Origin of the sequence: Streptomyces sp. NPDC002133 (genome assembly GCF_040296405.1) — a bacterium.
In the GTDB taxonomy this organism is placed as follows: domain Bacteria; phylum Actinomycetota; class Actinomycetes; order Streptomycetales; family Streptomycetaceae; genus Streptomyces.
The window spans coordinates 57,672-100,560 of sequence record NZ_JBEOXF010000025.1 but is presented as its reverse complement, the minus strand read 5'-3'; the positions used below and the strand labels follow the sequence as shown (position 1 = coordinate 100,560).

Genomic DNA, 42,889 nt, shown 5'->3' with positions numbered 1-42,889 from the left:
ATCTCGGTGCATGCATCAACGCTGGTGAGCAAGTCCCTGACGCTGCGGGGCAAGAACATCATCAGCGGGTGGCCTTCCGAGGCGACCCCCGAGAGTCGGGCGTCCGACATCGCCACCGCGAAGCAGATCGCGTTGGCGCTCACGGACCAGTTCGACGTGGCCGCCACGTACCGCCTCGGAGAGCTGGCTAACGCCGTGGAGCACGCGGTACGGCCCGGCAAGGTCGGCACCGTCCTCGTCCGCCCCTGACAGCGGCAGCGGAGGTCGGTGAAGTCAAGCCACGAACGATCTTGAAAACCGTCGTGGCGGCGACGTCACCGTGGATTCAAATCCCACACCCACCGCAGATGAACAGCCTCTGACCAGCAAGATTGGGTCAGGGGTTGCTTCTTTGCCCATCCCCGTGGTTCCCCGCTCGATCGGGCACGCGAGGGGCACGCCTCAGACGCCGGCGCTGGCCACCCACTCAGCCCTGAGGTCCGCACACACGATGCGTACCGCCCGGATCGGCGACGGCTCCGACATCACCGAGCAGGCGGTTGCCTCCTATGTCGCCAAGTACGCCACCAAAGCGGCCGAGTCGACCGGCAGCCTGGACCGCCGGATCGGGAACCGGGAAGTCCTCGCACCCACCCGGTCGCCGAGGAAGGATGCGCCGCGCTCAGCAGCTCGGGGACCGGAAAGCCGCCAAAAAGCTCTGGCAGGACACCCACGGGCTGATCTTCACGACGAAGCACGGCACCCCGATCGAGCCGGGCAACCTGACCCGCATGTTCGCCCTGCGTGCCCGCCGTGCCAGCCTCCGGGCCATCCCGCTGCGGAACACCCGCCACACGTGCAGCTCGCTCCTGGTCGCGCTCAAGGTCCACCCGAAGGTGGCCCAGCGCATCCTGCGGCATTCGCAGATCGCCATGACGATGGAGGTCTACGCGGAAGCGAGCGAGGAAGAGGTACGCGAGGCGATCGGCAAGCTGTCCGACGCGATGGGCGGCACCGGCTGACATCGGCCGACACGGTTGCTGTACTTCGCTGCTGTATGGCCCAACGCCAGAGGCCCCGGACTCATCGCCCGGGGCCTCTGGCCTGTGTGCACTCGGCAGGATTCGAACCTGCAACCTTCTGATCCGTAGTCAGATGCTCTATCCGTTAAGCTACGAGTGCTTGTGCGTTCCGGGCTTTTCTGCCCGGTCTGCGTTGCGGGAACAACATTACATGACCTGCGCCGTCAGGCGAAATCCATTAGCCGCACCCCATCTGACCTGCAAAAACGCCCGTACAGCGGTACGTGCGGGCGCAGTCGCCGGTCCGGGAACGACCGAAGCCCCGGCCGTCGGGCCGGGGCTTCGGTGTTGGGGCGGAGGCGGAGGGATTTGAACCCTCGATGGGCTTTAAGACCCAAACCGCATTAGCAGTGCGGCGCCATAGACCGGACTAGGCGACGCCTCCAGCACACCCGCGCGGGCGCGAGTGGTGCGTGCAGATGATGACACAGCCGGGTGGGGTGTCACCAATCGCTCCCCACGGTACTAGGCGCGCGGGCCCCGGGGCAAAGAGCCGCTCGGGCGTGGCCGGGGCGGGCAGCCCCCGGGCGGGTCAGTCCCGCTTGCGCAACGAGCGGGCGTGCGGAGCGTTAGAGATGCCGGGGCGGATGCCGCTCCCGACCGATCACTCTCCAGGAGTACTCATGCTGCGCCGCCTCGCCTTCACCGCCGTCGCGACCGCCACGGCATCAGTCGCCGCGCTCGTCGTCACCTCCCCGGGCGCCTCCGCGTCCGGGATCGGGCCGCTCCCGCTGCCGCTGCTGCAGCCGGAGGAGACGCAGGACCGGCTCACGGTGATCACCTCGGACACCGGCAACCCGGTGGCCGACGGTACGTACGAGCTGACCTGCGGCCCGGCCGGCGGCACGCATCCCGAGGCGCAGGCCGCCTGCGACCGGCTGGAGGAGCTCGGTCAGGAGGGGGCGGACCCGTTCGCGCCCCTCGCCGGGGACGCGATGTGCACGCAGATGTACGGCGGCCCGGCGACGGCCCGGGTCACCGGCATCTGGCACGGGCAGTCCGTCGACGCCGCCTTCGACCGCAGCAACGGCTGCGAGATCGGGCGGTGGCAGACGCTGGAGCCGGTCCTGCCGACGGCCCGGTACTAGCTCCCGCCCTCGGCGCGGATCACGTGGCGAGCACGGCGTACCGCGGCGTGCGCGCCGGTCGCTCCGGACAGCGCCCAGGTCACGGGCCGTAGCGAGGGTCACGGGACCGCTGCGTGTACACAGAACCTTGGTGAGAGCTCCCCCTCATCCGCCGCCGCACCCCCACCGCCTGCCCTTAGACTCCCTCCAGTGACAGGCTGCGGCCCGAGGGGCAAGATGGGGTCGGCCGTCCGCAACATGCTGTATGTCAGGGAGGAAGCGTCGTCGTGAGCAGCAGGCCATCCCGAGGCGCTGCTCGCCTCGCAGCCATACTCGACGCCCTTCCGGACGGGCTCGTGCTCGTCAACGCCAACGGCACGGTGGTCAACGCCAACACCATCGCCCTGGAACTGTTCGAGACGCCGGGTACGGCCTTGATGGGGCGAGGGCTGCTCGATCTGCTCCCGTCCTTCGACTCGAAGCTGATCCCGGGATCGATGCGGCGGCCGGACGCGGCCGACGAGCGCGGCCGGACGAAGCCGACCCGCATGGTCGCGCGGCGCACGGACGGCTCGGAGTTCCCCGTCGAGGTCACGAGCGCGAACCTGGAGGACGGCCGCGAGGCCTACGCCTCGTACGGCAGCGGCAGCAGCAGCAGCAGCACCAGTGGCGGCTACACCGGCGACGAACTCCTCATGCTCGTCGTACGCGATCTCTCCGGCACCGTCGACACCGAGGCCGAACTCGCCCGCTCCCAGCGGCAGACCGAGATGATCCTGCGGGCGGCCGCCGAGGGTGTCGTCGGCACGGACACCGAAGGCCGTGTCGTGCTCGTGAACCCGGCCGCCGCCCAGATACTCGGTTTCCGCGCCAGCGACCTCGGCGGCAAGAAGCTGCACCCGCTGGTCCTGCACTCGCGGCCGGACGGCGAGCCGTTCCCGTACGACGAGTCGCCCCTCGCCGACACCCTCAAGTCCGGGCGCAAGCACCGGGTGCGCGGGCAGGTGCTGTACGCGAAGAACGGCAAGAAGGTGCCGGTCGATCTGACGACCGCACCGGTGCGCGACGGGGAGCAGCTCGTCGGCGCGGTGCTGACGTTCACCGACCGGCGGCCCTACGAGGAGCTGAAGGAACGGCACGCCAACCAGAGCGCGGAGCGCGACGAACGGCATGCGGCCGAGCTGACGGAGCTGACCGAGAAGCACACCGCGGAGCTCGCCGACAGGACGGAGCGGTACGCGGCGGAGTCCGAGGAGCGGGACGAGCAGGTGGCCTCGCTGACCGCCCGGCTGAACCAGCTGACCGCGGTACTCGGCGAGTCGCTGCGCGGGCCTCTGGACGAGCTGCGCGGCGAGCTCGGCAAGCTGGCCGCCGACCCGGCCGGGCAGCTGTGGCCCGAGGCCAACCAGATCCTGCACCACCTGGCCGCCGGCTACGCCCGGATGACCACGCTCGTCGACAACGTGCTCGGCTTCCAGCGGCTCGACGCGGGCGCGGAGCCGCTGCAGCGGGCGAAGGTGCTGCTCGACGGGGTCGTGGCGGCCGGCGTCGACGGGGCGGTCGAACTGATCGGCCCGGGGCGCGCGCAGTTCGCCGTGCACGCGCCGCCCATCGAGGCCGAGGTGGACGCGGCCCGGCTGTCGACCGCCCTGGCGCACCTGGTCGCGGACGTTGCCGGCGTCGACTCGACGGGCAAGACCCGGGTCGTGGCGGGTGCGGGCGGCGGGTACGTCGACTCGACGATCGTGGTCGCGGCGGCGCAGCGCGGCGATGTCGTACGCATCGAGGTACGCGGCCCGTACCCCGGGGGCGATCCGGTGCACGAGCCGATCGTCCGCGGGATCGTGGCCGCGCACGGCGGTGTGCTGCAGACGCACGAGGTGCCGGGCATGAGCGGCAGCGCGTACGTGCTGGAGGTACCGCTGGGCGAGGGAGCCGGAATGGTGACGCCCCCGGCCGCCGCGACGCCGGCGCTGCCCGCGCAGGCACAGTCCGGCGGTGGCGGGCGGCGACGCGCTCGGCGGGCGTCCACGGACGCCTTCCTGGAGAGCCCCGTGCCCGAGAACGGTACGGGTGGGACTCCGGCCGGTACGGGCGGTGGCACCGGCCGTCGCCGCGGTCGGCCGAGCCCGGCGGAGATGGGCGCATCCGTGGCACCGGCACCCGCGGCCGAGGTCGCCGTGGTCACCGCGGCGGAAAATGCGGGCGGCGCGGCCGGGCGCCCGGCGCTGGGCGACACCGTTCCGCCCCAGGGTGTGGGCCCAGAGGCCTCGGCAACCCCGCAGCCCACGGGCCGTCGTGCCCGCCGTGCCGAGGCGGCTATGCCCGCCCTGCCCCCGGCGACGCCGGGGGGGCCGGGGCCCGCGAGTCCGTCCGCACCCGCGGCGCAGGCGCCCGCGGCAGCACCGGCCCCTCCCGACGCGTCCGCGGTCCCGGCGCAACCCGCGGCTCCCGCACATCCCGTGGCCCCCACGGAATGGCCGGCTGCCGGACAGTCCAACGGCTCGGCCCCCGGCTGGCCCGTGCCCGGGCAGAGCAATGCTCCTGCCGTCATGACGCAGGCGCCGCACGCGGACCCGAACGGCACCGGTGCCTCCGCGCTGCAGCCCGCCGGGGCCGGGGCCGGGGCCGGCACGCAGCCCGGCGGTGGGCGGCGCACACGGCGTGCGCTGGCCGGTCCGCAGGAGCGGGCCGCGAGCGATGACGCGCAGGAGGTGCGGGTCGCGTTCGCGCTGCCGCCCGCCGACGCCGACCGCGTCGCCGCGCCTGTGGCGGCCGCTCATGACGGCGAGGGCCGCCACGACGCCGCACGCAGCGAGCCGGGCACCGACCACACCCCGCCGCAGCCGCATCCGGTGCCGACCGGGCGTCGCCGTGCGCGCCCGGAAGCGGCGACGGGGCCGGAGTGGGCCGACAGCGGAACCGCCGGGCAGGGCCCGGCCGCGCTCGCCGGCGCCCCCGCGCCGGCGGCCTCCTCCGCACCGGCGCCCGTGCGGGCCGAGGACGGCGACACCGGCTCCGTGCCGCTGCCGCCCGCGGCCGCCGCGCCGGCTCCGGCCTCAGCGGCCCCCGCAACCACGTCACCGCGCGTCGCGCAGCCGCTGCCCGCGGAGGCGCCGCTGTCCGCCGACGCTTCGCAGGGCCGGTCGTTCAGCGTGCGCACCCTCGGGCAGGGCGTGCCGTTCGCGCAGCAGGCCGGGCAGACGCAGCACCCCCTGGCGAGCGCGCAGGCCAGGCAGGCCACGCCGGTCCGGCAGCCCGCGCAGGCCACACCACCCGCCCCGGCCCCGAACCAGTCGCTCGGCCAGAACCAGACGCTCGCCCCCGGACGCCGGCGCAAGCTGGCCGCCCCGCCCGAGGACGACAGCCGCGGTGAGCGTGCGCTCCCGGAGACGGCCGCCCGGCCGCACCCGCAGCCCGCGCAGCCCCAGCAGCGGCTCGCCGCTGCTCCCGCCGAGGGCCGGTCGTACGCGATAGGCGCACCGGACGAGGGCGCCGAAGGCCCCGAGCCCCTCGACGGCCCCGGTGGCGCCGTCGAGGTGGCGAACCAGCCCGCGCCCTTCCCCGTGGACGACGAGCTGCCCCCGGAGCCGCTGGACAATCCGCGCCGTCTCCTCGTCTGGCCCGCGCCGGACGTCGCCACGCAGCAGGCGCTGAGCGAGCGCGGCTACCGGCCGGTGATCGTGCACTCGCGCGAGGAGGTGGATGCGCAGATCGCCGCGTTCCCCGCGGCGCTCTTCGTCGACCCGCTGACGGGGCCGATCACGCGTACCGCGCTTCAGTCGCTCCGCCAGGCGGCGGTCGCGGCCGAGGTGCCGGTGCTGCTGGCGGCCGGTCTGGGGCAGGCGACGCGTGAGGCGGCCTACGGCGCAGACCCCGCCGTACTGCTCAAGGCGCTGGCACCGCGCGACAGCGAGCAGCACCCGTCCCGCGTGCTGCTGATCGAGGAGCACGACGACATCGCTGCCGCGCTGACGGCGACGCTGGAGCGGCGCGGTATGCAGGTCGCCCGGGGCCGGGCCGACGCGGACGCGGTCTCGCTCGCCCAGCAGATGCGGCCGAACCTGGTGGTGATGGACCTGATGCAGGTACGTCGCCGACGCGCGGGGATCATCGACTGGCTGCGTGCGAACGGCCAGTTGAACCGCACCCCGCTGGTCGTCTACACCTCGGCCGGCCTCGACCAGGCCGAACTGCCCAAGCTCTCCTCGGGCGAGACGGTCCTGTTCCTGGCGGAGCGCTCCACGAGCGCCGAGGTGCAGGGCCGGATCGTGGATCTGCTCGCGAAGATCGGTACGAACTAGCGCGAGGACGAACCGGCGCGGGCACGAGCGGAGGCCCGGCACAAGCAGGGCCCGGCACAAGCAGGAGCCCGGCACAAGCAGGAGCCCGGCAGGAGCAGGTACATGCCGGTACGGACCCGGGGCCCGGCGCGCATGACGCGCGCCGGGCCCCGGGCCGTTCGTTCCTGCTACCGCCTGTCCGACCAGCTGCCTGCCTGCCTACCGCAGTTCCGTGACGTCCAGTTGGCCGTCCGCGTACTGCCTGCGGATCACCTTCTTGTCGAACTTCCCGACGCTCGTCTTCGGCACCGCCGGGACGAACGCCCAGCGCTCCGGCAGCTGCCACTTCGCGATCTTCTCGGCGAGGAAGTCCTTCAGCGAGGCGTAGTCCGCGGTCGCGCCGTCCCTGAGGACGACGGTGGCCAGCGGACGCTCTCCCCACTTCGCGTCGGGAACGGCGACGACCGCCGCCTCCGCGACGTCGGGATGCGCCATCAGCGCGTTCTCCAGCTCGACGGAGGAGATCCACTCGCCGCCGGACTTGATGACGTCCTTCGCCCGGTCGGTGAGGGTGAGGAAGCCCTCGGGGCTGATGACGCCGACGTCACCCGTCTTGAGCCAGCCGTCGTCGCTGAACTTGTCCTCCGGCTTGAGGTCCTCGCCCGCCGCACCGCCGTAGTACGCCCCCGCGATCCACGGTCCGCGCACCTCCAGCTCACCGGCCGCCTCGCCGTCCCACGGCAGGAACTCGCCGGCGGGCCCGCGCAGCCGGGCCTCGACGCCGGCCGGGAAGCGGCCCTGCGTGAGGCGGTAGCCGAACTCCGCGTCCGTGCCGACCGCGTGGGCCGGCGGCCGGGCGATCGTGCCCAGCGGGGAGGTCTCGGTCATGCCCCAGGCGTGGCAGACGCGCATGCCCAGGCTGTCGAACGCCTTCATCAGCGACGGCGGGCAGGCGGAGCCGCCGATGGTGACCTGGGTGAGGGAGCTGACGTCGCGGGGCTTCGCCGACAGCTCGGCCAGCAGGCCCTGCCAGATGGTGGGGACGGCGGCCGCGTGGGTCGGGCGCTCGGTCTCGATCATCTCGGCGAGCGGCGCGGGCTGGAGGAAGCGGTCCGGCATGAGCATGTTCACGCCGGTCATCAGCGCGGCGTGGGGCAGTCCCCAGGCGTTGACGTGGAACTGCGGGACCACGGCGAGGCTGGTGTCCCCGTCCGTAAGACCCATCGACTGGGCCATGTTCACCTGCATGGAGTGCAGATAGATGGAGCGGTGGGAGTAGACGACGCCCTTGGGGTCACCGGTGGTGCCGGAGGTGTAGCACATGGCCGCGGCCGTACGCTCGTCCAGCTCCGGCCAGGCGTAGCCGGTCGGCTTCCCGGCGATCAGCTCCTCGTAGTCGTGGACCTGCGCCTGCGCCCCGGCCAGCACCGAACGGTCGCCCGGGCCCGAGACCACGATGTGCTCGATCGTCGGCAGCTGCGGGAGCAGCGGGGCGAGCAGCGGCAGGAGGGAGCCGTTGACGATGACGACCCGGTCGGCGGCGTGGTTGACGATGAAGACCAGCTGCTCGGCGGGGAGTCGCAGATTGAGGGTGTGCAGGACGGCGCCCATGCAGGGGATCGCGTAGTACGCCTCGACGTGCTCCGCGTTGTTCCACATCAGCGTCGCGATGCGCTGGTCCCCCTCGACCCCGAGGTCGTCGTGCAGGGCGTGCGCCAGCTGGGCGGCGCGCTCACCGATCTCGCGATAGCTGCGGCGCTGCGGCTCGCTGTCTCCGGTCCACGTCGTGATCTGTGACGTGCCGTGGATGGTCATCCCATGCTTCAGGATGCGGGTGACGGTCAGTGGTACGTCCTGCATGGTGCTCAGCACGGCGTCCTCCCGGGGCGCACATCTCCGGACCGGGGGCCACCCCCCGCGTCCCCTGGCCTACGTGGCAGTAAGGGTGTGGAGATTCTGCGCACGTACCGCGCGGTATGTCACTACCCCCGGGTACGAAATCGAGGACGAGAACGGAATGCCGGTGACCCTGCCGACCGGTGAGGCGTGGCCGACCGGCGGCCGAACAGTGGCCCACCAGCGGCGCGAGCCGTGCGACGGCGGGTGCGCAGCGCCCGGTCAGCGCACCGGGGCGAGTTCCGGGTCCTCGCGGAGCTTGCCGAGCGCCCGGGAGACCGCGCTCTTGACCGTGCCGACGGAGACCCCGAGCACCTCGGCGGTCTGGGCCTCGCTGAGGTCCTCGTAGTACCGCAGCACGACCATGGCCCGCTGCCGGTCCGGGAGCTTCATGACGGCACGCCACATCGCGTCGTGCAGCACCTGCTGCTCGGCCGGGTCCGGTGACGGCACCCCGGACGGCTCGGGCAGCTCGTCGCACGCGAACTCGTCCACCTTCCGCTTCCGCCACTGCGACGTCCGCGTGTTGAGGAGCGCGCGGCGGACGTAGCCGTCGAGCGCCCGGTGGTCCTCGATGCGCTCCCAGGCGACATACGTCTTGGTGAGCGCGGTCTGCAGCAGATCCTCGGCGTCGCACGGGTTGGCCGTGAGCGACCGGGCGGTACGCAGCAGCACGGGCCCCCGCGCCCGTACGTACGACGAGAACGACGGGTACGACAGGTAGGAGGGCTTCGGCGATGCCGCCCTGGAGGCGGTTGCGCAGACTGGCGTGGTCATGGCTCCACGCTAGGAGCGGCCCCTGCCCCACGGGATCGGCCCAAGGTCCCGAAAGGGGATCCGCCTCAGGTTGTAGGGGTGGTGAACTCCCCACCTCCTGAAGGTGGAGGGCGTCGGACCCGTGAGTAGGGGTCGCGGGAGCCCCTCATCGGGGTACACCGGCCTGCCCGGCCACCCGCGGCCGCGCTGACCAGGGCGGGCTCAGCCGTCCGCCCCCAGGACGAGCCCCGAGGTCGGGACTCCCGTGCCGGCCGTGACGAGGGTCGTCGCCGCGCCGGGTGTCTGGTTGACCGAGGTGCCGCGCAGCTGCCGGACCGCCTCCGCGATGCCGTTCATCCCGTGCAGATACGCCTCTCCCAGCTGGCCTCCATGGGTGTTGAGGGGCAGGGCGTCCCCGGCCACGAAGTCGGCCGCCTCACCCGGCTTGCAGAAGCCGAACTCCTCCAGCTGCATCAGCACGAACGGCGTGAAGTGGTCGTAGAGGATGCCCACGTCGATGTCGCCGGGGCCGAGGCCGGAGGTGCGCCAGAGCTGGCGGGCGACGACGCCCATCTCGGGGAGGCCGGTGAGATCGTCCCGGTAGTAGCTGGTCATCTGCTCCTGCGCCCGTCCCGCGCCCTGCGCCGCCGCGACGATCACCGCGGGTGGATGGGGCAGATCCCTGGCCCGCTCGACGGACGTCACCACGATCGCCTGGCCGCCGTCCGTCTCCTGGCAGCAGTCCAGCAGCCGCAGGGGCTCGACGATCCACCGGGAAGCGGCGTGATCCGCCAGGGTGATCGGCTTCCCGTGGAAGTACGCCGCGGGGTTGCGGGCGGCATGCCGGCGGTCGACCACCGCTACATGGCCGAACGCCTCCGGGGTCAGTCCGTAGGCGTGCAGGTAGCGCTGGGCGGCCATCGCCACCCAGGACGCGGGGGTGAGCAGCCCGAACGGGATGTTCCACCCGAGCGCCGCACCCTCGGCCGACGGCTCCCGCTGCTGCACCCCCGAGCCGAACCGGCGGCCCGAGCGCTCGTTGAACGCCCGGTAGCAGACGACGACGTCGGCGACGCCCGTGGCGACGGCGAGCGCCGCCTGCTGAACGGTGGCGCAGGCCGCCCCGCCGCCGTAGTGGATCCGGGAGAAGAACGACAGCTCGCCCATGCCGGCCGCCTGGGCGACGGTGATCTCGGGGCTGGTGTCCATGGTGAAGGTGACCAGCCCGTCGACGTCGGCGGGGGAGAGCCCGGCGTCGTCGAGGGCGGCCCTGACCGCCTCGACGGCCAGCGTGAGCTCGCTCCGGCCGGAGTCCTTGGAGAACTCGGTCGCCCCGATGCCGACGACCGCAGCCCGCCCGCCGAGCGCGTCGGCCCTGCGCACGCTCATGACCCCGCCCCCGGTGCCGGCGGCGAACCAGGACCCGCCTCCGGCCCCGGGTGTCCCGGGTGCGGTCCCGCTTCCGGCCCCGGGTGTCCCGGATGCGGTCCCGCTTCCCTCCCCGGGTGTCCCGGATGCGGTCCCGCTTCCCTCCCCGGGTGCCCCGGGTGCGGTCCCGCCCGCCCGGGAACCGTCACGGTCACCGTGCCCGTGACGTGCTGTCCGATGCCGTTCGCCCCGAGGACGCGCACCTGGGCCGTGTCCCCGTCGACGTCGGTGACCGTGCCGGTCAACGTCATCGTGTCACCCGGGTAGTTGGGCGCACCGAGCCGTATCGCGACCCTGCGCAGGACGGCCGTCGGGCCGAAGTGGTCGGTGATGAACCGCCCCACCAGGCCGTTGGTCGTGAGGATGTTCATGAAGATGTCCGGGGAGCCTTTCTCCTTGGCGAGCTCCGCGTCGTGGTGCACGTCCTGGTAGTCCCGGGAGGCGATGGCTCCCGCGACGATCAGGGTGCGGGTGATCGGGATGGTGAGCGGGGGCAGCTCGTCACCGGCCTTCATGTCCCGGATCCCTCCTCCGTCGCGCCGAACGCGATCACGTCGCCCAGTTCTGCCAGGACTTCACTGCCGCAGCCCAGATACGCGTCGAGCTGGCGGCCCCACAGGAAATGCCGGTAGACCGGATGATCGAGGTCGGCGCCGAGGCCGCCGTGCAGATGCTGGCCGGTGTGTACGACCCGCCTGCCCGCCTCGGACGCCCACCAAGCTGCGGTCAGCGCGTGCGTGGCGCACGGCAGTCCCTCGTCGTGACGCCACGCGGCCTCGTACGCCGTGACCCGTATCGCCTCCGTGTCCATGTACGCATCGGCCGCGCGGAGTTGGACGGCCTGTTTGGTGGAGAGAGGGCGGCCGAACTGCTCCCGTACCGACGTGTACGCGACGGCCCGGGCGAGCGAGCCCGCGCAGACACCTGCCTGGAGCCCTGCGAAGGCGATCCGTGCGGCGGCGAGCACGTCCTCGTACGCCCCGTCGCCGCCGAGCCGCTCGCCACGCGCGCCGTCCAGCACCAGCCGGCCCGCCGCCCAGGGGGCGGTGGTCTCCACACTGGCCGTCTCCGCGTCCACGGCCCGTACCAGCCACAGGCCTCGGTCGGCGTCCGGCACCAGGACATGGGTGGCGCCCCTCAGCCATGGCACCCATGTGACGGTCCCGGTCAGCCGCCCTTCCTCGTCCGCACGTATCGCGCCCCGGGCCGCGAACGCCCCGGTCGCGACGGCGGTCCCGTCCGACAGGGAGGGCAGCAGTCGCTCCCGCTGCTCGTCCGTGCCGTGCCGGTCCACCGCGAGCAGCCCGTACGCACAGCTCGCGGCGAACGGCACCTGCGCGGTCGTGCGGCCCTGCTCCTCCAGCATCAGCACAAGGCCGAGCAGCCCGACGTCCGCCACGGCTGCGGGCAGCCCGGCCGCGCACAGCGCCTTCCACAGCTCGGCGTCCGTCCCCGTCCCGGCGGCGGCCAGCCGCTCGTGCGTGGACAGGTCGCCGAAGATCCGCGCGGTCAGGTCGCGGGCCGCGGCCTGCTCGTCCGTGGGTGTGAAGTCCATGTCAGCCCGCGCTCTCTGCCGGCACGGCGAGCACTGCCGGAGCTTTCGGCACTTCCGGCTCGTGCGACTCCGCCGACGGCCGGAACACGGGCAGCTCCAGTTCCTCGTCCACCCGCAGGAACTCCAGCCGCACCGGCATCCCGATCCGCACCTTGTCGTACGGCACCCCCACCACGTTGCTCACCATCCGCACGCCCTCGGCCAGCTCGATCAGCCCCACGGCATACGGCGGGTCGAAGGCCGGGAACGGCGGGTGGTGCATCACCACGTACGAGTAGACGGTCCCCTCGCCGCCCGCCTCGACCGTGTCCCACTCCGCCGAGCCGCACGCCCCGCACCCCGGCAGCCAGGGGAAGCGCAGCGTCCCGCACCCCCCGCACCGCTGGATGAGCAGCTTGTGCTCGGCGACCGCGTCCCAGAATCCGGCGTTGTCCCTGTTGACCACCGGCCGGGGCCGTCGGGCCCGCTGCTGCCTCCCCGCGGTGGCCGGTGCCGCTGCCTGCGAGGCCACCTGTGCCTGCGCGGGTGCCCGCGTCGGCGCCCGGCCCTGCGCCTGCGTGACTGTCTGCGTCGGTGCCCGGCCCTGCGCCTGCGTGACTGTCTGCGTCGGTGCCTGCGCGGGTGCCCGCGTCGGCGCCCGGCCCTGCGCCTGCGCGGGTGCCCGCGTCGGTGCGTACTTGAGGATGCGGAAGCGGTGCGTGCCCGCGAGCTCGCCGTCCGCGCGGATGTCCATCCTCGTCGTGACGAAATGCCCCGTCCCCAGCTTGGTCGTCTTGCGTGGCGACACCGACTCGATCGACGAGTCGTAGGTGATCCGGTCGCCCGGCCGCAGTGGTCGCAGATACTCCTGCTCGCAGTCGGTCGCCACCACCGAGGTGAATCCGGCGCCGTCGAGCAGCGCGGACAACTCGTCGTACGCGCCCGTGCGGTCCGCGTGCCCGGACAGCCCGCCCATCGTCCATGCCTGGAGCATCGTCGGCGGAGCGATCGCGTCCGGTCCTCGGTACGCCGGGTTCGTGTCCCCCATCGCCTCGCACCAGTGCCTGATCATCGGCTCGTTGACGAGGTCCTTGCCGGTGCCCGCGTGGACTGCGACCCGCCGCCCCTCGTACGTCCTCAGCAGCCCGTACAGCTCGTCCGCATCCGCTTCTCCCGCACTCACCGCTTCCCCCTCCTCATGCCGAGCCGCATCGTCGCGACGATCTCCCGCTGCACCTCGCTCACCCCGCCCCCGAAGGTGTTGATCTGCGCCGCCCTGTTCATCCGCTCCAGCTCCCCGCTGCCGGAGCCGCCCGGCGAACCGGCCCTCACCAGACCCGCGTCCCCCGTGATCTCCTGGCACATTCGATACACCTCAACGGCCGATTCGGTTCCCATGAACTTCACGCCGCTCGCATCGCCGGGGGCGAGCCGGCCGGCCCCCACATCGCCCACCAAACGCCAGTTGAGCAGGCGCGTTGCCGCGAGCCGGGCATGCACTTCGGCGATCCTGGACCGGACCCACGGCTCGTCAACCGGACGCACGCCCGTCACCGGATCGGGAGTACGGGCATGCTCCAGCGCCGCGGCCGCGAAGTCCTCGGCCTGCATGCCGATCGCGGCGAGCGCGACCCGTTCGTGGTTGAGCTGGTTGGTGATCAGCCCCCAGCCGCCGTTCTCCTCGCCGACCAGATGCGCGGCCGGGACGCGGATCGCGTCGTAGTACGTCGCCGTCGTCGTCAGCCCGCCGACGGTCTCGATCGGCGTCCACGAGAAGCCGGGCGCACCGGTCGGGACGAGGATGATCGAGATGCCCTGGTGCTTGGGCGCGTCGGGGTCGGTGCGGCAGGCGAGCCAGATCCAGTCCGCGTTCTGGGCGTTCGAGGTGAAGATCTTCTGCCCGTCGATCACCCAGGAAGCCTCCGCGCCGTCGTCGTGCCGCACCGCCTTCGTCCGCAGCGCAGCGAGATCGGTCCCGGCCCCGGGCTCGCTGTAGCCGATGGCGAAGACGACGTCCCCGCGCAGGATCCGCGGCAGGAAGAAGGACTTCTGCTGCTCGGTGCCGTACTTCATCAGGGTCGGGCCGACCGTGTTCAGCGTGACCATGGACACGGGTGCGCCCGCACGGTACGCCTCGTCGAAGAAGACGAACTGCTCGTCGGCTCCGCGCCCCTGCCCGCCGTACTCGACCGGCCAGCCGAGCCCGAGCATGCCGTCGGCGCCGATCCGGCGCAGCAGCCTGCGCTGCTCCGCCGTGTCGTCGGCGCCCGGCGGCCCGTCCGGCATCACGTCACGGAAGTACGAGCGGAGTTCGGCGCGCAGCCGCTGCTGGCGCTCAGTCGGGGCGAGGTGCACGGCGGGGGCCTCCCGGGCGCAGGATGGGTTTCTGACTGTCCGTCAGATAGCGAGCGCCTGTCAAGGCGTGAGCGCGCGCTCCGACGCGAGCCGGCACACGGGCGGCTCGGGCCGCCGCGACAGCGGACGGGCGCGGACATGCGAAACGGCCTGCGCGCCGATGCCGTAGCACCGCCACGCAGGCCGTTGTTCACCCCTCGACCAGGCTCCCCTTCGGGCCGCGTCCTACCAGAGCTCGAAGAAGTTCACGGTCACGGTCTCGGTCGACTGGTCGATCGCCGTGAAGGCCGAGCCGTTCACGCTCACCGTGTTGTTCCGGTTGGACGCGCCGGCACCGGTGGCCACTTGCTGGGTGGTCGTCGAGATGCCGTAGTTGTCGTTGCCCACGCCACTGCCCTCGATCTCGGCCACGGACGCGTTCGATCCGTCGCCCGCGAAGGCACCGTTGTCGGCCTGGGCGACACCCGAGAAGAGTGCGGCGGCGAGAGGCAGCGCGGCGACAGCGGCGAGGGCGCGAGCGGTACGGATGCTTGCCATGTCAATTCCTCCAGGAACCGTAGGTGCACCCCTGAGTGCACCGGAAGTACGGAAGTACGGCTGGGACCCGGGCAGTTGGCCGACCGCCTCGGTCGTGCTCACGACGTCGCGATTCCAGAGTTGCCCACCGAATCCCCGGCGAACCGTCGCGGACGCCCCGATTCCTCCTCAAGCGTGAGGACATGTCGATAAACCCCCTTCACGCCCTCAACGTCCCAGCTCACGACCTCGCGGACCCCGAAAACCGCCCACGGCAGGAGAAGAAGCGTTCCGGCACATTTTCCGTCATTCCTCTCCAACCCCCTCTTCCCCCTCTTCCCTTATTCGAACACTCGTACGAACATGGAACCATGGCCACCACCGACCGGCACAGCGCCACCCTGGCCCTCGCCCACGCTCTCTCCGCCGCCGAGCGCGGGCTCCCCGTGATCCCCCTGTCCCCCACGAAGCTCCCCGCGCTGCCCTCGCCCCACCGCCGCGACCAGCAGCCGGTCCTCTGCCGCGGCGAGTGCGGGCTGCCCGGACACGGTGTGCACGACGCCACGACGGACCCGGCCGGCGTACGCGCCCTGTTCGCCGCCGCACCCCGGGCCACGGGCTACGGCATCGCCTGCGGCCGGCCCCCGCATCACCTGATCGGCATCGACCTCGACACCAAGAGCGCCGCGACGGGGGGATCCGACTCCGTCACGGCCCTTCGGCAGCTCGCGCTGCAGCACCTGTTCACCGTCCCGGAGACGGTCACCGTGCTCACGCCCAGCGGCGGCCGCCATCTGTGGCTGAGCGGCCCGCCCGACGTCGTCGTACCGAACTCGGCGAGCCGCCTCGCACCCGGAATCGACGTCCGGGGCAGCGGCGGCTACCTCGTCGGCCCCGGCTCGGTCTCGGCGCACGGCGCGTACCGGCTCGCGCCCGGCACCGCAGACCTGCCGCCCGCACCCTGCCCCCGCGCACTGCTGCGCCTGATCGCGCCCCCCGCGCGTCGCCACCCCCACGACCCTGAGCCGTCGCACGCGGACGACCGGGCACCCAGGGGCGAAGGGCTGGTCCAGTTCGTACGCGCCGCCCAAGAGGGCCAGCGCAACACGCGGCTGTTCTGGGCGGCCTGCCGCGCGTACGAGAACGGCATCGGGGACGCACTCGCGGACGCCCTCACCGAGGCTGCGGTCCGCACCGGGCTCACCGAGCGGGAGGCCCGCGCCACGATCGCCTCGGCGGCACGGCTGAGCACGGGACGCCGCGACTAGCCATGCCCTCGGCACCGTCCTGGACGACGGGGCCGAGGGGGCCGGCACGACCCCTCGGACGACCTCGCCACCACACCCGGGCGAACAGCCGGCACCCACTGCACCGATGCGAAATGACATGCATCACAAAATTGGCCCGAACCAGGAAGGCAACTACCCCCTTACGGGGCATTTGCCTGCGCCGTGAGCAGGCCACGCCGCGCTCGTCGCCTGCACAACTCGCTTCCTACGGCGGCATTTCCGGTCATACGATCACGGGACAGCGGCCCTGCGTGGGTGCTACCGCAGCGGCTGCCCCAACGCTTTCGAACCCTGCCTCTCGGACCCACTAAAGGACTCCGTTGAAGATTCGCCGCACGCTTGCCACGGCCGTCGTCGCCGCCGTGACCACCCCCGTCGTCCTGCTCTCCGTCACCCCGGCCTCCGCCGACGCCAAGCCGCCCGTTGCGTCACCGGCGCAGCGCCAGGCCGCCGAGGACAAGCCTTCCATCGAGGAACTCGAGAAGGCCGCCGCGGAGGCGCAGAAGGCGTACGACGATGCCGTCGCCGCGCAGAAGGTCGCGCGGGCCGTCGTCGAGGCCGCGCTCTCCGACGACGCGCCCCTCACCGTCGCTGCCAAGGCCGCCGAGAAGGAGGCGGCCGATGCCGCCACCGCCAAGGAGAACGCCGACCAGGCACTCGTCGACGCCCAGGCCGCACTCGCCGCACTGCCCGAGGCCGCCACCCCCGAGGAGAAGGCGGCCGCGGAGCAGGCCGTTGCCGACGCCGAGACCGCCGCCGTGGCTGCCGCGGCCGCCAAGACCGCCGCCGACGAGAAGGCGGCCACGGCCCGCCGGGTGGCCGATGACGCCCGTGTCGCCGCCGCCAGGGAGTACTCCAAGGCCCAAAAGGCCGTGGAAGAGGCCCTCAAGGCGAAGGAGGCCGCCGACAAGGCGCTCGCCGACGCCAAGGAGGAGGCGGAGGAGGGCGAGGACTGCGTCTTCGAGAGCAAGCTCACCACGGTCGTCACCGGCCTGCCTTCCAAGATTGTCGCCGGCTCGACGACCGACTTCTCGCTCCGCGTCACCAACGGCACCGACAAGACGCTGGACGAGGTCTTCCCGTTCGTCTACTTCCACGCGACGGACAAGAGCGGCTACAACGTCATCGACGACGCCTTCCACCTGCAGTGGTCGACCGCCACCTCCCCGACCTGGAAGAACGTGGAGGAGGAAGGCGGCTACGCCGGCTCCGTCAGCCCGCTGAAGGCCGGCGCCCACGCCGACGTGAAGCTGCGCCTGAAGGTCGACGCCACGGCCCCGGCCGGTGAGGGCCTGGCCTTCGTCGCCGGTGACTACGTCAACGACGACGAGTCCTGCGGCGGCAACGACTTCACCGAGTACGCCTTCGAGCTCCTCGCCGCGGGCACCGACGCGGGCGACGTCGATGACGCCGAGCCCGGCAAGACCACGCCGCAGACCCCGGACAACAAGCCGCAGGGCGTCACGTCCACCACCCCGGTGAACGCCGGCACCCTCGCCGACACCGGCTCGTCCTCGGCCCTCCCGCAGCTCGCCGCTGCATCCGGCGCGGCCGTGGCCGTCGGTGCCGGCGCGGTCTTCGTCGTCCGCCGCCGCAAGGCCGGTTCGGTCGCCTGACGCACCCTCACACAGTCGCGCAGTACGTACGAGAAAGGCGCCCCCGCATTCCGCGGGGGCGCCTTTCTCCACGCCTGTCCCGTCAGGACGGATCCGCGCCGGTCTGCGGGCCTGCCCCGGGTTGCGCGTCCTGCTCGGCCTTCGCCTGACGACCCCTGCGCCACCACGCCGGGCACTCCCTGTGTCAGCTCCACCGGCACCGGACGGGCGTCATCGCCCGGCCGAGATCCCCTCCGTCAGCCGTCCCCGGAACCAGCGTCGTGGGACGGTGCTCGTCCGGCGGACGACCCGAGGTTGCGGCCCTCACGCCCACCGGCCCGGCACGGCGCGCCCCGTCCGGCGGAGCTTTCGGGGTGGCTCTGACGACAGAAGTCGCGCACGCCCCCCTCAGAAAACCTGTCATGGCCGTCATACACATGCGTGCCCGCCCGGGGACTATCGTCTTCCTCGTAGCCGAGAAACCCAGAAGGCGCGACAACGGAGACGGACTGCCGCGCACGCAGGACCAGAAGGATGTGTCACGGCAGTGGAGCGGCGGGGCCGGAGTTCCCGCGGACGCCCGGTCGACCGCCGGGGCAGCGCGGCTCACCCAGGGGCCGCAAGCAGTACGCACTGTGCGCAGCAGGCAGTTGACCAGCAGGAAAGAAGAAGGAAGAAGGCAGACGCCATCAGGATCGCCCGGGCAGGAATCCGGTCAGCCCGGTACCGCAGGCCCCGGAACGGAAGGTGCCCCACGGTCACCCATGCGCGATCCCCGCACACGCCCCTCTGCCGGGGAACCGTGCGGAAAGAGAAGCCTGGCACCGAAACAGGCCGGCAGACGGTGTCCATCCTTCGGGGTTCCGGTGCCGTACGGCACCGGAACCCCTCGACGCGTTTCCCGATCAGAGGTGCAAATGACCGCAGAGAACTCCTTCGACCGTCTCGATGACGACGACTACCCCGCCTACACCATGGGCCGAGCCGCCGAGATGCTCGGCACGACCCCCGGCTTCCTGCGCGCGATCGGTGAAGCCCGCCTCATCACCCCCTTGCGTTCGGAGGGCGGACACCGCCGCTACTCCCGATACCAGCTGAGAATCGCCGCTCGTGCCCGCGAGCTCGTCGACCAGGGCACCCCCGTCGAAGCTGCTTGCCGCATCGTCATCCTCGAAGACCAGCTCGAGGAAGCCCAGCGCATCAACGAGGAACTGCGGCGCTCCGCCGCCGAGCCCCGACACGGGGCCGAGGCTTGATGCATTTGCCTGCCGACCCGTCGCGTGGCCAGCCGGCTCCGGCCCCTGGGCGGCGGTCCGCCCTGCCGGACCTCGACCGTCCGGCCCCACCCATAGCGACTGCACCCCTGCGCAGAAACACTTCGGTCGGCGTCGCCCAATATCTGTGACCGCGAAATGAGAAATAAGGTCAAGGCGCGATGACGGTATCTTGCGCGGCGGCCCGTGTGGAATTGTTCACCGCGCGGGGCCGATCCCGGCGTGCTACTGTCGATCTCAGTTGCAGTTGTGGTTCCCAAACTCCAAGTGCCTCCATAGGCGTGATGATGCCGCTGGAAGCACTTGTGTAATTTCCGGCTAATTTTCCGGACGGGGCAATCATCGCGGCGACACGGGTTCCGCACAGTGTGGGCCCGGGCACTGCCCCGAAGGAGAATTGACATGGCATCTGGCACCGTGAAGTGGTTCAACGCGGAAAAGGGTTTCGGCTTCATCGAGCAGGACGGTGGCGGCGCTGACGTGTTCGCCCACTACTCGAACATCGCCGCCCAGGGCTTCCGCGAGCTGCAGGAGGGCCAGAAGGTGAACTTCGACATCGCGCAGGGCCAGAAGGGCCCGACGGCGGAGAACATCGTTCCCGCCTGACGCCGACGCGTAGCACGAGCTGGGGCCCGCACCGTGGGGTGCGGGCCCCAGCTCGTTGCATGGGACGGTGCAGCGTCGCCCCGCATCCCCGGTAATTCCACCGCGGCAGTCCTCTCGGACCCCAGTCCCGTCGCCTGACGAACACCCAAGCTCCGGATATCGACTCCGTATGAGCTGATCAAGACTCCGGCCTGCCGTCCGGATCGCTCGGCGCATTTGAGCGGACACCCCGCCATTCTCTGTCGCCCGGCCCTGTTTTCGCTTCTGCTTTCAGTTTTGGCTCGTTCTCGCGATTCACCGCGCCGCTCTTCTGCTGCGGGAATTCCTTGATACGTGCCGCATCGAGGAAGGTTCCGCATGAACCGCACACGCATGAACGACCGCTACTCCCGCACCCGTGCCGGCAGTGCCGATGGCTCCGGCCGTGGCAGCCGCCTCCGCTCATCCAGCCCCAGCCCCAGCCGCTCCGGTGCCCTCAGCCGTGCCGGCGGGCCGAGCCGCTCCGGCGGCTACGGTCGTCGGCCCGCCGCGGTGCAGGGAGAGTTCGCGCTCCCGAAAACGGTGACGCCCGCGCTGCCGGCAGTCGAGGCGTTCGCCGATCTCGACATGCCCAGGCAGCTGCTCGACGCACTGACCGCAGAGGGCGTGAGCGTGCCGTTCCCCATCCAGGGTGCGACCCTGCCGAACACCCTCGCGGGCCGTGACGTGCTCGGTCGCGGTCGGACCGGTTCCGGCAAGACGCTGGCGTTCGGCCTCGCGCTCCTGGCCCGTACCGCCGGACGTCGCGCCGAGCCCCGCCGGCCCCTCGCGCTGGTTCTCGTCCCGACCCGGGAGCTCGCCCAACAGGTCACCGCGGCGCTGACCCCGTACGCCCGGGCGCTGGAGCTGCGGCTGACGACCGTGGTCGGGGGGATGTCCATCGGCCGCCAGGCCAGTGCGCTGCGCAGCAGCACCGAGGTCGTCGTCGCGACTCCGGGCCGGCTGAAGGACCTCATCGACCGTGGCGACTGCCGACTGAACCAGGTGGGCATCACCGTGCTGGACGAGGCCGACCAGATGGCCGACATGGGCTTCATGCCGCAGGTCACCGCCCTGCTCGACCAGGTGCGACCGGAGGGCCAGCGGATGCTGTTCTCCGCCACCCTGGACCGCAACGTCGACCTCCTCGTGCGCCGCTACCTGACCGACCCCGTCGTGCACTCCGTCGACCCCTCGGCCGGGGCGGTCACCACGATGGAGCATCACGTGCTGCACGTCCACGGCGCCGACAAGCACGCCGCCACCACCGAGATCGCCGCCCGCGACGGCCGCGTGATCATGTTCCTGGACACCAAGCACGCCGTTGACCGGCTGACCAAGGACCTGCTGGCCAGCGGGGTACGGGCCGCCGCGCTGCACGGCGGCAAGTCCCAGCCTCAGCGCACCCGTACCCTGTCGCAGTTCAAGAGCGGGCACGTCACCGTGCTGGTGGCGACCAACGTGGCGGCGCGCGGAATCCACGTCGACAACCTCGACCTCGTCGTGAACGTCGACCCGCCCACCGACCCCAAGGACTATCTGCACCGGGGTGGGCGCACCGCGCGCGCCGGCGAGTCCGGCAGCGTCGTCACCCTGGTCACGCCCAACCAGCGCCGCGACATGACCCGTCTGATGGCGGCCGCGGGCATCGTCCCGCAGACCACCCAGGTCCGCTCCGGCGAGGCCGAACTGCACCGCATCACCGGGGCCCAGGCGCCCTCCGGCATCCCCGTCACCATCACGGCGCCTGTGACCGAGCGCCCCCGGCGCAGCGCCGCCACACGCGGCCGGCGCAGTCGACGCCCCTCGCAGGCACCGAGCCGGGCCGCCCGGCGGCAGCCGGCCTTCGACGAGGCCGCCTAGAACGCTCGCGATCAGGACACTGACCACTGACCCATCCCTGCAGGAGGCACCTTGTGACACTGGCTCAGATGCAGCCCCGCCCGGCGAGCGCCGTCACCGAGAACGGGACGCCGGTCGACGTCATGGACGGGGCCGGACTCCGCGTGTGGGACGACATGACCGTTGAGGTGGCTCTTTCCGTCATGGCCAGTGCCCGCGCCGGGCACCTGCTCGTCTGTGACGAGGACAGCCAGTGCACCGGCGTGGTCACCCAGACCCGGCTCACCGCCGTCCGCAACGACTCCGCGTATACGGACCGGGTTCGCCTGCGCGACATCCACGGCGACAGCGTGCCTTTCGCCTCGTCCGTCACCGTGGTGGCCGATGCCGAGCACACGATGCGCTCCGAGCGCCTCGGGGTCCTGGCCGTCGTCGACGAGCACGGTTGTTCCCTGGGCTACCTTTCCCGCTGAACCGCCTCACCCACCCGGCCGTTCTCCCCTGCTCCTTGCGAGGCCTCATGCGCTGTGTCATCGCCCGTTTCCCGTTCGACCTGACCAAGAGCGGGGTGCTGCAGTCGATGAAGGGCATCAAGCCCGAGCCCGTCACCGGAGAATCCGTGATCATCGGCCGCCGCCACTACCCCCTCAAGCAGGTGGGACAGGTCATCACCCGCCAGGACCGGCGTGATTTCAGCGCCGGCGAAGTCCGGCGGGCCATGACCCTCCTCGGCTTCACCTGCCAGACCGTCCCCGCGGCCACACCACCCGCCCCCGGCCTCAGCCCATACCAGCAGGCTTCCGCGATGCTCGGCACGCCCCTCTCGGGCTGACCCGCAGGGCAGGCAGAAGCCGCGGCCCCGAACAGCATGTGGGGCCCGACCGGCGCGCGCTGGTCGGGCTCGCGGGTTCGGGCGGCGGCGAGTTCGGGCAGCGTGAGCTGCAGCGGCTGTGGGGTCAGGGCTCACGCTGTGTGGGCCCGTACCAGTCAATCGCCTGGTTCTACGCGGCGAGCACCGGGCAGATCTCGATCCGCGGCCGGTTCAAGGGCCCCTGCACCGCGGTCACTCGGTGGGTCTCTGTGGCTGAAGTCGCTCCGGGCTCCAGAGCGGTTCGGTTCGGCCTGAGACGGACTCCCCGAGCGGCACTGCTCGCTCGGGCACAGGCATTCCTCGACAGCGAGCCGATGCAACGGGTCGGCTGGAAGGGTATGAGGCTTCGATCCAGGGTGGGCCGCGGGCGTGGGACGATCTCCAGGCGGGATACCGGCGGCTGCCTGCTGGTTCGGTTCGCCATGTGTCGCGGGGCCATACCGACGTAGAGCAGGCGCCCGGCAGCCAGGTCGGCAAAGGGCACGAAGTACCACTCGTAGACCCCGGCCGCCGCCGGCACGGGGCTGGGCCGCGTCAACACCTCCTGCGCTGACCACAGGCGCTCAGGCTTGGTGATGGCAGCAGAGTCCACGGAGCCTCCGGTGTCGGCAAAGGCTGGTGGCTGCAGGCTGACATATCTGGTCCACAGCGGAGCTTGGGAGCCACTGTCTTCTAAGCCTGGCGGTGATCTCTGATGCATCTGCCCACCTCGTCCCGTCAGGACGCCGGGACTGCCGTTGCGAGCGTGCGGGCCCCATGGTCGCCCTCGATTGACCGCGGCTGACCGCTGGATCTGGCACGAATCTGGCCCGCGGGCTCAAAGATTGACACGGTCCTCCGCGATGAGACGGCCTCCCCAGTGTCCAGTGGTGCCGGGATCGGTCACCTCACGTGCTTGACGTCGGCGCGCCGACGGGCAATCGATCAGCGGCCGGATGCGTGGCAAGGTCCGCCTCGGCCCAGATGACCTTGCCGCCCGGTGTCGGGCGGGTGCCCCATCGGCGGGACAGCTGGGAGACGATGGCGAGGCCGCGGCCGTTCTCGTTGGAAGGGCTCGCGTTACGCGGACGCGGGGAGCAGGCGTCGGTATCCGATACTTCGACGGTCAGGACCTGGTGCCGGGTCAGACGCAGATCGATCGGTCCGGTGCCGTGGCGGACGGCGTTGGTGACCAGTTCGCTGACGATCAGCTTCGTGGAGTCCTCGAGTCCTTCCAGTCCCCATTCGGCCAGCTGACCGGCGGCCAGGTTTCGGGCGCGGCGGGCAGTGGTGTCGTCGCTGGGCAGTGTCCAGGAGGCGACCTGGTTCGGGCTGAGTGTGCGGGTGCGGACCAGGAGCAGGCTGGCGTCGTCGCACGCCTCTTGACCTTGGACGGGCTCCATCGCGCGGGTGCAGAGGTCCTCCAGGGAGAGATCCGGTTGCGCGAGGGCGGTGCCCAGGCGGTGCATTCCCTCCTCGATGTCCTGTCCTCGGGTCTCGATCAGGCCGTCGGTGTACAGGGCGAGGAGACTTCCCTCGGGCAGTTCCAGCTCGACGGCCTCGAAAGGGATCCCCAGCCCGATACCGAGGGGGACTCCGGTGGGAAGGTCGGGGAAGGTCACCCGGCCCTTCGGGTCGATGATCGCGGGCGGGAGGTGTCCGGCGGTTGCCATGGTGCACTTCCGGGTGACCGGGTCGTAGACGGCATACAGACAGGTGGCGCCCACTGCCGCGTCGCTCCGGTCCGGATCGTCGCTGTCTCCTTCAGCCACTCGCTGGACCGTGTCATCGAGGTGCGCCAGCAGTTCGTCGGGGGGTAGCTCCAGGCCGGAAAGCGTGTGGGCTGCGGCGCGGAGCTTGCCCATCTTCGCGGCGGCGTTGACGCCGTGTCCGACCACATCGCCGACGACGAGGGCCACCCGGGCGCCGGACAGCGGGATCAGATCGAACCAGTCGCCCCCGACGCCCCTGTCGATGTCGGCGGGCAGGTAGCGGGAGGCCGCCTCCACCGCCAAGCCTCCCCTGAGACGGCGCGGGAGCAGATTGCACTGGAGCGCGAGGGCCGCGGTGTTCGCGCGCGCGTACTGGCGCGCGTTGTCCAACGACACCACGGCGCGGCCGACGAGCTCCTCGGCCAGGAGCAGATCGCACTCCTGGAAGGGCATCGGGTTCTCGGTGCGGACGAACAACGCCGTGCCCAGCAGGACGCGCCGCGCACGGATGGGCACGACCATCACAGAGTGCATGCCGTTCTCACGGATCCTCTGCGCCAGTGCCGGCATCCGGTCGATCCACGAGCCCGGAGAGGTGTCCACCTTCGGTACCAGACGGGACTCGCCGGTGATCAGGGCGACGCCGATCGGCGAGGCGAACGGTACGTGAACGGGCTCACCGCGCACCCACGGGGACTCCGGCACCCCTGGGCGGATCGAAGCCAGACCGGCACGCCGGAGAACGGGGAGGCGCTTGCCGATCGAGCCGATGCGGACCGGGGGCCCCTCGCCGAACAGGGCCGACTGCTCCAGGTCCACGGCTACGAAGTCGGCGAACAGGGGCACGGCGAGATCGGCCAGCTCCTGACCGGTCTGCATCACATCCAGGGTCCTGCCAAGGCGCGTACCGGCCTCGCCGAGGACGACGAGGCGCTCGCGCACCCGCCGGCTCTCGGCGACGTCGACGCTGATGTTGCACACCCCCAGCGGCTGGCCGTCGGCGCCCTGGAGACAGGAGAACGAAACCGCGTACGGGCGCTCCTCACCCAGACTCGCCGGCAGCCACGTGCGGTACTCGTGGACCTTGGTGCTACCGCTCCTCAGCACCCGCCGCATCACCGCCTCCGTGGCTTCGGTTTCGACACTGGGCCATGCGTCGGTGATCCCGAATCCGAGCCGCCGGCCACGGGAGATGCCGTCGTGGCTCTCCATCGCGTCGTTCACCCAGGTGCAACGCAGCTCCAGGTCACGGACGACGACGCCGATCGGCGCGCGGTCAAGAATCGACCCCTGCACCAATACGTTCACCGCGTCCCCGGACGGCACGCCGATGTCGGTCACGGAAGCGAGCCACCGCACTGCTCCGTCCTGCCCCCGTACCAACGAGATCCGCAGGCCGACGTCGAGCATGCGGCCGTCCCGGTGGCGCACCGCCGTCGCGCCCGACCAGCCGTTCCGGGCACGGCACTGCTCGACGAACGCCGACATCGCCGACGCTTCACCGAAGGACGGCAGCACGAGCGCGGCGGACCGGCCGACCACCTCGTCGGCGGAGTATCCGACAAGGTGCTGAGCGGCCTGCGTCCACGCGACCACCGTTCCCTGCCCGTCGAGCAGCGCGAACGCCGTGTCGGATATGTCAGACGCGTGCATCTGCCTACCGAGTGTCACTCGGTCGATGCTGATCGTGGTCGTATTCATCGGGGCTGTCGTCCTCGGTTGGCCGGGAATGGGCAACATGGGGCATAGAAGTAAATTTGTCTCTTACGGGGCAATGACAGGACGGCGCCCTGCCCTGTGACAACGTCGCAGCCGTGGCTGATACCAGTTCGGTCGTGCAGGCCCGCTGACGGGCCGCGCAAGGCGGGCGCAGCGAGTGGACGGCATGCGTGCGACACCCGGGAGCGGCGCCCAGGAAGCGAGCATTCTCTGCGGCCACCCTCCGCGACGTCTCGCCGGCTGTCGCCGCGGTCGGCTCTACAAGGTGCTTGATCTTGCCGTGGCACAGCTCGACCGGAGATCGGCGGCCACCACTGGTCGCATACCCCTCCGAACGACAGGGGAGCAGACCGGGCCCTGGAGCACGCTGACGACTCCCGCGCGATCCCGGGAGAGAGCTGGGGACGGCCGGCACACGGGACCGGCTCTGTCTTAAGAGGTCACTGCCCCAGGAGCGAATACGGCTCACCGCAAGCCGACCATCCCCAACGTCTTCCGTCACCATCAGGAGCGTCGGGCCCGGCGGCGAGCGGAGCGAGCGTTGATGAAGCAGAGAAACTCTCACCGCACAGCGGCCGGCCTGAACGGCCTACGAACCCACGCTGGCCGCACGGCCGGGTCAGGGAGTCCCCACATACCGGTGCAGAGAACGATGCGGCGGCAACCTGCCAAGCAGGGGCTGAGCGGCGGGTGAGCCCTTGATCCTGGCCCACACATGGCCCATACGTGCTGGTCACCAGCGGGATACGGGCGACTCGAGGTGAGACAGGGTGAACGCAGAGGGCGCACCCCCGATTCGGGGGCGCGCCCGCTGACCTGCTGCTTCTCTGACCTGGCGGTGGGTGTGGGATTTGAACCCACGGTGACGTCGCCGCCACGACGGTTTTCAAGACCGTTCCCTTAGGCCGCTCGGGCAACCCACCTCGCGCCGCCGCACCGGACGATCACGGGTGACGTACGCGTGCACAGCCTAGCCCGTCAGCTGTCGCCCTCGCGCTGGCCCAGGGTGACGTCGACCGTGGACTCCTTGCCGTCGCGTTCGTAGGTGAGGGTGACCTTGTCGCCCGGCTTGTGGTTCCAGATCTCGCTGATCAGGGTCGGGCCGCTGTCGATGGGCTTGCCGTTGAACTTGGTGATGACGTCGCCCGGCTTGAGGCCGGCCTTGGCGGCCGGGCCGTCGGGGGTGACCGCGGGGGTGCCGCCCGTGCCCTGGGTGGCGATGGTGGCGCCGGCACCCTGGTCCGTCATGTTCACGGTGGCACCGATCACCGGGTAGACGGGCTCGCCGGTCTTGATGAGCTGCTCGGCCACGTTCCTGGCCTGGTTGATCGGGATGGCGAAGCCGAGGCCGATGGAGCCGGCCTGGGTCTGGCCCATGCCGTTGCCCGCGGACTGGATCGCGGAGTTGATGCCGATCACCGCGCCGCTCGCGTCGAGCAGGGGACCGCCGGAGTTGCCGGGGTTGATCGAGGCGTCGGTCTGCAGGGCGCTCATGTACGAGTTCTTGCCGCTGGAGCCGTCGCCCGAGGCGACCGGGCGGTTCTTGGCGCTGATGATGCCCGTGGTGACCGTGTTGGAGAGGCCGAAGGGCGCACCGATCGCGATCGTGGAGTCGCCGACGGCCACCCGGTCGGAGTTGCCGAGCGGCAGCGGAGCCAGTCCGTCGGGCGCGTTCTTCAGCTTCAGCACGGCCACGTCGTAGCCCTGGGCACGGCCCACGACCTCGGCGTCGTACGACTTGCCGCTGGGGAAGATCACGGAGAGCGTGCCGCCGTCGGCCGCGGACTCCACCACGTGGTTGTTGGTGAGGATGTGGCCTTCCCTGTCGTACACGAAACCGGTGCCCGTGCCACCCTCGCCCTCGCCGCCGCCGGCCTGGGCCTCGATGGTGGCGACGCTCGGCAGCGCCTTGCCGGCGACCGCGGCGACCGTGCCCGGCTCGCGCTTGAAGCCGGCGGGGGTCTCACCGGCGGAGACGGTGGTCGAGATGCCGCCGCCGTCGTTGCGCTCGGCCGCCCAGTAGCCGATGCCGCCGCCGACGCAGCCCGCGACGAGCGCGGCGGCGAGCACGGTGGCGACGAGTCCGCCGGAACGCTTGGGCGGGGCGGCCACGTGACCCGCCGCGGGTACGGGTGCTCCCCAGGGGGAGGCCGGCGGCGGAGGCGGCGGCCAGCCACCCGCAGCGTGCTGCGTCGCGGTGGGCGAGGACGCGGGTACCGGCGGTACCTGCTGCGTCGGCGCATCCGCGCCGGCGGGCTCGTGCGCGGCATGCGTCGGCGACGCGGCCTGGGGAGCGGCCGCCGGCGCAGGAGGTGGCACGGGAGGTACGGACGGGGCGCCCTGACCTGCAGTGCCCTCGTTGCCCTCGTTCTCGGTGCTCACAGCTCTCTCTCCTCGATTCCGCGAATCCGCGATTCCGCTGTCGGTACGCGTGGGGCCCGGCGCGTCGGCCGGGCTCGTCGGCACGCATGCGCGGGTGCGCATGGCGCAGGTGCGCTGCGCTCAGCTTTTCCCACTGGCTGTCAGGCCACTGTAAGCGGGACCTGTGCGTATCCGCCCCACCCTTTATCCCGGACATTGCGGACACATGATCGACGTCCCCGTGCCGACGATGACACCATGACGCGGTGACACAACTCCCGATCCAGGTCGTCGCCCACCGAGGCGCCTCGGAGGACGCGCCCGAGCACACCCTGGCTGCCTACGTGAAGGCCATCGAGGACGGGGCCGACGCCCTCGAATGCGACGTGCGACTCACCGCCGACGGTCATCTCGTCTGTGTCCACGACCGTCGCATCAACCGCACGTCCAACGGCCGCGGCGCCGTCTCCGCCCTCGAGCTCTCGAAGCTCGCCGCGCTCGACTTCGGCTCGTGGAAGGACAGCGAGGAGAGCCCGGACTGGGGCGACCGCGAGTTCACGTCCGTCCTCACCCTGGAGCGGCTCCTGGAGCTGGTCGCCGACGCCGGCCGGCCGATCGACCTGGCCATCGAGACCAAGCACCCCACCCGCTGGGCGGGCCAGGTCGAGGAGCGCCTGCTCCATCTGCTGAAGCGTTTCGGCCTGGACGCCCCCGCGACGCCCGCCGAGTCGTCCGTACGCGTCATGAGCTTCTCCGCGCGCTCGCTGCAGCGGATCGCCGCCGCGGCGCCGACCATCCCGACCGTGTACCTGCTGCAGTTTCTCCCGCTGCGCATGCGCGACGGGCGGCTGCCGGCGGGCTCCCGCATCGCGGGGCCGGGAATCCGGCTCGTACGCAATCACCCCGCGTTCATCGAGCGCCTGCAGGCGGCGGGCAACCGCGTGCACGTGTGGACCGTGAACGAGCCGGAGGACGTCGATCTGTGCGTCGGCCTCGGCGTCGAGGCGATCATCACCAACCGCCCGAAGCAGGTTCTGGCCCAATTGGGCCGCGGCTAGCCGGTCCCACGGGCAAGCCCTGCGCGGAGCCCGGAGCCGAACCCGGAGTCAGGACTGTGTCACCCGGAGTGACTACATGGAGTGCACCGGCGCGTTCGGTCCGTGTTCGATCGTTACGAGTGCGTCACCAGACACGGATTGGCCGGTTTCCGGTCCAGTCCAGTGGGGCATCCACACCGTGGCGTGGGGCAAAGGAGGTCTCGGGGGTGGCGTTGGTGGTGGCACAGGAAGTGCCCACGTCGTCGAGCATGGCCGTGCCCCACGGCCCTGCGGGCGTGGGTGAGGCAAGGCACCGGATGCGTGAGCAGCTGCGGCGCAGCGGGGTGTCCGAATCGGTCGTCGACGATGCTGTTCTGATCCTTTCCGAACTGCTCAGCAATGCCTGCCGGCACGGCAGACCGCTGGGCCGCGCGGAGATCGGGGACGGCGACATCCGCGCCGCCTGGCGCTTCGACAAGGCGGGCAGGCTGACCGTCGAGGTGACGGACGGAGGCGGTCCCACGCGACCGATTCCGGCCACTCCCTCGGTCACCGCGCACGGCGGTCGCGGGCTCAACATCATCAGTGCGCTCGCCCAGGACTGGGGCGTGCGGGACAGCGAGGCCGGTGAGGTCACCGTGTGGGTGCTCGTGACCGAAGGGCATCGTCGCGACGATTTCGCTACGCGCGTCACTGGCTCGGGACCCGGGTCCGGATTCGACTTCGTGGAAGCGTACGAGGACACGTACGAGGAAACGTACGACGAAGCCTAGGACGCCCCCACGGCGGCTGCACCGAGGCACGCCCGAGACCCGGACCGCGACGCGCGCGACGACACCCTCGGACACGTAGCGACCGGCAAACGGGCCGTAACGGCTAGGCTCGCGCCCGAGACACAGGCACCACACAGCACCGCAGTCCTCGGGAGAGAGCCACACCATGGCCAAGAAGCGCCCCCAGACGAAGGCCGTCAAGCCTCAGATCGCCGACGGGGAGATCCCCGTCGTCGGCGCCCGCGAGCCCTGCCCGTGCGGTTCGGGTCGTCGCTACAAGGCCTGCCACGGCCGAGCCGCCGCGCACGCCGTGACCGAGCGGGTCCAGCGCCCCTTCGAAGGGCTCCCCAACGAGTGCGACTGGGTCGCCCTGCGGGAGCTGGTCCCTGCCGCGACGGTCGAACTGACCCTGAAGGACGGCCTGCCCGACGACGTCCCGTCGGTGACGCTCGCCACCGTCCTGCCGATGGCATGGCCCGCGCTGCGCCGCGACAGCGGCGCCGTACTGCTCGCTCTGCAGAACGACACGACCTCCGGCGACCTGAGCCGCGACATCGCCGACACGCTGCGCCGCGTGCTCGTCGCGAAGCCCGGCAGCCCGGTCTCCGCCGCGCGTGTACCGGCGGACGGACCGCGACTGCAGGATCTGCTCGACCCGGCCGCGCCGTTCGTGCCCGTCATCCACAAGGGCTTCGAGTTCTGGATCCCGGACAACGCGGAGAACGCGGGCCCGGAGGTCGCCGCCTCCCTCGAGCGCGCCAACGCCGCCGCGATCCCGACCGTCAAGCTGACCGGCGTGGACTCGGCGTACTGGTGCGAGACCCCGGAGAAGAACCATCTGCGCTGGGTCATGCCGCACCCCGAGGAGAAGCTCCTCGACGCGCTCGCCCGGCTGCACGCCGCCGGGACCTCGAGCCTCACCGAAGAGACCCGGCTGGTCGGCTCGTTCCGGGCGCACGGGCTCATGGTCCCGGTCTGGGACCTGCCCCGCTCCATGGGCGCCGAGGAGTGCGAGAAGCCGGCAGCGGAATTCGCCGAGCGGCTGGGCGATGCGCTCGCCACCGACGCCCCGCTCACCGCGGAGGAGCGCCGGGCGCGCGGCGGTCTCACCAACCGCCAGGTGACGCTGAGCTGACGGTCCGGACGGGCACGGTGACGATTTCTGTCACCCGACAGGTGATCCCGGTCACACATGCCCACACGGGCCGGTAATTCCCTGTCCGAATACCCGAGATCGAATTTGCGAACAGCAGATCTCTTGTTACCGTTCTGGAAGCCCGGTCGCTGGTGCATCCCCCGTCGCCAGCGACCGGGCGTCGCTATTTACGGATTACGACGCACCGCGCAGCCGTTCCTCAACCACCCGTAACGGCAGGGGAGTTGCTCCCCGATCGCAGCAACAGCGGCCCTTCTCCGAGATCTCCGGAACGCGCGAACTCCGCCACCGCCGCATACGCATCAACTTCGGCTTCCGCCTTCTCGCGCGGTGTTTCGCAGGCCCCGGGTTCATCGTCGGCTTCCACAACGCAATGGGTCTGTACGGTCCTGCCGCCGGGGCCCATGAGGCTCAGCACGGCGCTCAGCCTCTCGCCCGTCGCATTGCGGTAGTACGTACGCGCCCAGGCGTCCCCGCCCTCGGCCAGGACGCACGTCTGGGCCTCGACACCGTCGGGCGAGGTGAGTTCCGGGCCGCAACGTTCGCTTGTCCGCCCGCGCCAGGGTGATGCGCCCGCATCGATTTCAGCCAGAATTCCGGGCCGCTCCACCCACTTGTCGTGCTCCGGAACGAACCTCGCCTCAGGTCCCGGCACACGGGCCGGCCCCGCGGAGGCCGCGATGGGCAGCAGGGCAGCGGTGACGACCGCGAGCGCGAGTCCGGTCATACGGATGTTCATGGGCGGCCCACCTGCCGGCGCGGGGACGTGTGAGGCTCCGGTCACGCGTGCGGCGCGACACGTGAGGTGCATCGGTGGGCCGAAGATATCGACGGTGCGAGGGAGCCCGGGGCTCCGCGCGCCCAATTCCCGTAGAACCGGGCTCAGCTCACACCCGTAAGAGTGAGCCGAGCCCGGGATTCTTCACGCCGGCGAGCCGAGGTGCGGCGCGGGCCGTCGGCGGTTCAGTACGTGAGCCGGGTGCCGTCCCCGGCCTCCGGCGGGGTGAACCCCTCGGCGGGCGCGCTCACGCTCGCCTCGACGAGCGCGTCGACGACGGCCTCCACGCCCGGCAGCCAGGGCGACGCCGAACCGGGCAGCGGGGCACGCTCCCAGCGCACCTGTCCCGTACCGGCCTCCGACGGCGGCAGCACCAGATAGCCGCCCTCGCCGTGGAAGCGGAGCGAACTGGGCACCCAGTCCTTGGCATACAGCAGCTCGCCGAGCTGCTCCATCGAGTACGGGGCGACGAGCAGCGACCAGCGGGTGGGGGTCGCCACGACCGGGCCGAGCCGCATACCCATGCGGTCGAGCGCGGCGAGCGCCCGGGCTCCCGCCACCGCGGGCAGGCTCACGGCGCACGGCGCACGGCCTCCCGTCGCCAGCACGATCGGGGCCGTGGGGCGGTTGGTCCACCACCAGCGCACCATGCGTGCGTCGGTGGTGGCCGCGAGGATTCCGGGATCGAAGGGGTGTGCGCCGGGAACGACGCACTCGGGATCGGGGCAGGCGCAACCGCGTCCGCGGTCATCGCGTGCGACAGGACCGAGCCCCACACCGGGAAGCACGGGCCAGTGCCATGCCGTGGCGCAGGTGAGCGCCGCGTCGAGCTGGGCAGGCGTCCCCTTGTGCCGGAACCGGAGCCTGCGTCGCCTTCCGGGGATCTCGCGCATGAGCGCTCGTTCCTTTCCGTTGAACGCCGAGGGCCACATCACACCATGTGTGCATCACTTCACTGTGCGTACCGCTGACGTGCCACTGCGTGCATCGCGCGTGCGCATCGCTTCGTGCGCACCATCGCTTCGTGCTCGTGCTCGCGCTCGTGCTTCGCTCGTCGTACGCGCACACCACGGCAAGCATCACTGCAGGTGTTGCCGCGTACATCGTGCAGATCGTCGCATCACCGCCCCTCGCCGTGAGCCTGCCAGGGGCATGGGAGCCCCGAGCCGCTGCGGCGACGAGCACCGCGGGGGCCGAACGAACGTGGACCGTGTCCATTAAACGTGTGGCGAGGGTGGCGCGTGCATGGCGCTTTACCGTCCCGCTGAACCGGTCCCTCTGAACTGGTTCCGCTGGTCCCGCCACTCGGGATGGGGCGCGGCGGCCTCGGCGGCTAAGACGCCCGGGCTCCCCGCCAGGTTCCGGAGCTGTCCCAACTGCCCCTGACCATCACCATTTACGTACCCACCACGTTCGGAATGACGCTCCCCCTGGGACTTCTGACTGTGGATCTTCGCCCCGGGAGGTGCCCCCTCTCGAACTCCCTCAGTCGACCGCAAATGGATGCCATGGGGGGCATTTTCTGGCCAAGTTAGCGACACCCCGAACATCCCGTGGACACCAGCAATTCCGCCAGGACAATGCTGGACATCTCCTCACGTGTGCGTGTAGATGTGGATGCATTGATAGCTGCGCAGAATGACATGGGGGTTTGCGATGCTATTGGCCGAAACGCACCAGTCGGAAAGTCGGCTGCCATGAGCGCCCCTCACCTGCCGAAAGTGGCTGGAATCGATTCAGCGGTTCCCGCTTCCGCGCACACTGCCGCGACCCTCGCGGCCTCCCCCGCCCTCGCCCCGACGACGGCCCCCGGCGCGCTGATCCAGGACCGGCTGGCCGGCTGGGTCTCCGACCTCACCACCCTCCACGAACTCACCGAGCGCCTGGCCAGAACCGGCACCCGGGACGACGCACTCCATGAACTCCTGCGCGCGGGCGCCGCCCTGGTCGGCGCCCGCCGGGGCATGGTCGTCCTGGAACCTCCCGAAGGCCGCGGCCCCGCCACCACCGTCGGCCTCGGCCTCGCCCACGCCGACCTCGGCCACATCGAGACCGTCCCGCGCAGCGCCACCCCCCACGGCCGGATCCTCGACGGAGCCCCCACGAGCGTTCCCTGCCCGGTCGCCCAGGCCGATCTGTTCCGCGACGAGAGCCTCGACCCGCGCCTTCGCGAAGTCGCCGTCCGCCTCGGCTACGCGGCCAGCTACGCCCTGCCGCTCGCCACCGCGGAGGCCGGAAGGCTCGGCGTCGCCGTCTGGTTCTACGACGAGCCCGCCGAACCGGTCGAGCGCCAGCGCCATCTCGTCGGCCTCTACGGGCGGTACGCCACCGAGCATCTGGCCCGGCTCCTCGAGCTCGACCGGGCACGTGCCCGGATGGCGATCATCGCCGAGGAACTGCTGCCCAGCCGGCTGCCCCGGGTGCCCGGGGTCCGCCTCGCCGCCCGCCATCTCGGCGGACCGCGCGGCGGCGGCGAGTGGTACGACGCCCTGCCGCTGCCGGAGGGTGCACTGGGGCTCGCCGTCGGCTCCGTCTCCGGGTCGGGGCCGAGCGCCCTGGCCGCGATGGGGCGGCTCCGGGCGAGCCTGCGGGCGTACGCCGTGATGGAGGGGGAGGACCCCGTCGCCGTACTGTCCGATCTGGAGCTGCTGCTGCGGCTGACGGAACCGGCCCGTTCGGCCACCGCGCTGTTCGCGTACTGCGAGCCGGCTCTGAGGAAGGTCGTGCTCGCCGGGGCCGGGCACACCCCGCCACTGATCACCGGGGAGCGGCGGACCGAGTTCGTCGAGACCTCGCTGTCGGCGCCGCTCGGGATGCTGGCCTGCTGGGAGGCGCCGAGCGTGGAGTTCTCGCCCGGCCCCGGCGAGACAGTGCTGCTCTACACCGACGGGCTGCTGCGCCGCACCGGAGACCCCATGGACCGCGCGTTCGCACGGCTCCACACGGCGGCCGCGAGCGTCCCGAAGGCCGCCCGCGAGGACCCGTCGGCAATCGTCGACCATGTGCTGCGGACCGTCCTGCCCGAAGGGCTCGACACCGGCGCGGACGGCGACGAGGACGACGAGGACGTGGTGATGCTGGCGGCCCGTTTCGAGTGACACACGCCACGGGCCGGCGGGCCGGGGGCGGGTAGGCCGGGGGCCGGATTCGCGCCGAGGGTCCAAGGACCCTGGGCCCGCTTCCGCACGACCGTACGATGGGTGAGGGTTCAATGTCGTACCAACAAGGAGGCGGACCCGTGGCCGAAGAGCTCACCCCGGAGACCCCGGACGAGACTGAAGAACAGCCGATCAAGCAGCGGAAGAACGGGCTGTACCCGGGAGTGTCCGACGAGCTCGCCGAGAACATGAAGTCCGGCTGGGCCGACACCGAGCTGCACGGCCTCGAGCCGATCGCGCAGGCCGCGCACACCGCGCGCCGCCGCGCAGCGCTCTCCGCCCGCTTCCCCGGCGAGCGTCTCGTCGTCCCCGCGGGCAATCTGAGGACCCGCTCCAACGACACCGAGTACGCCTTCCGCGCCTCCACCGAGTACGCGTACCTCACCGGTGACCAGACCCACGACGGTGTCCTGGTCCTGGAGCCCACCAAGAACGGCCACGAGGCGACGGTCTATCTGCTGCCGCGCTCCGACCGTGAGAACGGCGAGTTCTGGCTGGACGGCCAGGGTGAGCTGTGGGTCGGCCGCCGGCACTCCCTCACCGAGGCCGAGCAGCTGCTGGGCATCCCGGCCAAGGACGTCCGCGAGCTCCCGCAGCAGCTGCGCGAGGCCACCGGACCGGTGCGCAACGTCCGCGGCCACGACGCCGGCGTCGAGGCCGCCCTGACCGACAAGGTCACCGCCGAGCGCGACGAGGAACTGCGCGTCTTCCTCTCCGAGGCCCGCCTCGTGAAGGACGAGTTCGAGATCGCCGAGCTGCAGAAGGCCTGCGACTCCACCGCCCGCGGCTTCGAGGACGTCGTCAGGGTCCTCGACAAGGCCGAGGCCACCAGCGAGCGCTACATCGAGGGCACGTTCTTCCTGCGCGCCCGCGTCGAGGGCAACGACATCGGCTACGGCTCGATCTGCGCGGCCGGACCGCACGCCACCACCCTGCACTGGGTACGCAACGACGGCGCCGTGCGCCCCGGCGAGCTGCTGCTGCTCGACGCCGGCGTCGAGACCACCGAGCTCTACACGGCGGACGTCACCCGCACGCTGCCGATCAACGGCCGCTACAGCGAGCTCCAGCGCAAGATCTACGACGCGGTGTACGAGGCCCAGGAGGCGGGGATTGCCGCGGTGAAGCCGGGCGCCGCGTACCGCGACTTCCACGACGCCGCGCAGCGCGTCCTCGCCGCCAAGCTGGTCGAGTGGGGCCTGTTCGGGGACATGGACGTGGAGAAGGTGCTCGAGCTCGGCCTGCAGCGCCGCTGGACCCTGCACGGCACCGGCCACATGCTCGGCATGGACGTCCACGACTGCGCGGCCGCGCGGACCGAGACGTACGTGGACGCGACGCTGGAGCCGGGCATGTGCCTGACCGTCGAGCCGGGTCTGTACTTCCAGGCCGACGACCTGACCGTGCCCGCCGAGTACCGCGGCATCGGCGTCCGGATCGAGGACGACATCCTCGTCACCGAGGACGGCAGCCGGAACCTCTCCGCATCGCTGCCGCGGCAGGCCGACGAGGTGGAGGCCTGGATGGCCCGCCTCAAGGGCTGATCCGCGCAGGCGGAGACGGCGACAGACAGAGGCGAAGCAGGAGGGCGCCCGGCTCAGGTGACTCTGAGCAGGGCGCCCTCCCGCCACTTCAGCATCTTGTCGAAGCTGACCACCGCGCCGTGCCCCGGCCGGTTCCTGAAGTGGACGTGATCGGCGAGCTGCTCGATCAGGCACAGTCCGCGGCCGTGCTCCGAGGAGGGCGGCGGAGCGGGGGCGACCTGGGCGAAGGCGGCTGTGGCGCGGCGGTCGGGAAAGCCGGGACCGGAGTCCGCCACTTCGATGCAGCACCTGTCGCCGTCCAGATACGCCGTCACGCGGTACGCCTCCGACAGGCCGCCGGGCCCCGCATTGCCGCCGTGCTCCACCGCGTTGGCGCATGCCTCGCTCAGGGCGACCGAGAGGTCGTAGGAGATGTCGGGGTCGACGCCCGCGGTCTCCATCGTGCCGAGGAGAAGGCGACGGGCGAGCGGAACGCTCGCAGCCTCGCGCCGCAAATGGAGAGACCACCAGATGCTCATGCTCCAGCCTCCTGGCTGCGGCTCGACATACCGTTACGTATTGCCGCAAGGCCGCGTCCGTAAGCGCATGGTTGACGTAAGAAGCCGCAAAGCCCTCATTCGGCGGACGCGCGTACGGCGTAGACGGGTGTATGTCGCGCACGCCGGGATGCCCGCCAGGGCGCACGTCGGCACGAACACGCCCTGGACATGCGCACGCAGCGCTCGCAAACGTGATCTTCCGGACCTGCCGCTCGGCGGCCGGGGGCACAGTGCGATGATGTTCCGGCCATGTCTGTCCACCCGTCGGTCGAGCCCTCGATCGCACACGCCGGAGCCGGTCTGCGGCTGCTGAGGGCCGCGGTGTTCGCCGCGGTCTGCGTCGTGCTGTCCGCTCTGGGGCATGTGCTGGCCGGGTGCGCGACCGTCCCCTGGTGGACGCTCCTGGCGGGCTTCCTGATCGTCTTCGCGGTGACGTCGCCACTCGCCGGGCGCGAGCGTTCGATGCCCGTCATCGCCACCGCCCTGGCCGGCGGACAGCTCGCCCTGCACACCCTCTTCGCCCTCGCACAGCAGCAACTCGTGGTGGCGCCGACCGCCGACGACGCGCTGATCAGGACCGCGGCGAAGCTCCTGTGCGGCGCGGGAGCCGCCTCACTGAGCCCCGCCGACGCCCACCGGATCGTCGCGCGCGCCGGGATCGACCCGGCGGGCGTCGGGCATGTGGCTCACCAGCACACCGCCGGCGCCACGGCGGGCACCTCGGTGGAGGCAGCCGGACTGCTGCCGGACGTCCCGATGCTGCTCGCCCATCTGCTGGCCGCGGTCGCGACCGGCTGGCTGCTGCGGCGCGGAGAGGTCGCACTGTTCCGGCTGGCGCAGCTGTCGGCGCACGGCGCCACCGAGATCGCGGAGAGGGCGCTCGTACGTTCCCTGCGCGCCGCCCTGGTGCTCGTACGCGCCCTGCTCGCCGGACTGCCCGGCACGCCCGGTACCGGTCCGCGCCCCCTCCTCATGCCCCTCGACGCACACCTGCCGCCGGTGGCAGGGGCACTCCAGCACACGGTGATCAGGCGCGGCCCCCCTGCCGCGTACGCACTCGCAGCCTGACGCGGCCAACTCGACGGGAGTGGTGCCGCAGCGCCCGCGCGCACCCGCGCCGGGGCCGATCACCTTCCTGACCTGGAGTGTCCCCTGCCATGAACAACGTCTCTCGTCTCGCCGTCGCGGGCGCCGTCGCCGCCTCGTCCGTGCTGCTGCTCTCCGGCACGGCCTTCGCGCACGTCAGCGTGCAGCCGCAGGACGAGGCCGCCAAGGGCGGCTACACCACGGTCGTCTTCAAGGTCCCCAACGAGCGCGACAACGCCTCGACGGTGAAGCTCGAGGTCACCGTCCCCGCCGAGCACCCGCTGTCCTCCGTGATGCCGCAGCCCGTCCCGGGCTGGAAGGCCGTGCCCACCAAGACCAAGCTCGCCAAGCCGCTCACCGTGCACGGCAAGCAGATCACCGAGGCCGTCACCAAGATCACCTGGACCTCGGACGGCGGCAAGATCGCACCGGGCGAGTTCCAGCAGTTCCCGGTCTCGCTGGGACAGCTCCCGGAGGACACCGACCGGCTCGTCTTCAAGGCCCTCCAGACGTACGACAACAAGGAGATCGTGCGCTGGATCGAGGAGCCGAAGGACGGCGCAGCGGAGCCGGAGCACCCCGCTCCCGTGCTCAAGCTGTCGGCCGCGACCGATGACCACCACGGCGGCGGCGCCGCGAAGGACGCGTCCGACGACACGTCCGACGAGAAGAGCAACGCCGGGCACCACGACGACGCGAAGACCGAGGCCGCCGCCCACTCCGACTCCGACTCCGACTCCGACTCCGGCGACACCACCGCCCGCGTCCTGGCCGTCGTGGGCATCGTCATCGGCGCCGCCGGTGGCGCGTTCGGCGTGCTGGCCGGCCGGCGCCGCTCGGCCTGACGGCCTGCACGGAACACCCGAAAGAGAAACCCCATGCACATCCAGAAGACCGACGACCAAACCCGCCCGCGGCGGCGCACCCCTCTCATCGCGGTGATCGCCGCCGTGGCGGCACTGGCCGTAGCCGCAGGCTTCGCCCTCACCCGGGGCGACGACAGCGGCTCGTCCGGCAGCGCCTTCGCCGACATCTCCGCCCAGCCGAACACCAAGGCGGCCACCGTCCTGGACCGCCCCTTCGCAAAGCCCGATCTCGTGCTGAAGGACACCCAGGGCAACACGTTCGACTTCCGTGAGCAGACCAAGGGCAGGCCGACGCTGATCTACTTCGGCTACACGCACTGCCCCGACGTCTGCCCGCTGACGATCAGCAACATCGCCATCGCCAAGAAGAAGCTCCCCAAGGCCGACCAGGACAAGCTCCAGGTCGTCTTCGTCACCACCGACCCCGAACGGGACACCTCCGCCGAGCTCGCCAAGTGGCTGCCCGCGGCCGGCGACCCGTCGTTCGTCGGCCTCACCGGAGACTTCGCCACCATCCAGGCAGGCGCGCGCCAGCTCGGCATCGGCATCGACCCGCCGAAGAAGGAGAAGGACGGTTCCGTCGTCTCCATGCACGGCGCGCAGGTGATCGCCTTCTCCCCCACGACCGACCAGGGCTACGTCCTGTACGGGGAGGACACCACCTCGGACGACTACGCCAAGGACCTGCCGAAGATCGTCAAGGGGGAGAACCCGTGACCCTCCGCACCGCCCACCCGTCGCCCGGCCCCCGCCCCCCAAGGCGCTTCGCACGGAGTCTGACCGCCGTCATGGCCCTCACCACGGGCGTCGCCCTGGCGGGCTGTTCGTCGTCCGGCTCCGCGCCCGAACTCAAGGTCAGCGGAGCGTTCATGCCGCAGCCCGTGGGCGACATGGCAGGCGGCTTCCTCACCGTCACGAACAGCGGTGACACGGCGGACAAGCTCACCTCGATCACCAGCAGCCTCTCGGACGACGTCCAGATCCACGAGACGAAGAACCAGAAGATGCAGCAGGTGACGTCCTTCGACATCCCTGCCCACGGCGAGCTGAACCTCGAACGCGGCGGCAGCCACATCATGTTCACGGCCATCAAGAAGGAGCCGAAGCAGGGCGAAAAGGTCGGCATAGAGCTGCACTTCGAGAAGACGGACCCGATCAAGGTCGAGCTTCCCGTCGAGGCACAGACCCACAACCCGAAGCAGCACTGAGCTACTTGAGGGACTGACGACACATCATGATCACCACCGCCCCGCGCTTCGGTACCGCGACTCTTCTGCGGCTGCTGCTCATCACCGCGGCGCTGCTCGGCACCGTGCTCTCCGGCACGGCGAGCGCGCACGCCGCGCTGACCGGGAGCAACCCGAAGGACGGGGCGGTGCTCGCCGCCGCCCCCAAGGACGTCACGCTCACCTTCTCCGAGCAGGTCGCCATGGGGAACGACTCGATCCGGGTCCTCGACCCCAGCAGCAAACGCGTCGACACCGGTGAGCTGCAGAACCTGAGCAGCGGGAGCATCGTCAAGTACGGCGTCTCACTGCACGCGGGCCTGCCGGACGGCACGTACACCGTCGCCTGGCAGGCCGTGTCGGCCGACAGCCACCCCATCGCCGGCGCCTTCACCTTCTCCGTCGGAGCGCCCTCGCAGACCGCGGTGGAGCTGCCGAAGCAGGAGGCGGGCGGCGGACTCGTCGGCACGCTCTACGACATCGCGCGATACGCGGCCTACGCCGGGTTCATCGTGCTCGCGGGCGGCGCCGCGTTCGTCCTCGCCTGCTGGCCGCGCGGCGCGGCCGAGCGTCCCCTGCAACGACTCGTCGTACAGGGCTGGATGACGCTCACGGCGGCGACCCTGGCCATGCTGCTGCTCCGCAACCCGTACACCGGCTCAGGGGAGTTGGCCGACGCCTTCGACCTGAACGGGCTGAAGGCCGTACTGGAGACCAAGACCGGGGCCGCGCTGGTGTCCCGGCTGCTGCTGCTCGGGGCGGCGGCACTGTTCGTGGCGGTGCTGTTCGGGGCGTACACGAAGCGGGCCGACGACGGTACCGACGCCAAGGAGAAGGGCGATCTCACCTTCGGCCTCGCCGTCGGCGGAACGGTCGTCGCGGCCGGGATCGCCGCCACCTGGGCGCTCTCCGAGCACGCCTCGACCGGTCTGCAGCCGGGCATCGCCATGCCCGTGGACGTGCTGCACCTGCTGGCCGTCGCCGGCTGGCTGGGCGGCCTGGTGGCAGTGCTCGTGGCGCTCTACCGGACGCCCTCTCTCGACCGCACGGCCGTACTCCGCTTCTCACGGGTCGCCTTCGCGTCCGTCGTCGTGCTCACCCTGACCGGGCTCTACCAGTCCTGGCGCCAGGTCGGCTCCTGGACGGCGCTGACCGGCACCTCGTACGGCCAACTCCTGCTGGTCAAGGTGGGCTTGGTCGCCGTGCTCGTCGGGGTCGCATGGATCTCGCGGCGGTGGACGGCACAACTGGCGAAGGAAACGGCGGCCGTTGCGGAGACCGGGACGGAACCTGAGAACGACGCCGAGACCGAGACCGAGCCGGACCCCGAGATCGAGAACGAGACCGAGACCGAGTCGGACCCCGGGACCGTCGACCCCGAGCGCGCCGCACAACTCGCCCGCCAGAAGAACGCGTTGGCGACCGCACGCCGCAAGCGGATCAGGGACGCCGACCCCGCCCGCACCGGACTGCGCCGCTCAGTCCTCGCGGAGGCGGGCATCGCCGTCGTGCTCCTCGCCGTCACGACCGTGCTGACCTCCACCGAGCCCGGACGTACGGAAGAGGAAGCCTCTCGGGCAGCCGGCGCACCGACGTCCACCGCCGTCCCCGACCGGCCCGTCGACGTCACCCTGCCGTTCGACACCGGCGGCAAGGACGGCAAGGGCACCGCCCGGCTCACCATCGACCCGGGCCGCTCCGGCGCCAACGACCTGCACGTATGGGTGAACCGGCCCAACGGACGGCCCCTGGACATCCCCGAGGTGAAGGTCGCCTTCACCCTCACCGCCGAGAAGATCGGCCCGCTTCCCGTCGTCCCCGACCGCATCGCGAGCGGCCACTGGAGCGCGAGCAACCTCCAGATCCCGCTTCCGGGTGAGTGGCGGGTCCAGATCACCGTACGGACGTCCGACATCGATCAGACGACCGTCGACAAGAACGTCAAGATCGGGTGACCGACCGCATGAACGCACCACATGAACGCACCACAGCCCGCATGGATGCCCGCATGAGTGACACCGGCACGAACAACATCGAGATCTCACGACGCCGACTGCTCGGCACCGTGGGTGCCGCCGGAGCGACCGGCCTGGTGCTGGGCGCAGCGGGTGGCGCAGGGGTCCGCGCGGCAGTCGCCGACGAGCCGGCGACCGCGCTGACCACCGTCGGCTCCGCCGCCGAGTCCTTCCACGGCGACCACCAGGCGGGCATCACCACGGCGACGCAGTCCCGCGGCCATCTGATCGCCTTCGACCTGGCGCACGGCGCGGGCCTCAAGGAAGCGGTCGCGCTGATGCGCCGCTGGTCGGCCACGGCCTCCCGGCTGATGGCCGGTGAACCGGCCGGCGACGGCGACACCGGCGTCGCCCTCGACGCCGGCCCCTCACTCCTGACGATCACCTTCGGCTTCGGCCGCACCTTCTTCGACCGTACGGGCCTGGCCGCACAGCGCCCCGCCGAGCTGGACCCGCTCCCCGCCTTCTCCTCCGACCAGCTGGACCCGCGGCGCTCCAACGGCGACCTATGGGTGCAGATCGGGGCGAACGACGCGCTGGTCGCCTTCC

32 protein-coding genes, 3 tRNA genes and 4 pseudogenes (1 of these 39 running past the window's edge) are annotated in these 42,889 nt (G+C 71.3%); 23 read left to right on the top strand and 16 right to left on the bottom strand.

What is annotated here, in order from left to right:
- Together ABT078_RS23320 and ABT078_RS23315 are read left to right on the top strand one after the other, a co-directional pair.
- Nucleotides 1-249: pseudogene (locus ABT078_RS23320) on the top strand (zinc-binding dehydrogenase); the annotation flags it as partial.
- 398 nt (nucleotides 250-647) lie between these two features.
- Nucleotides 648-1,001 (top strand): annotated as a pseudogene (locus tag ABT078_RS23315) (tyrosine-type recombinase/integrase); the annotation flags it as partial.
- An 87-nt stretch (nucleotides 1,002-1,088) separates the two neighbouring features.
- Here the strand turns inward: ABT078_RS23315 and ABT078_RS23310 are convergent.
- Together ABT078_RS23310 and ABT078_RS23305 are read right to left on the bottom strand one after the other, a co-directional pair.
- Nucleotides 1,089-1,161: transfer RNA gene (locus tag ABT078_RS23310), tRNA-Arg, on the bottom strand.
- A gap of 194 nt (nucleotides 1,162-1,355) precedes the next feature.
- Nucleotides 1,356-1,446 (bottom strand) — tRNA-Ser (locus ABT078_RS23305).
- A gap of 238 nt (nucleotides 1,447-1,684) precedes the next feature.
- On the opposite strand from ABT078_RS23305, the gene ABT078_RS23300 reads away from it, so the two are divergent.
- Nucleotides 1,685-2,149, top strand: coding sequence for an SSI family serine proteinase inhibitor (locus ABT078_RS23300; RefSeq protein WP_351230708.1), 465 nt, complete (start codon nucleotides 1,685-1,687; stop codon nucleotides 2,147-2,149).
- 266 nt (nucleotides 2,150-2,415) lie between these two features.
- On the top strand, nucleotides 2,416-6,432 hold the full coding sequence (locus ABT078_RS23295; RefSeq protein ID WP_351230706.1) for a PAS domain-containing protein: 4,017 nt from the start codon (nucleotides 2,416-2,418) through the stop codon (nucleotides 6,430-6,432).
- 198 nt (nucleotides 6,433-6,630) lie between these two features.
- Here ABT078_RS23295 and ABT078_RS23290 read toward each other — a convergent pair whose 3' ends face one another.
- From ABT078_RS23290 to ABT078_RS23255, 8 genes and pseudogenes are all read right to left on the bottom strand, one after another.
- On the bottom strand, nucleotides 6,631-8,283 hold the full coding sequence (locus ABT078_RS23290; RefSeq protein ID WP_351230704.1) for a long-chain fatty acid--CoA ligase: 1,653 nt from the start codon (nucleotides 8,281-8,283) through the stop codon (nucleotides 6,631-6,633).
- A 246-nt stretch (nucleotides 8,284-8,529) separates the two neighbouring features.
- Nucleotides 8,530-9,084 (bottom strand): SigE family RNA polymerase sigma factor, encoded by a 555-nt coding sequence (locus tag ABT078_RS23285; protein WP_351230702.1) that lies wholly within the window; start codon nucleotides 9,082-9,084, stop codon nucleotides 8,530-8,532.
- Nucleotides 9,085-9,285: 201 nt separating this feature from the next.
- Nucleotides 9,286-10,452: a lipid-transfer protein gene (locus ABT078_RS23280; RefSeq protein ID WP_351230700.1), complete on the bottom strand. Its 1,167-nt coding sequence runs from the start codon at nucleotides 10,450-10,452 to the stop codon at nucleotides 9,286-9,288.
- A 167-nt stretch (nucleotides 10,453-10,619) separates the two neighbouring features.
- A pseudogene (locus ABT078_RS23275) lies at nucleotides 10,620-11,006 on the bottom strand (MaoC family dehydratase); the annotation flags it as partial.
- Nucleotides 11,003-12,046, bottom strand: a complete 1,044-nt coding sequence (locus ABT078_RS23270) for an acyl-CoA dehydrogenase family protein (protein ID WP_351230698.1) — start codon at nucleotides 12,044-12,046, stop codon at nucleotides 11,003-11,005. The gene ABT078_RS23270 and the pseudogene ABT078_RS23275, both read right to left, overlap by 4 nt.
- Before the next feature lies 1 nt (nucleotide 12,047).
- Nucleotides 12,048-13,208 (bottom strand): bifunctional MaoC family dehydratase N-terminal/OB-fold nucleic acid binding domain-containing protein, encoded by a 1,161-nt coding sequence (locus tag ABT078_RS23265; RefSeq protein ID WP_351230696.1) that lies wholly within the window; start codon nucleotides 13,206-13,208, stop codon nucleotides 12,048-12,050.
- Nucleotides 13,205-14,380 (bottom strand): acyl-CoA dehydrogenase family protein, encoded by a 1,176-nt coding sequence (locus ABT078_RS23260; protein ID WP_351230694.1) that lies wholly within the window; start codon nucleotides 14,378-14,380, stop codon nucleotides 13,205-13,207. Before ABT078_RS23260 ends, ABT078_RS23265 begins: the two co-directional genes overlap by 4 nt.
- A gap of 225 nt (nucleotides 14,381-14,605) precedes the next feature.
- Nucleotides 14,606-14,917, bottom strand: a complete 312-nt coding sequence (locus ABT078_RS23255) for a hypothetical protein (RefSeq protein ID WP_351230692.1) — start codon at nucleotides 14,915-14,917, stop codon at nucleotides 14,606-14,608.
- Nucleotides 14,918-15,267: 350 nt separating this feature from the next.
- On the opposite strand from ABT078_RS23255, the gene ABT078_RS23250 reads away from it, so the two are divergent.
- The 8 genes and pseudogenes from ABT078_RS23250 to ABT078_RS23215 all read left to right on the top strand — a co-directional run.
- On the top strand, nucleotides 15,268-16,164 hold the full coding sequence (locus ABT078_RS23250) for a bifunctional DNA primase/polymerase (RefSeq protein ID WP_351230690.1): 897 nt from the start codon (nucleotides 15,268-15,270) through the stop codon (nucleotides 16,162-16,164).
- A 341-nt stretch (nucleotides 16,165-16,505) separates the two neighbouring features.
- Complete coding sequence (locus ABT078_RS23245; RefSeq protein WP_351230688.1) at nucleotides 16,506-17,801, top strand: LAETG motif-containing sortase-dependent surface protein; 1,296 nt, start codon at nucleotides 16,506-16,508, stop codon at nucleotides 17,799-17,801.
- An 896-nt stretch (nucleotides 17,802-18,697) separates the two neighbouring features.
- Nucleotides 18,698-19,036 (top strand): MerR family transcriptional regulator, encoded by a 339-nt coding sequence (locus ABT078_RS23240; RefSeq protein ID WP_351230686.1) that lies wholly within the window; start codon nucleotides 18,698-18,700, stop codon nucleotides 19,034-19,036.
- Nucleotides 19,037-19,456: 420 nt separating this feature from the next.
- Complete coding sequence (locus tag ABT078_RS23235; RefSeq protein ID WP_014047008.1) at nucleotides 19,457-19,660, top strand: cold-shock protein; 204 nt, start codon at nucleotides 19,457-19,459, stop codon at nucleotides 19,658-19,660.
- A 357-nt stretch (nucleotides 19,661-20,017) separates the two neighbouring features.
- A complete protein-coding gene (locus tag ABT078_RS23230) occupies nucleotides 20,018-21,541 on the top strand; it encodes a DEAD/DEAH box helicase (RefSeq protein WP_351230684.1) in 1,524 nt (507 codons plus the stop codon).
- A 53-nt stretch (nucleotides 21,542-21,594) separates the two neighbouring features.
- Nucleotides 21,595-21,993, top strand: a complete 399-nt coding sequence (locus ABT078_RS23225; protein ID WP_351230682.1) for a CBS domain-containing protein — start codon at nucleotides 21,595-21,597, stop codon at nucleotides 21,991-21,993.
- Between the two features lie 47 nt (nucleotides 21,994-22,040).
- Entirely contained in the window at nucleotides 22,041-22,352 is a 312-nt protein-coding gene (locus ABT078_RS23220; protein WP_351230680.1) for an SCO5918 family protein, read from the top strand.
- A gap of 62 nt (nucleotides 22,353-22,414) precedes the next feature.
- Nucleotides 22,415-22,585, top strand: a pseudogene (locus ABT078_RS23215) (ketosynthase chain-length factor); the annotation flags it as partial.
- 693 nt (nucleotides 22,586-23,278) lie between these two features.
- On the opposite strand, the gene ABT078_RS23210 reads toward ABT078_RS23215, so the two are convergent.
- The 3 genes from ABT078_RS23210 to ABT078_RS23200 all read right to left on the bottom strand — a co-directional run bounded on the left by ABT078_RS23210 (nucleotide 23,279) and on the right by ABT078_RS23200 (nucleotide 28,183).
- Nucleotides 23,279-25,735: a SpoIIE family protein phosphatase gene (locus ABT078_RS23210; protein ID WP_351230678.1), complete on the bottom strand. Its 2,457-nt coding sequence runs from the start codon at nucleotides 25,733-25,735 to the stop codon at nucleotides 23,279-23,281.
- 899 nt (nucleotides 25,736-26,634) lie between these two features.
- Nucleotides 26,635-26,724 (bottom strand) — tRNA-Ser (locus ABT078_RS23205).
- Nucleotides 26,725-26,779: 55 nt separating this feature from the next.
- Entirely contained in the window at nucleotides 26,780-28,183 is a 1,404-nt protein-coding gene (locus tag ABT078_RS23200; RefSeq protein WP_351230676.1) for a S1C family serine protease, read from the bottom strand.
- 245 nt (nucleotides 28,184-28,428) lie between these two features.
- On the opposite strand from ABT078_RS23200, the gene ABT078_RS23195 reads away from it, so the two are divergent.
- The 3 genes from ABT078_RS23195 to ABT078_RS23185 all read left to right on the top strand — a co-directional run bounded on the left by ABT078_RS23195 (nucleotide 28,429) and on the right by ABT078_RS23185 (nucleotide 31,107).
- Entirely contained in the window at nucleotides 28,429-29,220 is a 792-nt protein-coding gene (locus ABT078_RS23195) for a glycerophosphodiester phosphodiesterase (protein ID WP_351230674.1), read from the top strand.
- A gap of 119 nt (nucleotides 29,221-29,339) precedes the next feature.
- Entirely contained in the window at nucleotides 29,340-29,972 is a 633-nt protein-coding gene (locus ABT078_RS23190) for an ATP-binding protein (RefSeq protein ID WP_351230672.1), read from the top strand.
- Nucleotides 29,973-30,138: 166 nt separating this feature from the next.
- The gene (locus ABT078_RS23185; RefSeq protein ID WP_351230670.1) at nucleotides 30,139-31,107 is read left to right on the top strand and encodes a DUF5926 family protein; all 969 of its coding nucleotides are present in this window, start codon (nucleotides 30,139-30,141) and stop codon (nucleotides 31,105-31,107) included.
- A gap of 220 nt (nucleotides 31,108-31,327) precedes the next feature.
- Here ABT078_RS23185 and ABT078_RS23180 read toward each other — a convergent pair whose 3' ends face one another.
- Nucleotides 31,328-31,855 (bottom strand): hypothetical protein, encoded by a 528-nt coding sequence (locus tag ABT078_RS23180; RefSeq protein ID WP_502981280.1) that lies wholly within the window; start codon nucleotides 31,853-31,855, stop codon nucleotides 31,328-31,330.
- A gap of 236 nt (nucleotides 31,856-32,091) precedes the next feature.
- Nucleotides 32,092-32,799 (bottom strand): bifunctional DNA primase/polymerase, encoded by a 708-nt coding sequence (locus ABT078_RS23175; protein ID WP_351230666.1) that lies wholly within the window; start codon nucleotides 32,797-32,799, stop codon nucleotides 32,092-32,094.
- 687 nt (nucleotides 32,800-33,486) lie between these two features.
- Here ABT078_RS23175 and ABT078_RS23170 point away from each other — a divergent pair.
- Nucleotides 33,487-35,004, top strand: coding sequence for a PP2C family protein-serine/threonine phosphatase (locus tag ABT078_RS23170; RefSeq protein ID WP_351230720.1), 1,518 nt, complete (start codon nucleotides 33,487-33,489; stop codon nucleotides 35,002-35,004).
- 140 nt (nucleotides 35,005-35,144) lie between these two features.
- On the top strand, nucleotides 35,145-36,608 hold the full coding sequence (locus ABT078_RS23165) for an aminopeptidase P family protein (RefSeq protein ID WP_351230664.1): 1,464 nt from the start codon (nucleotides 35,145-35,147) through the stop codon (nucleotides 36,606-36,608).
- A gap of 53 nt (nucleotides 36,609-36,661) precedes the next feature.
- On the opposite strand, the gene ABT078_RS23160 is transcribed toward ABT078_RS23165, so the two are convergent.
- The gene (locus tag ABT078_RS23160; RefSeq protein ID WP_351230662.1) at nucleotides 36,662-37,126 is read right to left on the bottom strand and encodes an ATP-binding protein; all 465 of its coding nucleotides are present in this window, start codon (nucleotides 37,124-37,126) and stop codon (nucleotides 36,662-36,664) included.
- Between the two features lie 270 nt (nucleotides 37,127-37,396).
- Between ABT078_RS23160 and ABT078_RS23155 the strand changes: the two genes are divergently transcribed.
- The 6 genes from ABT078_RS23155 to efeB form a co-directional block, all read left to right on the top strand.
- Nucleotides 37,397-38,215, top strand: coding sequence for a hypothetical protein (locus tag ABT078_RS23155; RefSeq protein ID WP_351230660.1), 819 nt, complete (start codon nucleotides 37,397-37,399; stop codon nucleotides 38,213-38,215).
- 89 nt (nucleotides 38,216-38,304) lie between these two features.
- Nucleotides 38,305-39,078 (top strand): YcnI family copper-binding membrane protein, encoded by a 774-nt coding sequence (locus ABT078_RS23150; RefSeq protein ID WP_351230658.1) that lies wholly within the window; start codon nucleotides 38,305-38,307, stop codon nucleotides 39,076-39,078.
- Between the two features lie 33 nt (nucleotides 39,079-39,111).
- Nucleotides 39,112-39,816, top strand: coding sequence for an SCO family protein (locus ABT078_RS23145; RefSeq protein WP_351230656.1), 705 nt, complete (start codon nucleotides 39,112-39,114; stop codon nucleotides 39,814-39,816).
- A gap of 71 nt (nucleotides 39,817-39,887) precedes the next feature.
- A complete protein-coding gene (locus ABT078_RS23140; protein ID WP_351230718.1) occupies nucleotides 39,888-40,307 on the top strand; it encodes a copper chaperone PCu(A)C in 420 nt (139 codons plus the stop codon).
- A gap of 26 nt (nucleotides 40,308-40,333) precedes the next feature.
- Entirely contained in the window at nucleotides 40,334-42,280 is a 1,947-nt protein-coding gene (locus ABT078_RS23135) for a copper resistance protein CopC (protein WP_351230654.1), read from the top strand.
- Nucleotides 42,281-42,321: 41 nt separating this feature from the next.
- Nucleotides 42,322-42,889 carry the 5' end (the start) of an iron uptake transporter deferrochelatase/peroxidase subunit gene (efeB, locus tag ABT078_RS23130; RefSeq protein WP_502981279.1) on the top strand. 692 nt of this gene lie beyond the right edge of the window, so the window shows 568 of its 1,260 coding nt (coding positions 1-568); its start codon is at nucleotides 42,322-42,324; its stop codon lies beyond the right edge, outside the window.

What these genes read in the sequence shown, in the direction of transcription:
- ABT078_RS23175 (WP_351230666.1), bottom strand. Translation starts at nt 32,799, where the DNA reads ATGCGCGAGATCCCCGGAAGGCGACGCAGGCTCCGGTTCCGGCACAAG.
- ABT078_RS23150 (WP_351230658.1), top strand. Translation starts at nt 38,305, where the DNA reads ATGAACAACGTCTCTCGTCTCGCCGTCGCGGGCGCCGTCGCCGCCTCG.
- ABT078_RS23240 (WP_351230686.1), top strand. Translation starts at nt 18,698, where the DNA reads ATGACCGCAGAGAACTCCTTCGACCGTCTCGATGACGACGACTACCCC.
- ABT078_RS23170 (WP_351230720.1), top strand. Translation starts at nt 33,487, where the DNA reads ATGCTGGACATCTCCTCACGTGTGCGTGTAGATGTGGATGCATTGATA.
- ABT078_RS23270 (WP_351230698.1), bottom strand. Translation starts at nt 12,046, where the DNA reads ATGGACTTCACACCCACGGACGAGCAGGCCGCGGCCCGCGACCTGACC.
- ABT078_RS23250 (WP_351230690.1), top strand. Translation starts at nt 15,268, where the DNA reads ATGGCCACCACCGACCGGCACAGCGCCACCCTGGCCCTCGCCCACGCT.
- ABT078_RS23230 (WP_351230684.1), top strand. Translation starts at nt 20,018, where the DNA reads ATGAACCGCACACGCATGAACGACCGCTACTCCCGCACCCGTGCCGGC.
- ABT078_RS23180 (WP_502981280.1), bottom strand. Translation starts at nt 31,855, where the DNA reads ATGACCGGACTCGCGCTCGCGGTCGTCACCGCTGCCCTGCTGCCCATC.
- ABT078_RS23145 (WP_351230656.1), top strand. Translation starts at nt 39,112, where the DNA reads ATGCACATCCAGAAGACCGACGACCAAACCCGCCCGCGGCGGCGCACC.
- ABT078_RS23140 (WP_351230718.1), top strand. Translation starts at nt 39,888, where the DNA reads ATGGCCCTCACCACGGGCGTCGCCCTGGCGGGCTGTTCGTCGTCCGGC.
- ABT078_RS23220 (WP_351230680.1), top strand. Translation starts at nt 22,041, where the DNA reads ATGCGCTGTGTCATCGCCCGTTTCCCGTTCGACCTGACCAAGAGCGGG.
- ABT078_RS23255 (WP_351230692.1), bottom strand. Translation starts at nt 14,917, where the DNA reads ATGGCAAGCATCCGTACCGCTCGCGCCCTCGCCGCTGTCGCCGCGCTG.
- ABT078_RS23155 (WP_351230660.1), top strand. Translation starts at nt 37,397, where the DNA reads ATGTCTGTCCACCCGTCGGTCGAGCCCTCGATCGCACACGCCGGAGCC.
- ABT078_RS23285 (WP_351230702.1), bottom strand. Translation starts at nt 9,084, where the DNA reads ATGACCACGCCAGTCTGCGCAACCGCCTCCAGGGCGGCATCGCCGAAG.
- ABT078_RS23235 (WP_014047008.1), top strand. Translation starts at nt 19,457, where the DNA reads ATGGCATCTGGCACCGTGAAGTGGTTCAACGCGGAAAAGGGTTTCGGC.
- ABT078_RS23135 (WP_351230654.1), top strand. Translation starts at nt 40,334, where the DNA reads ATGATCACCACCGCCCCGCGCTTCGGTACCGCGACTCTTCTGCGGCTG.
- ABT078_RS23300 (WP_351230708.1), top strand. Translation starts at nt 1,685, where the DNA reads ATGCTGCGCCGCCTCGCCTTCACCGCCGTCGCGACCGCCACGGCATCA.
- ABT078_RS23185 (WP_351230670.1), top strand. Translation starts at nt 30,139, where the DNA reads ATGGCCAAGAAGCGCCCCCAGACGAAGGCCGTCAAGCCTCAGATCGCC.
- ABT078_RS23210 (WP_351230678.1), bottom strand. Translation starts at nt 25,735, where the DNA reads ATGCACGCGTCTGACATATCCGACACGGCGTTCGCGCTGCTCGACGGG.
- ABT078_RS23160 (WP_351230662.1), bottom strand. Translation starts at nt 37,126, where the DNA reads ATGAGCATCTGGTGGTCTCTCCATTTGCGGCGCGAGGCTGCGAGCGTT.
- ABT078_RS23280 (WP_351230700.1), bottom strand. Translation starts at nt 10,452, where the DNA reads ATGAGCGTGCGCAGGGCCGACGCGCTCGGCGGGCGGGCTGCGGTCGTC.